This is a genomic window from Gaiella sp., from assembly GCF_035710885.1.
GTDB lineage: Bacteria > Actinomycetota > Thermoleophilia > Gaiellales > Gaiellaceae > Gaiella.
This window is the reverse complement of the sequence record NZ_DASTCS010000031.1, coordinates 1-57,671: the sequence shown is the minus strand read 5'-3', so window position 1 is coordinate 57,671 and position 57,671 is coordinate 1. Positions and strand designations below refer to the sequence as shown.

General features: G+C 71.6%; 51 protein-coding genes, 1 tRNA gene and 1 riboswitch (1 of these 53 running past the window's edge). Of the genes, 40 read left to right on the top strand and 12 right to left on the bottom strand.

The window, feature by feature from the left end; genetic code table 11:
• From VFO26_RS06560 to VFO26_RS06520, 9 genes are all read left to right on the top strand, one after another.
• On the top strand, window positions 1-1,845 hold the 3' portion of the coding sequence (locus tag VFO26_RS06560; RefSeq protein ID WP_325114118.1) for a S8 family serine peptidase. Its footprint begins 690 nt before the window's first position; 1,845 of the gene's 2,535 nt are visible here — the last part of the coding sequence; the start codon falls outside the window, past its left edge; the stop codon is at window positions 1,843-1,845.
• A gap of 67 nt (window positions 1,846-1,912) precedes the next feature.
• On the top strand, window positions 1,913-3,184 hold the full coding sequence (locus VFO26_RS06555) for a Glu/Leu/Phe/Val dehydrogenase (protein ID WP_325114117.1): 1,272 nt from the start codon (window positions 1,913-1,915) through the stop codon (window positions 3,182-3,184).
• Window positions 3,185-3,201: 17 nt separating this feature from the next.
• A complete protein-coding gene (locus VFO26_RS06550) occupies window positions 3,202-3,426 on the top strand; it encodes a glutaredoxin family protein (protein WP_325114116.1) in 225 nt (74 codons plus the stop codon).
• Between the two features lie 75 nt (window positions 3,427-3,501).
• On the top strand, window positions 3,502-4,122 hold the full coding sequence (locus VFO26_RS06545) for a redox-sensing transcriptional repressor Rex (RefSeq protein WP_325114115.1): 621 nt from the start codon (window positions 3,502-3,504) through the stop codon (window positions 4,120-4,122).
• A 641-nt stretch (window positions 4,123-4,763) separates the two neighbouring features.
• On the top strand, window positions 4,764-7,688 hold the full coding sequence (locus tag VFO26_RS06540; protein ID WP_325114114.1) for a hypothetical protein: 2,925 nt from the start codon (window positions 4,764-4,766) through the stop codon (window positions 7,686-7,688).
• A gap of 83 nt (window positions 7,689-7,771) precedes the next feature.
• A complete protein-coding gene (locus tag VFO26_RS06535; RefSeq protein WP_325114112.1) occupies window positions 7,772-9,205 on the top strand; it encodes a hypothetical protein in 1,434 nt (477 codons plus the stop codon).
• A 559-nt stretch (window positions 9,206-9,764) separates the two neighbouring features.
• Window positions 9,765-10,925 (top strand): carboxylate-amine ligase, encoded by a 1,161-nt coding sequence (locus VFO26_RS06530; RefSeq protein ID WP_325114111.1) that lies wholly within the window; start codon window positions 9,765-9,767, stop codon window positions 10,923-10,925.
• Between the two features lie 117 nt (window positions 10,926-11,042).
• On the top strand, window positions 11,043-13,103 hold the full coding sequence (locus VFO26_RS06525; protein WP_325114110.1) for a sodium-translocating pyrophosphatase: 2,061 nt from the start codon (window positions 11,043-11,045) through the stop codon (window positions 13,101-13,103).
• 365 nt (window positions 13,104-13,468) lie between these two features.
• On the top strand, window positions 13,469-16,384 hold the full coding sequence (locus tag VFO26_RS06520; protein WP_325114109.1) for a M4 family metallopeptidase: 2,916 nt from the start codon (window positions 13,469-13,471) through the stop codon (window positions 16,382-16,384).
• A gap of 56 nt (window positions 16,385-16,440) precedes the next feature.
• Here the strand turns inward: VFO26_RS06520 and VFO26_RS06515 are convergent, their stop codons facing one another.
• Complete coding sequence (locus VFO26_RS06515) at window positions 16,441-17,007, bottom strand: hypothetical protein (protein ID WP_325114107.1); 567 nt, start codon at window positions 17,005-17,007, stop codon at window positions 16,441-16,443.
• A 65-nt stretch (window positions 17,008-17,072) separates the two neighbouring features.
• Between VFO26_RS06515 and VFO26_RS06510 the strand changes: the two genes are divergently transcribed.
• The 7 genes from VFO26_RS06510 to VFO26_RS06480 all read left to right on the top strand — a co-directional run bounded on the left by VFO26_RS06510 (window position 17,073) and on the right by VFO26_RS06480 (window position 23,993).
• On the top strand, window positions 17,073-18,974 hold the full coding sequence (locus VFO26_RS06510; protein WP_325114106.1) for a universal stress protein: 1,902 nt from the start codon (window positions 17,073-17,075) through the stop codon (window positions 18,972-18,974).
• Window positions 18,971-19,156, top strand: a complete 186-nt coding sequence (locus VFO26_RS06505; protein ID WP_325114105.1) for a hypothetical protein — start codon at window positions 18,971-18,973, stop codon at window positions 19,154-19,156. The genes VFO26_RS06510 and VFO26_RS06505 overlap by 4 nt, the downstream gene beginning before the upstream one ends.
• Window positions 19,156-21,054 carry a universal stress protein gene (locus VFO26_RS06500; RefSeq protein WP_325114104.1) on the top strand — a complete coding sequence of 633 codons (1,899 nt, stop codon included), beginning with the start codon at window positions 19,156-19,158 and terminating at the stop codon, window positions 21,052-21,054. The genes VFO26_RS06505 and VFO26_RS06500 overlap by 1 nt, the downstream gene beginning before the upstream one ends.
• Complete coding sequence (locus VFO26_RS06495; protein WP_325114103.1) at window positions 21,051-21,476, top strand: NAD-binding protein; 426 nt, start codon at window positions 21,051-21,053, stop codon at window positions 21,474-21,476. The genes VFO26_RS06500 and VFO26_RS06495 overlap by 4 nt, the downstream gene beginning before the upstream one ends.
• Window positions 21,476-22,135 (top strand): potassium channel family protein, encoded by a 660-nt coding sequence (locus VFO26_RS06490; RefSeq protein ID WP_325114102.1) that lies wholly within the window; start codon window positions 21,476-21,478, stop codon window positions 22,133-22,135. The genes VFO26_RS06495 and VFO26_RS06490 overlap by 1 nt, the downstream gene beginning before the upstream one ends.
• Before the next feature lie 63 nt (window positions 22,136-22,198).
• Entirely contained in the window at window positions 22,199-23,371 is a 1,173-nt protein-coding gene (locus VFO26_RS06485) for a cation:proton antiporter (RefSeq protein WP_325114101.1), read from the top strand.
• Window positions 23,372-23,474: 103 nt separating this feature from the next.
• Entirely contained in the window at window positions 23,475-23,993 is a 519-nt protein-coding gene (locus VFO26_RS06480) for a cation:proton antiporter regulatory subunit (RefSeq protein ID WP_325114100.1), read from the top strand.
• A 29-nt stretch (window positions 23,994-24,022) separates the two neighbouring features.
• Here the strand turns inward: VFO26_RS06480 and VFO26_RS06475 are convergent, their stop codons facing one another.
• Window positions 24,023-25,558, bottom strand: a complete 1,536-nt coding sequence (locus VFO26_RS06475; RefSeq protein ID WP_325114099.1) for a TrkH family potassium uptake protein — start codon at window positions 25,556-25,558, stop codon at window positions 24,023-24,025.
• Complete coding sequence (trkA, locus tag VFO26_RS06470; RefSeq protein ID WP_325114098.1) at window positions 25,555-26,880, bottom strand: Trk system potassium transporter TrkA; 1,326 nt, start codon at window positions 26,878-26,880, stop codon at window positions 25,555-25,557. The genes VFO26_RS06475 and trkA overlap by 4 nt, the downstream gene beginning before the upstream one ends.
• Window positions 26,881-26,948: 68 nt before the next feature.
• On the opposite strand from trkA, the gene VFO26_RS06465 reads away from it, so the two are divergent.
• Window positions 26,949-28,022 (top strand): PQQ-dependent sugar dehydrogenase, encoded by a 1,074-nt coding sequence (locus tag VFO26_RS06465; protein WP_325114097.1) that lies wholly within the window; start codon window positions 26,949-26,951, stop codon window positions 28,020-28,022.
• Between the two features lie 125 nt (window positions 28,023-28,147).
• Here the strand turns inward: VFO26_RS06465 and VFO26_RS06460 are convergent, their stop codons facing one another.
• From VFO26_RS06460 to VFO26_RS06450, 3 genes are all read right to left on the bottom strand, one after another.
• Window positions 28,148-28,363: a hypothetical protein gene (locus VFO26_RS06460; protein WP_325114096.1), complete on the bottom strand. Its 216-nt coding sequence runs from the start codon at window positions 28,361-28,363 to the stop codon at window positions 28,148-28,150.
• Between the two features lie 10 nt (window positions 28,364-28,373).
• Window positions 28,374-28,862 carry a hypothetical protein gene (locus VFO26_RS06455; RefSeq protein WP_325114095.1) on the bottom strand — a complete coding sequence of 163 codons (489 nt, stop codon included), beginning with the start codon at window positions 28,860-28,862 and terminating at the stop codon, window positions 28,374-28,376.
• On the bottom strand, window positions 28,826-29,200 hold the full coding sequence (locus VFO26_RS06450; protein ID WP_325114094.1) for a VanZ family protein: 375 nt from the start codon (window positions 29,198-29,200) through the stop codon (window positions 28,826-28,828). Before VFO26_RS06450 ends, VFO26_RS06455 begins: the two co-directional genes overlap by 37 nt.
• A riboswitch (cobalamin riboswitch) is annotated at window positions 29,195-29,386 on the top strand. Its footprint overlaps the gene before it by 6 nt.
• A gap of 37 nt (window positions 29,387-29,423) precedes the next feature.
• Between VFO26_RS06450 and VFO26_RS06445 the strand changes: the two genes are divergently transcribed.
• The 7 genes from VFO26_RS06445 to VFO26_RS06415 all read left to right on the top strand — a co-directional run bounded on the left by VFO26_RS06445 (window position 29,424) and on the right by VFO26_RS06415 (window position 35,303).
• Complete coding sequence (locus tag VFO26_RS06445) at window positions 29,424-30,338, top strand: ABC transporter substrate-binding protein (RefSeq protein WP_325114093.1); 915 nt, start codon at window positions 29,424-29,426, stop codon at window positions 30,336-30,338.
• A 120-nt stretch (window positions 30,339-30,458) separates the two neighbouring features.
• Window positions 30,459-31,424 (top strand): FecCD family ABC transporter permease, encoded by a 966-nt coding sequence (locus VFO26_RS06440; RefSeq protein WP_414653059.1) that lies wholly within the window; start codon window positions 30,459-30,461, stop codon window positions 31,422-31,424.
• Complete coding sequence (locus tag VFO26_RS06435) at window positions 31,421-32,197, top strand: ABC transporter ATP-binding protein (protein WP_325114091.1); 777 nt, start codon at window positions 31,421-31,423, stop codon at window positions 32,195-32,197. The genes VFO26_RS06440 and VFO26_RS06435 overlap by 4 nt, the downstream gene beginning before the upstream one ends.
• A 73-nt stretch (window positions 32,198-32,270) precedes the next feature.
• Window positions 32,271-32,882 carry a bifunctional adenosylcobinamide kinase/adenosylcobinamide-phosphate guanylyltransferase gene (locus VFO26_RS06430; protein ID WP_325114090.1) on the top strand — a complete coding sequence of 204 codons (612 nt, stop codon included), beginning with the start codon at window positions 32,271-32,273 and terminating at the stop codon, window positions 32,880-32,882.
• Window positions 32,879-33,943, top strand: coding sequence for a nicotinate-nucleotide--dimethylbenzimidazole phosphoribosyltransferase (gene cobT, locus VFO26_RS06425; protein WP_325114089.1), 1,065 nt, complete (start codon window positions 32,879-32,881; stop codon window positions 33,941-33,943). Before VFO26_RS06430 ends, cobT begins: the two co-directional genes overlap by 4 nt.
• Window positions 33,940-34,689: an adenosylcobinamide-GDP ribazoletransferase gene (gene cobS / locus VFO26_RS06420; RefSeq protein ID WP_325114088.1), complete on the top strand. Its 750-nt coding sequence runs from the start codon at window positions 33,940-33,942 to the stop codon at window positions 34,687-34,689. Before cobT ends, cobS begins: the two co-directional genes overlap by 4 nt.
• Window positions 34,689-35,303 carry a histidine phosphatase family protein gene (locus VFO26_RS06415; RefSeq protein WP_325114087.1) on the top strand — a complete coding sequence of 205 codons (615 nt, stop codon included), beginning with the start codon at window positions 34,689-34,691 and terminating at the stop codon, window positions 35,301-35,303. The genes cobS and VFO26_RS06415 overlap by 1 nt, the downstream gene beginning before the upstream one ends.
• Before the next feature lie 38 nt (window positions 35,304-35,341).
• On the opposite strand, the gene VFO26_RS06410 is transcribed toward VFO26_RS06415, so the two are convergent.
• On the bottom strand, window positions 35,342-36,244 hold the full coding sequence (locus VFO26_RS06410; protein WP_325114086.1) for a GNAT family N-acetyltransferase: 903 nt from the start codon (window positions 36,242-36,244) through the stop codon (window positions 35,342-35,344).
• Between the two features lie 54 nt (window positions 36,245-36,298).
• Between VFO26_RS06410 and VFO26_RS06405 the strand changes: the two genes are divergently transcribed.
• The 15 genes from VFO26_RS06405 (at window position 36,299) to VFO26_RS06335 (ending at window position 53,502) form a co-directional block, all read left to right on the top strand.
• Window positions 36,299-36,613 carry a helix-turn-helix transcriptional regulator gene (locus tag VFO26_RS06405; protein ID WP_325114085.1) on the top strand — a complete coding sequence of 105 codons (315 nt, stop codon included), beginning with the start codon at window positions 36,299-36,301 and terminating at the stop codon, window positions 36,611-36,613.
• Between the two features lie 131 nt (window positions 36,614-36,744).
• Complete coding sequence (locus tag VFO26_RS06400; RefSeq protein ID WP_325114084.1) at window positions 36,745-38,523, top strand: thiamine pyrophosphate-binding protein; 1,779 nt, start codon at window positions 36,745-36,747, stop codon at window positions 38,521-38,523.
• Complete coding sequence (locus VFO26_RS06395) at window positions 38,520-39,596, top strand: ATP-binding protein (protein ID WP_325114083.1); 1,077 nt, start codon at window positions 38,520-38,522, stop codon at window positions 39,594-39,596. The genes VFO26_RS06400 and VFO26_RS06395 overlap by 4 nt, the downstream gene beginning before the upstream one ends.
• A 53-nt stretch (window positions 39,597-39,649) precedes the next feature.
• Window positions 39,650-40,456, top strand: coding sequence for a VWA domain-containing protein (locus VFO26_RS06390; protein ID WP_325114082.1), 807 nt, complete (start codon window positions 39,650-39,652; stop codon window positions 40,454-40,456).
• Window positions 40,457-40,465: 9 nt separating this feature from the next.
• Window positions 40,466-41,092, top strand: a complete 627-nt coding sequence (locus tag VFO26_RS06385) for a hypothetical protein (RefSeq protein ID WP_325114081.1) — start codon at window positions 40,466-40,468, stop codon at window positions 41,090-41,092.
• Window positions 41,093-41,193: 101 nt separating this feature from the next.
• Window positions 41,194-43,350: an ATP-dependent helicase gene (locus tag VFO26_RS06380; protein WP_325114080.1), complete on the top strand. Its 2,157-nt coding sequence runs from the start codon at window positions 41,194-41,196 to the stop codon at window positions 43,348-43,350.
• A 29-nt stretch (window positions 43,351-43,379) separates the two neighbouring features.
• Window positions 43,380-44,600 carry a GNAT family N-acetyltransferase gene (locus VFO26_RS06375; protein ID WP_325114079.1) on the top strand — a complete coding sequence of 407 codons (1,221 nt, stop codon included), beginning with the start codon at window positions 43,380-43,382 and terminating at the stop codon, window positions 44,598-44,600.
• Window positions 44,601-44,633: 33 nt separating this feature from the next.
• A complete protein-coding gene (locus VFO26_RS06370) occupies window positions 44,634-45,806 on the top strand; it encodes an acetyl-CoA C-acyltransferase (RefSeq protein ID WP_325114078.1) in 1,173 nt (390 codons plus the stop codon).
• Between the two features lie 118 nt (window positions 45,807-45,924).
• Complete coding sequence (locus VFO26_RS06365; RefSeq protein WP_325114077.1) at window positions 45,925-47,601, top strand: hypothetical protein; 1,677 nt, start codon at window positions 45,925-45,927, stop codon at window positions 47,599-47,601.
• On the top strand, window positions 47,598-49,202 hold the full coding sequence (locus VFO26_RS06360; protein WP_325114076.1) for a GTPase: 1,605 nt from the start codon (window positions 47,598-47,600) through the stop codon (window positions 49,200-49,202). The genes VFO26_RS06365 and VFO26_RS06360 overlap by 4 nt, the downstream gene beginning before the upstream one ends.
• 51 nt (window positions 49,203-49,253) lie before the next feature.
• Entirely contained in the window at window positions 49,254-51,272 is a 2,019-nt protein-coding gene (locus tag VFO26_RS06355) for a TPM domain-containing protein (protein WP_325114075.1), read from the top strand.
• A 94-nt stretch (window positions 51,273-51,366) separates the two neighbouring features.
• Window positions 51,367-52,116 carry a PspA/IM30 family protein gene (locus VFO26_RS06350; protein ID WP_325114074.1) on the top strand — a complete coding sequence of 250 codons (750 nt, stop codon included), beginning with the start codon at window positions 51,367-51,369 and terminating at the stop codon, window positions 52,114-52,116.
• A gap of 120 nt (window positions 52,117-52,236) precedes the next feature.
• Window positions 52,237-52,309 (top strand) — tRNA-Val (locus VFO26_RS06345).
• A gap of 111 nt (window positions 52,310-52,420) precedes the next feature.
• A complete protein-coding gene (locus VFO26_RS06340) occupies window positions 52,421-53,062 on the top strand; it encodes a class I SAM-dependent methyltransferase (protein WP_325114073.1) in 642 nt (213 codons plus the stop codon).
• Window positions 53,063-53,196: 134 nt separating this feature from the next.
• The gene (locus VFO26_RS06335; protein ID WP_325114072.1) at window positions 53,197-53,502 is read left to right on the top strand and encodes a hypothetical protein; all 306 of its coding nucleotides are present in this window, start codon (window positions 53,197-53,199) and stop codon (window positions 53,500-53,502) included.
• Between the two features lie 166 nt (window positions 53,503-53,668).
• Here VFO26_RS06335 and VFO26_RS06330 read toward each other — a convergent pair whose 3' ends face one another.
• The gene (locus tag VFO26_RS06330; RefSeq protein WP_325114071.1) at window positions 53,669-54,157 is read right to left on the bottom strand and encodes a CHRD domain-containing protein; all 489 of its coding nucleotides are present in this window, start codon (window positions 54,155-54,157) and stop codon (window positions 53,669-53,671) included.
• A 216-nt stretch (window positions 54,158-54,373) separates the two neighbouring features.
• On the opposite strand from VFO26_RS06330, the gene VFO26_RS06325 reads away from it, so the two are divergent.
• On the top strand, window positions 54,374-54,589 hold the full coding sequence (locus tag VFO26_RS06325) for a hypothetical protein (RefSeq protein ID WP_325114070.1): 216 nt from the start codon (window positions 54,374-54,376) through the stop codon (window positions 54,587-54,589).
• Window positions 54,590-54,854: 265 nt separating this feature from the next.
• Here VFO26_RS06325 and VFO26_RS06320 read toward each other — a convergent pair whose 3' ends face one another.
• From VFO26_RS06320 to VFO26_RS06305, 4 genes are all read right to left on the bottom strand, one after another.
• Window positions 54,855-55,532 carry an amino acid ABC transporter permease gene (locus VFO26_RS06320; protein ID WP_325114069.1) on the bottom strand — a complete coding sequence of 226 codons (678 nt, stop codon included), beginning with the start codon at window positions 55,530-55,532 and terminating at the stop codon, window positions 54,855-54,857.
• A complete protein-coding gene (locus VFO26_RS06315) occupies window positions 55,533-56,204 on the bottom strand; it encodes an amino acid ABC transporter permease (protein ID WP_325114068.1) in 672 nt (223 codons plus the stop codon). It abuts the gene before it with no gap.
• Between the two features lie 57 nt (window positions 56,205-56,261).
• A complete protein-coding gene (locus VFO26_RS06310; RefSeq protein ID WP_325114067.1) occupies window positions 56,262-57,182 on the bottom strand; it encodes a transporter substrate-binding domain-containing protein in 921 nt (306 codons plus the stop codon).
• A partial coding sequence (locus tag VFO26_RS06305) for an amino acid ABC transporter ATP-binding protein (RefSeq protein ID WP_325114066.1) occupies window positions 57,179-57,671 on the bottom strand: 493 nt, incomplete at its 5' end. The genes VFO26_RS06305 and VFO26_RS06310, both read right to left, overlap by 4 nt.

Below are 57,671 nucleotides of genomic sequence, written 5' to 3'. Positions count from 1 at the left end.
CTGGCCGGGCTGGTCGTCGGCATCCGTGGCCCGGCGGGCCTGCGTGGCGTCGCCCCGGGGGCCTCGCTCCTGCCGATCAGGGTCGCGGGGTGGCAGCCGTCGGCCGACGGCAGCGTGTCGACGTACGGACGCACCGACCAGGTGCTTGCGGGACTGGAGGCCGCCGTCGACCCCAACGACGACGGCGACGCGCATGACGCGGCCAGAATCGCCCTCGTCGGCGTCGTGGAGCCGTTCGCGTCGTTCCCCGACGGGCCGCTCGCCCGAGCGGGCCGTGGAGCGCTTGCCCTGGGGACCCTGGTCGTCGCTCCGGCCGGGAACGACGGGCCGGCGGGGCCCGGCTACGGAAGCGTCTCGGCGCCCGCCGGGACGTCGGGCGTGCTCGGCGTCGCCGCCTCCGATTCGCGTGGTCGGAGCCCGACCGTCCATATCCTGTTGCGGGCCGGGCTACGGGTGCTCGCCTCCGGCCAGACCGCGCTCGGCGGCGCGGTCGGCCCTGACGACCTCGTTGCCGCCCCGGTCGTCGCCCTCGCGCGTCGCCAGATCGTCGAGGTGACGGGTGGGAATGCTCTCGACCGCCTCTTCGACGGTCGGGGCTACAGCCGGGTGGCCGGCGCCGCGGTGCTGCTCCCGTCCGGCCCGACCACTCCCGAAGCGGTGCGCGAGCTCGCGGCGGCCGGGGCGCGCGCGGTGCTCGTGGACGGCCCCATTCCCGCGGGGTCGCTCGGCGTCGACGAGCCCGTCGAGGTGCCGATCGTCGGGGTCTCGGCGGCGGCGGCCTCGGAGGTGCGTTCCGCCCTGGTCGACGGCGTCCCCGTCGAGCTCGCCGTCGGAGCGGCAGCCTTCGGCGCCAATCCGGAGCTGGGGGCGGTCGCCTCGTTCTCGAGCACCGGCCTCGCTCTCGACGGGGGCCTGGGGAGCGAGGTCGCCGCACCCGGAGTCGGACTCGTCACGGCTGTCCCCGGCCGCAACGAGGGCGGTGCAGCCCGGTACGGAACGCTGAGCGGCTCGAGCGCCGCGGCCGCGGTCGTCGCCGGCTCGGCGGCGCTGCTCGCCGAGGCACGGCCGGATCTGGACGCCGCCGGGTTGCGGGGGGCGCTCGTCGCCACGGCGCGGCGCGGAGTCGGGGGAACGGATCCGGGCCTGATCGACGCCGCCGCGGCGTCGTCCGTCGAGCTGATCGCGGATCCGCCCGTCGCCGCGCTCGGCGCCCTGGTCGACGCGCGCCGCCAGACGACCGGGCGCGTCACGCTCCGCAATGTCTCCCGTCGGGTTCTCGTCGTCAACCTGCGGCCGGGGGCGCGGGCGGCGGGTGTCGCCGTTCGGACAAAGCCCTCCCGGGTCGTGCTCCGGCCGGGTGGGAAGCGGGACGTCGAGGTGTCGGTGACCGCGCGCGTGCGCCCGGCTGCGCCCGGAGCGCTCGAGGGAGCCCTGAGGGCGGTCGTCGGGCCCGGCACGAGGCTCCGCATCCCGTGGGCCGCCGCGGTGCCCGTGACCCGTCCGCCGGTAATCACTCGTCTCGTCCTCTCGAAGCGGAGGTTCGCTCCCAGCGATCGCACGCCCGCCGTGCTCAGGCTGGTCGCCGGCCGGGTCGACGGCTCGGCCGAGCGGCCGCAGCTCCTCCCGCTCGTGAGGCTCGAGATCGTGCTCTACCGGGGACAGCGCCGCCTCGGCACGCTCGTGCGCCTGCGGGACGTGCTGCCCGGGCGCTACGCACTCGGGATCACTGGCCGCGGTCCGCGGGGCGCGCGCCTCCGGCCCGGGGCGTACGAGCTCCGCGTGCTCGGCGTCCCGGTCGGCGGTGGAAGGGCGACCATGGTGAGGGTCCCGTTCCGCTTGACCTAGCGTTCGCGCGAGCTGCCGGTCGATCATCTAGAGTCCTGAAGGTCGTGCGAGGCGCGCGAATCAGCCGATGAGCGCCACCGAGGCGGCCACTCACCTACGCGAGAACCCGTTCTCCCTCGCACGCACCCAGCTGCAGCGTGTGGGAGAGACGTTCGGCGTCGACCCGAACCTGACCACGATCCTCGCGGACTGCAAGAAGACGGTCGAGGTGTCCGTGCCGGTCGCCATGGACGACGGCACCACGCGCGTCTTCGAGGGCTTCCGCGTCGTGCACAACGTCACGCGCGGGCCCGCCAAGGGCGGCATCCGCTACCACCCGGGCCTGACACGGGACGAGGTCAAGGCGCTCGCCATGTGGATGACCTGGAAGTGCGCGCTGATGGGGCTGCCCTTCGGCGGCGCCAAGGGCGGCGTCGTGTGCGACCCGAAGATCCTCTCGAGCGGCGAGCTGGAGCGCCTGACCCGGCGCTACACGACGGAGATCATCAACGAGATCGGGCCCGAGAAGGACATCCCGGCACCGGATGTCGGCACGGACAGCCAGGTGATGGCGTGGATCTTCGACACGTACTCCATGAACGTCGGCCACTCCGTGCTGGGCGTCGTCACCGGCAAGCCGCTCTCGATCGGAGGCTCCGTCGGCCGCGACGGCGCGACGGCCAGAGGCGTTCTCTACTGCATCCGCACCGCGCTCCAGAAGGAGGGTCGCCGTTTCCCGGACACGCGCGTCGTGATCCAGGGGTTCGGAAACGTCGGTCGCAATCTCGCGCGGCTCCTCTCCGAGGAAGGCGCGCGCGTGATTGCCCTCTCCGACACGAAGGGGGCGGTCGTCAACCAGTACGGCATCGACGTGCCCGCCGCGATCGCGCACAAGGCCGAGCACGCGGTGCTCGAAGGCCTTCCCGGCACGGAGGACGCGACGAACGACGACCTGATCGAGCTCGAGTGCGACGTTCTCGTTCCGGCGGCGCTGGAGCAGGTGATCCGTGTCGACAACGCCTCGCGCGTGCGCGCCCACATGATCTGCGAGGCCGCGAACGGGCCGACGACTCCGGCCGCCGACGAGATCCTCGAGGACCGGGGCATTCTCGTGCTTCCCGACGTGCTTGCCAACGCCGGCGGCGTCGTCGTGTCGTATTTCGAGTGGGTCCAGGGGCTCCAGGAGTACTTCTGGAAGGAGTACGAGGTGAACGCGAAGCTCAACGACATCGTCGTGCGCGCGTTCGAGGAGACCTGGTCGGCCCGCGAGCGCTTCGGAACGAGCATGCGGACGGCTGCCTACGGGCTCGCGGTGCAACGCGTCGCCGAGGCGACGACCACACGCGGGCTCTACCCGTAGTCGATCGACGCGATTTCGTGCCGCGGGTCGTCCTCTTCGTTGCTCAGGGCTGCCACCTTTGCGAAGCGGCGCTCGACGTCGTGGTCTCGGTCTGCGGCGACGCGCACGCGGTCGTGGATATCACGGGCGATACCGCGCTCGAAAAGCAGTATCGCGGGCGGATTCCCGTCGTCGAGGTCGATGGAATCGAGCGTTTCACGTATTTCGTGACGCCGGAGGCGCTGAGAGCGGCCATCGCGTAGAACGGTTCACGCGCCGCCCTCGAGCGGGTGCGGGCAGAATGTGCGCCGTTGTCACAAACCCCCCGGGAGGCGCAGGTGGCGGAACGCTTGACGGTCGGTGTCGCTGCGCGTCTGAGTCGGTACCTCCAGGTGCTGACGCAGGCGCGGAAGATGGGTAAGGACCGGATCTCCTCTCAGGAGATCGCCGAGTACACGAACATCAACGCGACACAGATCCGCCGCGACCTGTCCGGGTTCGGGAAGTTCGGCAAGCGCGGGGTGGGGTACTCCGTCGACTCCCTGCTCTCCGAGATCCGGAAGATCCTCCGCACGCAGGGCCAGCACAACATCGCTCTCGTCGGCGCGGGCAGGCTGGGCGCTGCGATCGCATCCTCGCCGATCTTCGCCGAGCACGGCATCACGATCTCCGCCGTCTTCGACCGCGACCGGTCCAAGGTGGGCACGAACCTGGGCGGAGTCCCGGTGAGCGCTCTCGACGACCTCGACGAGATCGTGCGCGAGCGCAGCATCGTCGTCGGCGTCCTCGCCGTGCCGACCGAGTCGGCTCAGGACGCGGCCGATCGCCTCGTCGCGGCCGGCGTCAAGATCATCTTCAACTACACCCAGGCGTTGATCGACTCACCCCCCGACGTGCAGATCCATACGTCGAATCCCGCAGTCGAGCTCCTCTACGCCCTCTACTTCCATCTGACGTAGAGATCCACGCACGGGGCGCGCATTCGAGGCGCGTGGGCCTCGCGGGCTTTACCCATGCGGCAACGCGCCAGGATGACATCTCGAGGGGCCTGATTTACCGTCTCCATTTTCGTCGACGGCACCGTTGCCGCACCGAATGCCCGGGATCCTCGTTGCACAGCCGAAAGCGCTGGAAAACGCGGGAATGACATCTCGAAAAGCGCTCAAATCGGTGCGGAAGTCCCCCATTCGGGGGATGGAGAGCGTGCGCCGGTCGGCGTACAACGAAGTCCGGTTCCGGGGAGCTTTGCGGGGATCTTTGGGGGCCGAGGGAAGACGCGGCGAGGAGGGGGCTCCGCCGCACGGAGCAAAGGAGCCAATTGGGGGCATCGGCCTCTGCATGCCGTCGCAGGGGATGGATCCACGGCCTTGTCGGCCTGGTTGCCGTCCTCGTCGCACTCACCGCCGCCACGGGAGTCCGGGCCGACCCCGGCGTGGAGGCGCATGAAGCGACGCCCGCCGCCGGCACCCCGGCGAGTGGCGCGGGAGGCGGCGAGAGCGCCCCTGCCGCGGAGAACGCAGCGGGTGGGCCAGGAGGGAGCGAGAGCACGCCTGCGGCCGAGAACGCCGCAGGTGGCCCGGGTGGCAGCGAGAGCACGCCGGTGGCCGAGAACGCAGCGGGCGGAGCGAGCGAGAGCACGCCCGCGGCCCAGAACGCCGCCGGCGGGCCGGGAAACAGCGAGAACACGCCGGCGACCGAGCACGCCGCAGGTGGCCCGGGTGGCAGCGAGAGCACGCCCGCGGCCCAGAACGCAGCGGGCGGGCCGGGAAACAGCGACAGCACGCCCGCGGCCCAGAACGCCGCCGGCGGGCCGGGAAACAGCGAGAACACGCCCGCGGCGCAGAACGCGGCCGGCGGCCCCCATGCGGAGACCGACCAGGGAACCGGAGTGGGCCAGGCGGCCGATGCATCCGCGTCCGCCGCGCAGGAGCAGGTCGGCAACACACAGGTCACGGTGCGCGTCGACGAGCCGGGGGACGGGTCCCCGGTCGTCCAGCAGAACGAGGCCGACGCCGGAGCACAGGCATCCGCGTCGGCGACGGTCGACACGCCCTCGAGCGAGGTTCAGCAGCAGGCGAGCGCCGAAGCGGGCGCAGCGCAGGAGGACGTCTCGAACACGGCCGTGACCGTCAGGGTCGGGAGCCCCGGCTACGACGCCGGTGTGACCCAGACCAACGCGGCCTCGGGCACGGCGGATGCGGCGGTCGGAGGCGACAGCGGGAGCTCCGCCGTGGCGAGCGCCTCGCAGGAGGATGTGGGCAACACGGCCGTGTCCGTACGCGTCTTCTCGCCCGGGGACGACGGCCCCGTGACGCAGCTCAACGACGCTTCGGCCGTCGCCGACGCGGGCGGTTCCGGGGTCGGGGACGCAACCGCCGAGCAGGACGGCGTGCGCAACACCTCCGTCTCGATTCGAATCGAGAGCCCCGGCTCCGCGGCCGATGTCTCTCAACAGAGCCAGGCGAACGCCGACGGCAGCACCGCGGTCGCCGTGACCACCGACTCCGTCGACACCGTGCTCACCGTCACCGTCGCCGGCTCGGATCTCGAGCGGCCCGGGCCGGCGGGCCTCGTGATCTGGGAGTGGACGTGGACGTGGCAGGGCGACGAGGCGACCGGGCTCGACCTGACGGCGACCGCCGTGAGCTCCTGGGACTGGAGCTGGAACACGGGCGCCGGAGCCTCGAACGGGCGGGGCAACGTGACGTCGCGGGCCGCTCGCGCCGATGAGGCCGGCCGGGCCGGGACGTGGGAGTGGAGCTGGCAGTGGTCACGCGAGGGCGTGCAGGGCTGGTCGTGGCTCTGGAACTGGCAGGAGACGCTGTCGTGCAGCTCCTGCATCTGGATCTGGAACTGGAACTGGGCGTGGACGGGCCAGCCGCCCGTCGAGACAGGCACCGGAGGCCCCTCCGCAGATGTCATCTCCGATTCGGTGCCGCCCCCGGGGCAGCTGAACGCCGCACGCGCCACGGCAGAGGCTTCCGTGACGGCCGACGCGACGCAAATAGCGGCTCAGGAGGGCTCGGGGCCCGGCACGCAGTTCGTCGGACAGCTCATCGAGCTCGGGCAGCACGCGGAGGCACGCGCACACGCCCGCCAGGAAGATGTCATCTCGATGTTCTACGGTTCGGGCGCCCCCGGACAGTCGAATCGTGTCATCAGTGACGCGAGCGCTCTTCTCGACGCCTCCGTGCTGCAGGACGCCGAGCAGGTCCTCGTCGCACACGACCCCGCTGTGGCCGACCAGTGGATCGGACAGCAGGCGGAGGTCGGTCAGAGCGGCTCCGCGGACGCGATGACATCTCAGAAGCACGCGACGCTGACGGCGGCCGGTACGCTCGAGGCGTCCGGCAGAGCGACCACCGATATCCAATCGGATATCGCGCAGCGCGTATTCCAGGGCGGCCTGGTGGACGGCGGCGAGAACGAGCAGTGGGCCGGCCAGCTGGCGCTCGTCGAGCAGATCTCCGAGGCGACCTCAACGGTCGTGCAGACCGGAACGGCTCGCTCCCGCACCAAGGGCGGCACCGCCCGAGCGAGGGCCTCAGCGGACGACATCGCGCTCGTCGCGCAGGCCGCCGATCAGGCCGCGACGCGCGGCGCAGGCACGGGCTCGCAGCTCGTCGAGCAACTCGTCTTCGCCGCGCAGGAGGGGAGCGCGCAGGCGACCACGGCGCAGCAGGCAGGCGCGTCGGTGATCCCGATCGCGTCGAGCGAGGCCCAGGCCGTGAATCTCGCGGCCGTCACCCAGACGGCGTCCCAGGTCGCCGCCGGGACCACGGGCATCGACATCCAGCAGCTCGTGCAGCAAGCGATCGTCGTCCAGGCGGCGGCGGCCACGTCGGTCTCGAACGGCGGGATCGGTGGCACGGCGATGGTGGTCAACTGCGCGGTCACACAGCAGAGCGCCGGCCAGGCGATCGGCGCCGTGGCCGTGCGTGCCGGGGCGGCGGATCTGAGCGCCCTCTGTTTCCCGGCCACGCCGTCGCCGACGCCGTCCCCGATGTCGACGCCCGCCGAGGGGCTGCCTCCGACGGTCGCCGGGGGACCGCCCGTTGCCGCTGTGCCGGCGGGGACTGCCGTCCCGGCAGCCGTCGTGACGGACGAAGAGCCGACCATTTTCCGCGGCGGTCGCGGGGCGCTTCCCGTCGGGCCGCACGCCGCAACGCGCGGCGCGCCCGGCCGAGTCGCACCTTTCGATCGCCACGCGGCGCCACCCGCAGACGGGCGGCCCGCACCGAACAAGCTTTCGGCCCTGCACTCCATGCAAGCGCGCCTCGACACGCGCCCGGGGAGCAACGCAGGAGCCGAAGACGCCGGCACGGAGCCGCCGCTCCCGCCGGCGGGAGACCCGCCCACGTGGGTCTCTGCGCTCGCAGCTGCAGCGACGGGCGCGGGGCCGTCGGGGATCGCAGCGATCCTCCTCGCCTTCGCGCTCATGCCGCCGCTCATGCTGCGGACACGAGAAGGGTCGGCCGTCAGGCGGCCGATCGACGTTCTCGCACCGGTCGACGTCCCGGTCTGACCTCCTCGTCACGCCATGTGACCCGTTGGGCCCGGGCCCGCGGGCAAGTGTCAATTCGGCTGTGACGAAAGGAAGTGAGATACGTGTCACGCAGACTGATCGCACTCGGGGTAGTCGCGATCGGGCTCGTCGTTCCGTCGACCGCACTGGCCGACATCGGCGGGTTCAACAAGGACTCCCTGAAGGCGAACGTCCAGGCGTCGCTGCAGAACGCGACGGTCGTCCAGACCGGCGTCGCGACGTCCGGCCCTGCGACCGCCAACGGCGGCACCGCTACCGGCGGCGCCGGTACCGGCGGCGCCGGTGGGTACGTGAACACCGGCAACGACGGAACCTCCCAGAGCCAGAGCGCCTCGTCGAGCACCGGCGCGGCCACCTCCGGCGGGATCACGGGGGGCAACACCAGCTCCGTCGGCAACGACGGTGGCAACCTGTCGAACGAGAACTCGACCGAGGTCGACGTGGATGCGTCGAACGAGGCCGAGAGCGACGTCGATCAGGACGCCAACGGCGGCGACGCCGCGGCGATCAACGACAACGCTGACGACAACACGTCGGTCGGGGGCGACGCAGAGAACAACTGCGGCGTCAGGGCCGGCGGCTGCCAGTCCTCGGACGGCGGCGACAGCGGCCGTGGCGGCGACGCGGACACCGGTCGTGGTGGTGACGCCTCGTCCGACTCCGGCGACGGTGGCAACGGCGGCGCCGGTGGCGCCGGCGGGGCCGGCGGCGGAGCAACCTCCGGCTCGGCGACGAGCACGGCGGGCTCCGGTGCCTCGGGCTCCGGCGGCTCCGGCACCGGTGGCGACGGCGGCACCGCGTGCGTCACGTGCAACGGTGGCAACGGCACCGGCGGCAACGGGACCGGTGGAGCAGGTGGCGCAGGCGCGCCTGCCAGCTCTCCCGCGACCGGCGGCGCCGGGGCAGCTGGAGCGGCCGGCGGTGCGGGCGGCTCCACCGACTCGAGCAACTCGGGTGACGGTGGCGACCCCCGCGCACGCGGTGGCGACAGCGGCCGTGCAGGTGACGGTGGCGAGAACGACGTGATGCAGGACGCGACCGGCGGCGATGCCGGCGACATCACGGACACGACGACGCAGACGGCTTCGGCGTCGGCGGACGGTGGCAGCAACACGAACGGGAGCTTCACGGCTACCCAGAACGCCAACCCGACGACGACGACGACGTCGAACACGACCCAGAGCGGCTCCACCGGTCGCGGCGGTGACACGGTGGGCGCGTACAACGCAACCGGCGACGCGATCTCCGGTGGGAACGAGACCGCCGCGGTCGGCGGCGACGTGATCGCGAGCGAGACGGGCAACGGCAGCGCCGACGGTGGGAAAGGCACCGGCGGTGACGCGGATGCGAACGGCGGCTTCGCCAAGAGCGGCGATGCGCACGTCGTGAACATCGCGTCCGTCAAGCAGGAGTCCGATCAGGACATGAAGGTGTGGGACAACGACAAGTGGCTGTCCTTCACCATCGAGCTGAAGAAGAAGCGCCACAGCTGGTAGGCGCACGATGGAAAGGGATCGATCGCCCGCGATGACCACGACGCTCGAGACGCCCGGCACCAGGAGGTCGCCTGACGGCCTCGCCGGTGGCGGCTGCTCGTTCGCGTGGAAGTCGTGGGCGGTTGCCCCCTGTGGCGGGGAAGCCGCCGGTGTCTCCGAGCAGACGGCAGCGCCTTCCGAGCTCGTACCTCGTCCGCCCCGGGACGGACGCCTGGACGAGCCCCGGTCGGCGAGCCGGAGGAGACCGGCGGCGGCGCCCCCGTCGAGACGACGAGTCCGCTGCCCGCTCGGGTGCATCCGAGACGGGCAGGCGGGCGCGTCGGCCGATCGTCCGCGCCGGCGAGGGTGCCGCCGGGCCGAGAGGCCCAGGCGACGCCCCCGCCGGCGGTCGGCGGTCGGCACCCGGCCGGCCGGGCGTGCGGCCCCGGCCGGCCGGCACTCGGGACACGAGGCCCCGAACGGGCATGTGATTGCCGAGACCCAGGCTCCGGGTGCGACGTGGCACGGCGCATCGATCGCCCGCTATTGCGACTGAAGCGTCGTCTAGCCTTCCCGCTTCATGGCCGAGGCGAACAGCACGGCACCCTGGAACCGGCTCCTCGACGAGGCGCGCGAGCGCTTCGAGGCGGCCGAGGATTTCACCGTGTCGATCGAGGAGGAGTTCTCGCTCCTCGACCCCGAGACGCTCGACCTCGTCAATCGCTTCGAGGACGTGCAGGCCGCCGCGAAGGGGACCGCGCTCGAGCCGAATCTCGTCGGGGAGCTGATCGCCTCCGAGGTCGAGATCAAGGTCGGGAAGCAGGCGTCGTTCGCCGATGTCCCGGCCGCGATCGCGGACCGTAGGGCCGAGCTGGCGGCGCTCCTGGAGCGGCTCGGGCTCGCGTTCGGCGCGACGGGCACGCACCCGTGGGCGCACTGGCGGGACCAGCGCATCATCGACACGCCCCACTACCGCCGAAACGACGAGCTGCTCCAGTACGTCGTCTGGCGCAACAACACCTTCGGGATCCACACCCACGTTGCGATCCGGGGCGCAGACCGCGCGGTGCGCGTCACCTCGGCGCTCCGCAACTGGCTGCCGGAGCTCCTCGCCGTGTCCGCGAGCTCGCCGTTCCACGAAGGCGTCGACACGGGGCTCCACTCCGCCCGCACGCAGGTGTTCACGCGTGCCTTCCCGCGCTGCGGCGTGCCCGATCCCCTGCAGTCCTGGGACGAGCATGCGGAGTACGTGCGCTTCCTCTACGAGACCGGCTCGGTCGACGAGCACACCCAGCTGTGGTGGAGCGTGCGCCCGCACCTCGCGTTCCCCACCGTCGAGATCCGGATCTGCGACGCGCAGCCCGACGTCGGTGAGGCGCAGTCCCTCGCGGCGCTGATGGTCTCGCTCACCGCACGGTGTGCCCGGGCACTCGACGAGGGAGAGGCCCTGCCCGTGCAGCCGCCCCGCCTGATCGAGGAGAACATGTGGCGGGCGATCCGCTACGGGCTGTCGGGCGACCTCCTCGATCTCGAGCGCGGGGACGTGCTGCCGGCGCGCGCGCGGATCGAGCGGTTGATCGAGTGGGTGCTCCCGGTCGCGGACGAGATCGGCGCGACACCCTGGCTCCGGCTCCCCGAGCAGAATGCCGCGGAGCGGCAGATCGCGCGGCGCGCCGAGGGAGCGAGCCTCGAGGAGATCTACGCCGAGCAGGTCCGCACGACGGTTCCGGCGCCCGGCTGATCCCACGGTCTGGTCGCCCTGCGCCGATGCCCGCGCAGGACACCGGCTTGTGCTGCATAATCCCCCGCGCTGACGCCGGTTTGGGCGTCACTTTGTGCGCCTTGACTCGGAGGATGGATGGACTTCTTCGTTGACCACGCCGTGCTGTTCGCGCTCGTCTGTGCGGGCGTCGCGATCGCCTACGGCCTGTACCTGACCTGGTGGCTGCTGAAGCAGCCCGCCGGCAATGCGCGGATGCAGGAGATCTCCCGCGCCGTCCAGGAGGGCGCTGCGGCGTACCTCAACAAGCAGTACACGACGATCGCGATGGTCGCTGTGGTGCCGTTCCTCGCGATCGGCTTCTACAACGAGCTCGGCTGGGGCACCGCGATCGGCTTCCTGATCGGCGCGGTGCTCTCCGCCGCCGCCGGCTTCATCGGGATGAACGTCGCGGTGCGCTCGAATGTCCGCACCGCGGAGGCGGCGCGGGAGGGGATCGGGCCTGCGTTCCGGATCGCGTTCCGCGCCGGGTCCGTGACGGGCCTGCTCGTGGTCGGCCTCGGCCTGCTCGGCGTCGCCGGCTACTACGGGATCCTGACCGAGGTGTTCGACAACTCGCCCGAGTCGGCCGTCGACGACCTGATCGGGCTCGCGTTCGGCGGCTCGCTGATCTCGGTCTTCGCACGGCTCGGCGGCGGCATCTTCACGAAGGCCGCGGACGTGGGGGCGGACCTGGTCGGCAAGATCGAGGCCGGGATCCCCGAGGACGACCCGCGCAACCCGGCGGTGATCGCGGACAACGTGGGCGACAACGTGGGCGACTGCGCCGGGATGGCGGCCGACCTGTTCGAGACCTACGCGGTGACGGCCGTCGCCGTGATGCTCCTCGGCACGCACTTCCCGTCCGGAGAGCTGTGGCTCTACCCGCTCGCGCTCGGCGGCATCTCGATCCTCGCCTCCGTGATCGGCACGTTCTTCGCCTGGGTCGGGCGCGGTGAGAACGCGATCATCAACGCGCTGTACAAGAGCGTCCTGATCGCGACGGTGCTGTCGGCGATCGGCTTCATCCCGGTCACCCTGGCCTTCGACGACGACCGGTTCTCCTTCTGGCAGCTCTACGTCCCGGCCCTGATCGGGCTCGCGGTCACCTTCCTGCTCGTCGCGATCACGGAGTACTACACGGGCTCCCGATGGCATCCGGTCAAGAAGATCGCGGAGGCCTCGAAGACCGGGCACGCGACGAACATCATCGCGGGCCTCGCGTACGGGATGCAGGCGACCGCGCTGCCGGTGCTCGTGATCGCCGGCGGCATCGTCGGCTCGTACTACGCGGTCGGCCTGGGCGACGGGGATCCGCACATCTACGGGATCGGCGTCGCCGTGATGGCACAGCTCTCGATGACCGGCCTGATCGTGGCGCTCGACGCGTACGGCCCCGTCACCGACAACGCGGGCGGGATCGCCGAGATGGCGGACATGCCCGAGTCGGTGCGCGGCGTGACCGACCCGCTCGACGCGGTCGGCAACACGACGAAGGCCGTCACGAAGGGGTACGCAATCGGCTCGGCCGGCCTCGCCGCCCTGATCCTGTTCGACGAGTACGTCCGTGGGCTGGTCGACGAGGGCCTGAACGTCACGTTCGACCTGGCCGACCCGTGGGTCATCGCCGGGCTGTTCGTCGGCGGGATGATGCCGTTCCTCTTCGCCTCGCTGGCGATGACGGCCGTCGGCCGCGTCGGCGGAGAGGTCGTGGAGGAGGTCCGCCGCCAGTTCCGCGAGGACCCGGGCATCATGGAGGGCACGTCGAGGCCCGACTACGCGACGTCGATCTCGATCGTCACGGGCTCGGCGATCAGGAGCATGCTCGTGCCCGCGCTGATCCCGGTGGTGATCCCGATCGTCGTCGGGATCATCAAGCCCGAGATGCTGGGCGGGCTCCTGATCGGGACGATCGTCACCGGTCTCTTCCTCGCGATCTCGATGACCTCGGGTGGCGGCGCCTGGGACAACGCGAAGAAGCTGATCGAGGACGGCGCGTTCGGCGGCAAGGGCTCCGAGGCGCATGCCGCGGGTGTCACCGGCGACACGGTCGGCGACCCGTACAAGGACACGGCCGGGCCGGCGATCAACCCGATGATCAAGATCGCGAACATCGTCGCGATCCTGATCATCCCGATCATCGCCTCGATCCACGGCTAACAAGGTGGGGGAACCCATGGTTCCCCCACCGACCCCCTCCTTTCTGCGTGGTGCACGGAGAGCCGCTGCTGGCCTCCCGGTCGGCAGAGCCGGCCTCCGGCCGCGGGAGGGAGGCGCACCGGCCTACCGGTGAAGCGCTGAGGCGGTGGTCCGTAGGGTCTGCAAACCCGACCGAGAGCGAATGGCAATTCCCTTGCCTTTTCGGGGCGTAGGTCGTAGCATCCTGCGCCGCCGGCCTGCGGCACCGGCTTCGACGGTGACCGCGACAAGGAGGCCGGATTCAGGAGACGCGACGATGGACGCCCGAAGACCGTGCGCGCAGAGCTCGCCGGCGCGCGCGACCCATCCGAGAAGGGGAGAGACTGATGAAGCGATCCATGCGCGTGACCTGGTCCGCGGCGTTCGCCGTGGCCCTGGTCATGACGATCGGGCTCGGCAGCGCCTCGGGAGGCGCGACGGCAAAGGGCCCGAAGAACCTCGATCCCGCACTCCTGCAGAAGCTCAAGGACACCGCGCGCGGCTCGGTCACCGTGACCACGAAGCGCGGCACGAAGTTCGTCGGGTTCCTCCGCGGAGGACGAAACGGCGACCTGTACCCAAAGGGCACCGCCGCGTCGAAGCCGGCGAAGGCTCGCGAGTTCGTGCGTGAGTTCGGCCCGTTGCTCGGCGCCAGCGGAGCCGACTCCGACCTCGTCCAGACGGCCTCGGCCACGGACGCGCTCGGCGCCACGCACGTCACGTACGAGCAGAGACACAACGGCCTGCCCGTGTTCGGCGGGACGGTCAAGGCGCACCTCGACGCGAACGGAAACCTGACCTCCGTGAACGGCACGGTCATCCCGGACATCGAGGTCGACACGACGCCGAGGCTCAGCGCTTCCGCCGCGGCCGCACGTGCGATCGAGGCGGTCGCCTCCGACCCGCCGCAGGATGCGACGGGCATCGCCGCGCCCGTGTCGGTCGTCTCGTTGCGCGCCGCGTCCAACCAGCTCGAGATCTACCGGACCGGGCTGACGCGTGGAGCCGACGGCTCCAACCAGCTCGTCTACGTGGTCGACGTGACCAACGGCTCCGACATCCGCGAGCTCGTCTTCGTCAACGCCCACGTCGGCAAGCTCGTCAACCGCTACTCCCTCGTCCACGACGCGCTGTTCCGAAGGCTGTTCGAGCGGAACACAGGAACCCAGGTGTGGCAGGAGGGAGACCCCTTCCCGGGAGCCCTCAACGTCGACCAGCAGAACATCGTCAACTTCTCTGGCGACGCGTACCGCTTCTTCTTCAACACCTGGGGCCGTGACTCGTACGACGGGGCCGGCGCGGAGATGCGGAGCGTCAACAACGACCCGACGATCGCGTGCCCGAACGCGAACTGGAACGGTCTCACGACGAACTACTGCAACGGCGTCACCTCCGACGACGTCGTCGCCCACGAGTGGGGCCACGCGTACACGCAGTTCACCCATGACCTCATCTACCAGTGGCAGCCCGGGGCCCTGAACGAGTCGTACTCGGACATCTGGGGCGAGGTCATCGACAGCCTGAACGGCGTCGGGACGGACAGCCCCGCAGGGGCTCGCTCGGTCGGTGCGTGCAGCACGCATGCAACCCCGGTCCCGGTACTGATCATCAACAGCCCCGAGGAGCGCCAGTGCGCCGCGGGCGGCGCCGCGTTCGGCCCGCCCCTGACGTTCGCGGGCGTGACCGGCAACGTCGTGCTCGCGCTCGACGGCGTCGGTCCCGGGGACACCTCCACGACGAACGGGTGCACAGCCCTGACGAACGCGGCCGTGGTCGCCGGAAACATCGCGCTCGTCGACCGCGGTGTCTGCGGGTTTGCCGTGAAGGTCAAGAACGCCCAGGACGCCGGTGCGGTCGCGGTCGTGGTCGCGAACAACGCAGGCGTCGCGCCGTGCGCCATGGGCGGCGTCGATCCGACGATCACGATCCCGTCGCTCTGCATCTCGCTCCCGAACGGCAACATCATCAAGGGGTTCCTGACCGCGGGGCAGACGGTGAACGTGACGCTGCGCCTCGTGGCCGACCCGGCCGCCGGCGAGGACTCCTACCGCTGGCTCGTGGCAGAGGACTCGACGGCGTTCGGCGGGGCGATCCGCGACATGTGGACGCCGACCTGCCTCGGCGACCCGGGCAGGGTGACCGACGCCGAGTACCACTGCGACACCTCCGACGCAGGCGGCGTGCACTCGAACTCGGGCGTCCCGAACCACGGGTTTGCGCTGCTTGTCGACGGAGGCACGTACAACGGCCGGACGATCACGGCGCTCGGCATCGTGAAGGCCGCGCACTTGTACTGGCGGGCTCAGACCGTCTACCAGGTGCCGACCACGGACTTCGCGGACCACGCCGACGCGCTCGAGCAGTCCTGCCAGGATCTGATCGGGCAGTCGTTGCTCGGGCTGTCGACCTCCGGCCCCGCGGCGCCGTCCGGCCAGACGATCTCCGCGGCAGACTGCGTCGAGGTCGCGGACATGATCGCTGCCGTCGCTTTCCGCGAGGATCCCACGGAGAAGTGCAACTTCACGCCGTTGCTCGATCCCAACACGCCTCCGGTGTGCGCGGGTACGAAGAACCCGCCCACTTTCTTCAAGGAGGACTTCGACCAGGGGCTTCGTGGCTGGACCCTCACGAACGAGGGGCGGTTCGCGGGCTGGCCGGGCACGAACTGGGTGGCGGACTCGTCGCTCCCCGGCGGCCGGGCGGGGACTGCTGCGTTCGCAGAGGACCTCGACGGCCAGTGCACGAGCGGAGCCGGCGACGTCTCCGGCGTGATGCGGCTCGAGAGCCCCTCGATCAAGCTCCCGAGCGGTGCCGTGCACAGCTACCGGATCGGATTCACGCACTACGTCGCGTCGGAGCTCGGCTTCGACGGCGGGAACGTCAAGGTCTCGGTCAACGGCGGCGCCTACGCCGTCGTCCCGAGCACGGCGTTCTTCTTCAACACCTACAACGCGACCCTCGTGACCGCCGCGGGCGGGAACACGAACCCGCTCGCAGGGCAGCCGGCGTTCACCGGCACCGACGGCGGGCAGGTGACCGGGTCGTGGGGCCAGTCGTTCGTCGACCTGTCCCTCCTGGGCGTCAAGCCCGGTGACACCATCCGCCTGCGCTTCGACTTCGGCATGGACGGCTGCACCGGCATCGACGGCTGGTACGTCGACGACGTGACGGTCAGCGCGTGCAATGCGGGGAAGGAGGCGAGCGCAGCCGCGCGGTCGTCGAGCGTGGTGCTGTCCCGCGAAAAGCGGGGCGGAGCCGCGTAGGCCCGCCCGCAACGGGACGAGGCGAGGGGCGCCGGCGCGACGCCGGCGCCCTCCGCCTACTCGAGCGGCGCCCCTCCGCCGCCGAGAGTGTAGGTCCGAGGCCCGGCGATCGTCTGCACGACGACCGCGGCGAGCCCGACCCCGGGAGCGAAGACCAGCCGCTCGACCCCGGCGTCGGCGACAGGCTTGCGGCTACGTAGAGCGAGCGCGACGCAGCCCCGGACGGGGTGGTCGCGGGCGCCGGCGCAGACGGCCGAGCGGGACGCGACCGTCACCTCGACGGCGCGCCAGAGCGGCGCCTCGGGGAGGTCGACCTGATACCGGGTGCCCGTGCGGGCGCCGAGGCGGAGGAACGGGGCCCAGCGCTTGCCGCGTCCATCCCACGCCTGGACGTCGAGGCCGTGCGCGCGCACGCGCACCTGGGCGAGACCCGGGAACCCGCGCAGCACGTACGCCTGGCCCGAGCGGGTGGCCTTCACGACCATCACGGCACCGCGCTGGTCGGTGAGCGTCCACGTGACGCCGTCCCCGAGGGGGAACAGCGGTGGCGGGGCGGCGACGGCCGCGGCACACCAGCAAGCGACCGACGCGACCGCCGCCGTGACGACGGCTGAACGTCTCATGCCGGGAGTGTCCCATCGAATCGTGAGCGATCTGTGCGGACTGGCCACACCTCTAGACTCCGCGCGTGCCCGGTGGCCGACGGCGGCGCGAGGTGCAGATGGAGCGTGTGCTGGGGACGCCCGCGCTCTTCGCCACCGCCTACGGCAACGTCGGCTCGTCGATCTACTACGCGCTCGGCCTCACGGCGGTCTTCGCCCTGGGGCTGACGCCGCTCGTCTTCGTCCTCGCCGGGATCGTGTTCGCCGCCACGGCCGCGACCTACGCGGAAGGGACCGTGCGCTTCCCGGAGGCGGGCGGTTCGTCGAGCTTCGCCCGGCACGGCTTCAACGAGCTCGTCAGCTTCGGCGCCGCATGGTCGCAGATGCTCGTCTACGTCGTCACGATCGCGACGTCGGCGTTCTTCGTCCCGCACTACCTCTCGATCTTCTGGGAGCCGCTGAAGTCCAACCCGTGGGACATCGTCGGCGGGGCGATCGTGATCGCCCTGCTCGTCGCGCTCAACGTCGTCGGCGTGACCGAGGCGGCGAGGCTCTCCGTCGGCCTGGCGGTGGTCGACTTCGCGACGCAGGTGCTGCTCGTCCTGCTCGGGTTCGCGCTCGTGTTCAGCCCGGAGGTGCTGACCGACAACGTCCACTGGGGCACTGCGCCGACGTGGGGAGACCTGGCGATCGCGATCCCGGTCGCGATGCTCGCGTACACGGGCGTGGAGACCGTCTCGAACCTCGCCGAGGAGGCGCGCGAGCCCCAGGAGAGCGTCCCGAACGCGTACAGGCTGGTTGCGCTCGCGGTCTTCGCGATCTACTTCACGCTGCCGCTGATCGCGCTCTCGGCGCTGCCCGTCGAGGAGATCGACGGGGAGCTGACGACGCTGCTCGCCCTCCCGCCCGAGCAGGGAGGCTACGCGAACGACCCGATTCTCGGAGTCGTCGAGAACATCGGCCTCGAAGGGCTCCTGCTCGACGCCGCGGAGATCTACGTCGGCGTGCTCGCCGCCACGATCCTCTTCATCGCGACGAACGCCGGGATCATCGGCGCCTCCCGCATCACGTACGCGATGTCCACCTATCGGCAGATGCCCGAGGTCTTCCGGCGCCTCCATCCGCAGTTCAAGACGCCGTACCTCGCGCTCGTCCTGTTCGCCGGTGTCGCGCCGATCGCGATCCTGCTCCCCGGTGACGTCCAGTTCGTGGGAACGCTCTACGCGCTCGGCGCGACGCTGTCCTTCACGGTCGCGCACGCGTCGCTGGTGCGCCTCCGGACGAAGCCGGACCCGGCAGTCGCCTACCGCGCGCGGCCGAACCTCACGCTGAGCGGGATCGACTGGCCGCTGTTCGCCGTCCTGGGCGGGCTTGCGACGGGGGCCTCGTTCGTCGTGATCGTGGTGCAGAACCCCCTCACGCGATGGGTCGGGCTCGGCTGGATCGTCGCCGGGCTGGCGGGGTACGCGATCTACCGGCGCCGTTGGGTGCACGCCCCGCTGACGGAGACCGTGAAGGCGCCGCCTGCCTTCGGCGCGGCGCTCGCGCTCGAGTACCGGCGCATCCTCGTCCCGGTCGTGCCCGGGCGCCCATCCGACGACGCTCTCGACCTGGCGTGCCGGCTGGCGGCAGAGCGGGGCGCCCGTGTGGTCGCGTTGACCGTGATCGAGGTCCCGCTCGAGCTTCCCCTGGAGGCGGAGCTGGCCGACGAGGAGCGCCAGGCGCACGAGGAGCTCGACGAAGCCGTCGCGATCGGCGACACCTACGGCGTGCGTGTCGTCGGACGGCTCGTACGCGGCCGGAGCGCGTCGGGGGAGATCGTGCGCGAGGCCGAGCGGCGCGGTACCGAGATCATCGTCCTCGGGTCGCCGCGCAAGGAGCTCACGAGCCGCCGCCGCGGCGTCTTCGGCTCGACGGTCGACCGTGTCATGCGGAACGCACCGTGTCGCGTGATGGTCACGGCGTCGGGGGAACGGAGCGCGGCATGAGCTGGTACAGCCGCGCGGTGTACGTCTTCGGCGCAGTCTTCATCCTGATCGGCATCGTCCTGCTGGTCCTCACCGCCTCGAGAGGGGGCGGGGTCGTCGGGCTGGTGCTGGGAGGCCTGTTCCTCGCGCTCGGCGTCGCGCGCATCCAGTTCGAGCGGGCCCGGCAACGGGGCGGCCGCTGATGGCCAGGAAGATCCGCGGCTTCGAGCGGGTGCTCGACGCACCGTCCCTCTTCGCGGTCGCGTACGGGGAGCTCGGCTCCTCGATCTACGTCGCCCTCGGCATCGTCGCCGCCTTCGCCCTGGGGCTGACGCCCGTCGTGCTCGCGCTCACGGGCGTCGTGTTCGCGCTCGTCGCGCTGTCCTACGCGGAGGGGACGGCTGCGATCCCGGAGACCGGCGGCGCCGAGACCTTCGCGCGGCGCGCGTTCAACGACCTCGTCGGGTTCGTCACCGGGTGGGCGTTGTTCCTGGACTACCTCATCGTGATCGCCCTCTCGGCGCTGTTCCTGCCGCACTACGTGGGGGCGGCCCTCGGCGCGGAGAGCCTCCGCGACTCGCCGTGGGACGTCGTGGTCGCCGTCGGGGCGATCGCGACGATCGGGGTGATCCGGCTGGTGAGACGGGCGCGCCTGCATCGGCCGGCGCTGGTCGTCGCGCTGCTCGACCTCCTCGTGCAGCTCCTGATCGTGATCCTCGGGCTCGCGCTCGTGTTCTCGCCGGGCACCCTCGTCGACGGGCTCGCGCTCGCCCCCGGGCAGGAGTGGCTGGACGACCTCCTGTTCGCGATCCCGCTCGGCTTCCTCGCCTACACCGGGCTCGAGACGGTTGCCAACCTCGCGGAGGAGGCGCGCGAGCCTGGGCGCACGCTGCCGCGCTCGCTCTTCACGGCGATCGGCCTCGTCGTCGTCCTCACGGTGCTGATCGCCGTGGTCGGGGTGAGCGCGTTCCCGGCCGAGGACGGGACCTCCGAGCTCGGCGGTCGGTGGCTGGAAGCGCCGCTGGTCGGGATCGTGACCGCGTTCGACGGGTCTCTGCCCTCGGGCCTGGTCGAGGTGCTGCGTGTGGCGGTCGGGCTCTCTTCGGGCCTCATCCTGCTGATGGCGATCACGACGTCGATCTCCGGGTGTGCGCGCCTGGCGCACTCGATGGGGAGACACGGGATGCTGCCGCGGGCGCTCGGGCGCCTCGAGCGCAGGACGCTCGTCTCCCGCCAGTCGATCGCGGCGATCACGCTCGTCTCGATCGCCTTCGTCCTGGCCGGCGCGGCCGTCCCCGACGAGGCGCAGTTCCTCGCGAGCACCTACTCCTTCGGCGTCCTGCTCGCCTTCACCCTGGCGCAGCTCGCGGTGATCGCCCTGCGACGGCGCGAGCCCGACCTGCAGCGTCCTTTCCGAGCGCGGCCCGACGTCCGTCTCGGAGGCGTGGACGTGCCCCTGGCGGCGCTCCTCGGGGCACCCCTCACGGCAGCCGTGTTCGTGCTCGCGATGGTCACGCACGAGGGCGCCCGCTACGCCGGCCCTGCCTGGCTCGCCCTCGGGCTCGTCGTCTTCGCGGGAACGCGTTGGCGCGAGCGCCGAGGGTTCCTCGAGGACGTCGGCCCGCGCGCCGTGCTGCCCGTGGGCACGGCGTTCCGACGGATCCTCGTCCCGATGAAGCTCGGCGACATCGGGGAGGAGATGGTCGCGACCGCGATCGCCCTCGCGAAGGAGAGCGGGGCGGAGGTGGACGCGATCACGGTCGTGCAGATACCAAGGGAGCGAGCGCTCGACGCAGCGCTTCCTCCCGTCGTCGCAGCGCGTGCCGAGGCCGCGGTCGCGGAGGCTCGGGCCCTCGGGGAGGACAACGACGTGGTGGTGCGAGCCGACGACGTGCGCGCACGCTCGATCGGGCACGCGATCGTGGAGGAGGCGACCCGGCGCGGCGCGGACCTGATCGTGCTCGGCTCCTCGCCGCGGTGGCGTCGGCAGTCCCGGTTCTTCTCTCCCACCGTCGACCACGTGCTCCGCCACGCACCGTGCGAGGTGCTCGTCGTCGCGTTCCCCGACGGTGTGCTCGAGGAGTACCCTCAATCGGCATGAGGGTCGTGATCGTGGGCTGCGGCCGCACCGGCTCGTCGGTCGCGATCGACCTCGCCGCCGACGGGTGGGACGTCACGTGCGTGGACGACGACGAGACGGCGCTCGCACGGCTCGGCGAGTGGCGCGGCGGGTTCGTGGTGGGGCACGCGATGGACCTCGAAGTGCTCGACCGCGCCGGAGTGGCGGGCGCCGACGCGGCGGTCGTCGCGACGGACGGCGACAACACGAACCTCGTGGTCGGCCAGGTCCTGCAGCGTCGCTACAGCGTCCCCTGCGTCGTGGTGCGCGTCCTCGACCCCCGTCGCGCGGAGTTCTACGCGGAGCGCGGCCTTCGCACCGTCTGCCCGACGAAGACTGCGATCGTGACCGTCACCGACGTCGTCCGCGCGTGCGACGCGGCTCCCGTGGGCAGCTCGAACTGATGTACGCCGTCGTCGCGGGGGGTGGCAAGGTCGGCGCGAACATCACGCGCTCACTCGTTCGCATGGGTCACGAGGTGACGCTCGTCGAGCAGCGCCGCGACCGGTTCGAGCTGCTCGAGGCGGAGCTCGGCCCGGTCGTACTCCTCGGGGACGCGACCGAGATCCACGTGCTCGAGCTCGCCGGGATCGCGCGACCGCCGCAGATCATCCTGGCCGTCACGGGAGACGACGAGGACAACATCGTCATCTCGCAGATCGCGAAGGAGCGCTACGGCGTCCCGAAGGCGATCGCCCGCGTCAACGATCCCCGCAACCAGCCCCATTTCGACATCCTCGGGATCACGCAGACCGTGTGCGCGACGTCCGGGCTCCTCGGCCTCGTCGAGCACGAGGTCCCCGAGCACGGGCTCGTCAAGCTGCTCGAGCTGCGCGGGGAGGGGCTCGAGCTCGTGGAGCTGCACGTCCACGCCGATGCGCCCGCTGCGGGCAAGCGCGTCGCGGGCATCGCGCTTCCGGACGGGGCCAAGCTCGTGTCGGTGATGCGCAACGGCGTGGGGGAGATCGTCAGGGACGAGACGGTGATCCGCCCCGGCGACCAGGTCGTCGCGATCCTCAAGCCGGGGCTCGAGGACCGCCTGCGCCGCGCCGTCGTCGGCTAGGAGCGGCGAAAACCCACCGGCGGCCGGCGCCTCGGAACGGCCGTTCGGGGAGAATGCCCGGCGATGACCCTCGCCGAGCTCGCCGTCACGATCGCGGTGCTGGGAGTCCTGGGTCTGGCGGCGAGCCGCTTCGGCCTGTCTGCGATTCCCGCGTACCTCTTCGCGGGGATTCTGCTCGGCCCCAACGAGCCGACGTTGATCAGCCTCGTGCAGCCGACGGAGGTGACGGCGTTCGTCGCCGAGATCGGCCTGATCTTCCTCCTGTTCTTCCTGGGCCTCGAGTTCAGCGTCGAGCGCCTCGTGCGCAGCGGGCGCCACGTCGGCCTGGGCGGGGCCGCCGACGTCGCGATCAACGCCGGCCTGGGGTTGCTCGTCGGGCTCGCCGCGTTCGGACCGAGCTTCGCGGCGCTCGTCGTGGCCGCGTGCGTCTACGTCTCGTCGAGCGCGATCGCCGTCAAGGCGCTGATCGACTTCCGGCGGCTGGCCGACGACGAGACGGATCTCGTGCTCGCGATCCTCCTGTTCGAGGACATCGCGATCGCCGCGGTGCTGGGTTTCGTCGCGACGGGCGGCGGCACCGTCGGGACGACGTCCTGGGTCGCCACCAAGGCGCTCCTCTTCGTCGCCGCATCGCTCGCCGCGTCGCGCTGGCTCGGTGGGCCGATCGGACGGCTCCTGGGACGGCTGGAACTCGAGTTCTTCCTGCTGGCCGTCTTCGGGTTCGTGATCGGCATGAGCGCGATCGCGAAGGAGCTCGAGATGTCCGAGGCGGTGGGCGCGCTGATGGCGGGCGTGATCCTCTCGGACAGCGGGGTCCGCAGCGAGATCGAGCAGCGCTTCTTCTCGGTGCGCGACGTCTTCGCCGCGCTGTTCTTCTTCACGTTCGCGCTGACGATCGACCTCGGCAGGATCCCGGACGTCGGCTGGATCGTGCTGCTCGCGCTGGTCGCGACGGTCGTCGGCAAGGTCGGCGTGGGCGTGATCGCCGGCCGGCTGGGCGGGTTCACGGCGCGACAGGGGATCAACGCGGGCGCGGCGCTGGTTGCGCACGGCGAGTTCACGATCATCCTCGCGCAACTCGCCGCCGGGAACGCCGCCCTGTCGCTGGCGCAACGCGACGAGATCGTCGCGTTCGCGGGGATCTACGTCCTCGCCAGCGCGACGATCGGGCTGCTCGTGATGAAGGAGTCGAAGCGCCTGGGCCGCATCCTGCGGCCGGCGAGCGTCCTGGAATGACGCCACTGATTGACCGCTGTCACTGCGCTGCCGCCCGGGGGCCGGACCCGGCACGACCGTCCGGCGGGGTGCTTCACTGTGTGAGAGGGTCCAAGGAGGATCGATGCCACTCGAGCTGAAAGAGACGCGCCTGCCTGGGGTCGGCGTGAAATGGACCATGACGCCCGCCTCCGGCAGCCGCGTCACCGTGATCCAGCACAACGACGGCGAACGTGAGGTGTACGTCCACAGGCGCGCCCGCGACGAGGAGCCGGCGGTCGTGCTCGAGCTCCACGACGACGAGGCCCGCCAGCTCGGCGCCCTGCTCGGCGGGGCCTACGAGCGCCCGAAGATCGTCGAGGAGCTCGAGATGGCCCTCGGGGAGTTCCAGATCGAGTGGATCAAGGTCCCGAACGGCAGCTGGGCGAACGGGCGGACGCTTGCCGAGCTCGCATTCCGGAAGCGAACGAGCGTCACGGTGATCGCGATCCTCCGCGAGTCCGAGTCGATCGCGGGCGCCCAGCCGGACGACGTGATCCTCGACGGTGACACGATCGTCGTGGTCGGCAAGGCGGGGCAGTTCGGGCAGGTACGAAGGCTGCTCACGAACGGACCCGACGACGAGGCAGAGCCCGAGGGGTAGGAGCAGGCGCCCTCCGGTCTGCTGCGCTCTCAGACCCTCCAGTAGCCGCGTGTGAGCAGCACCAGGACAGGCAGCACCTCGAGGCGGCCGATCCACATCAGGATCGCCATCACGATCTTCGAGAAGTCGCTGAACGGAGCGTAGCTCCCCATCGGGCCGGCGAACCCGAGGCCCGGCCCGACGTTGCCGAGTGTCCCGGCCGACGCGGCGATCGCCTCGGTGATTCCCAGCTCGACCTCCGAGAAGCGCGCGTCGATCGCGAGCAGGGCGGCGCCGACGATGAAGATCCCGATGTACATGACGACGAAGGCCAGGACCGCCCGTAGCGTCCGTTCGTCGACGGGCCTGCCGTTCAGCCGGATCGGCATCACGAGCTCCGGGTGGATCGTCTGCCGCAGCTCCCTTCGGAGCAGCCGCCCGACGAGCAGGTGCCGCACGATCTTGACGGAGCCGGTCGGCGAGCCCGCCGACGCGCCGACGAACATCAGGCCGATCATCGCCATCACGCTGAGCGTCGGCCAGTCGACGTAGTCGGTGATCGCGAACCCCGTGCCCGTCATCAGCGACGTCGTCTGGAAGACCGCCTGTCGAACCGCCTCCTCGCCGGCGAAGAGATCTGCGTGGACGAGCTCGACGAACACGAGGATGGAGCCGAGCAGCAGCGCCGTCGCGTAGAGACGCGCCTCCTCGTCGCGACCGAGCGCTGCAGGGTCGCGGCGGACGATCGCCCGGTAGAGGAGGGCGAAGTTCAGCCCCGCGAGCGCCATGAAGAGCGCGATCACCCACTGCGTGGCCGGGGCGAAGACCTCGAGGGAGCGGTTCTCGGTCGAGAACCCCCCCAGCGGCATCGTGGTGAGCGCGTGGGCGAGCGCCTCGAAGGCGCTCAGCTCGGCGTCGAGCCCGCTCCAGCCGATGACGAGGAGGATCCCGAGGAGCACCAGCGTGAGCCCGATGTAGAGCAGCCAGAGGCGACGCGCCGTGTCCCGGATCCGCTCGGCGAGCTGGTCGACCTCCGGCCCCGGGAGCTCCGACTCGAACATCTGGCGGCCGCCGATCCGAAGCCGCGGGAGCACCGCCAGCGCGAGCACGATGATCCCCATCCCCCCCAGCCACTGGCTCAGCTGTCGCCAGAGGAGGATGGACCGGTCGAGGGCCTCGACGTCGGCCACGACGCTTGCCCCCGTCGTCGTGAACCCGGACATGCCCTCGAAGAGCGCGTCCACGGGATGCGACAGCTGCGGCTCGTCGGAGAACAGGTACGGCAGCGACGCGTAGACCGCGGCGAGGAGCCACGTGAGCGAGACAACGAGGTAGCCCTCGCGGAACCCGATCGGCCCCGCGGTGCGGTGGCCGAGGCGCGCCAGACCGAGCCCGATCCCGCCGGTGATCCCGCCGGCGGCGAGGAAGGGCCACACCGGCTCGCCGTAGCCTACCGCCGCGGCCGCCGGCAGGACGGCGGAAAGGCTCAGGTAGGCGACCAGGGTCCCCGTCAGCCCGAGGGCCCCCGCCAGGTCGATCCCGAGCCTCGCGCGCGCTCCGATGCGGGCGGCGCGGTACGGGCTCAAAGCACCTTCTCGACGTCCGGCACCCGCGACCGCTCGGTGAACACGATCACCCGGTCACCGGCCTGGAGAACCTCGTCGCTGCGAGGGAACACCGCGTGGCCGTCGCGCACGATCGCGCCGATCAGCGCGCCCCGGATCGGCATCTCGCGGAACCGGAGCCCGACGTACTCGCTCGTCGGCTGGGTCGTGATGTCGAGCACCTCGTAGCGATCGCCCTCGAGCATGGCCACCTGCTGGGTCCTCGGGTCGTGCGCGAAGCGGACGATCTCCTCGGCCGTCACGCCGCGAGGGTTGATCGTGACGTCGACGCCGGAGAGCTCGTAGACCGGCGTCGAGATGGCGTCGTGGACGATGGCGATGGTGAAGCGGACGCCGTGGGCGCGGGCGAGCGTCGCCGCGTAGTGGTTCCTCGCGTCGTCCTTGATCGCGAACACCGCCGCCTGTGCGCTGCCGATCCGCTCGCGCGCGAGGAAGTCGGCGTCGATCCCGGTCGCGCTGTAGACGCGGCAGGCAGGCAGCTCCTCCGCGACCTCGCGCGCCCGGTCGCGGTCGGGCTCGATCAGCCGGACGCCGATGCCCTGCGTCGTCAGCATGCGGGCGATCGCGGCGCCCACCTGGCCGCCTCCGAAGACGACGACGTCCTCGACGACGCCTTCGCCGGGAGCCAGCAGCGCGCCCCACTCCCTGGCGGCCTGCGGCGAGCCGATCACGACGATCCGGTCGTCCTGCTGGATCACATCGCGGCCGCCCGGGAGGGTCATCGAGTCCCCGCGGATGATCGCGAGCACGCGCGAGTCGTGTGGGAGCTGCGCCTCGCGCAGCGGCACGCCCAAGACGGCGGGATCGGCGCCTTCGGGGATCTCGAACTCGACGATCTGCACCTGACCGTCGGCGAAGACGTCCGTCTGCCGCGCGGTCGGCATCCCGATCGAGCGCGAGACGGCATGCGCGGTCTCGAGCTCCGAGGAGACGGCGAAGTCGACATCGAGGCGCCCCTCCCGCCAGAGGTCGATGTACTCGACGTTCGACGTGCGGATCACGATCGTCGCCCGCGGCGCCTCGACGCGCGCGAACGAGCACGCGACGAGGTTCACCTCGTCCCGGGACGTGCAGGCGATGAAGAGGTCGGCCTCGCTCGTGCCGGCCTGCTGGATCGCGCGGCGGCTCGCCCCGTTCGCCTCGATCGTGCGCAGGTCGTAGCGGTAGGCGAGCGGCTCGAGCCGCTCCCGCACGGTGTCGATCACCGTCAGGTCGTGCTCGCCGTGGAGCGCCTCGACGATGGTCGATCCGACCTGCCCTGCACCGACGACGACGATCTTCACGCCGCGCGGGAGCCTACCCCTCCGCCGGCACGCGGCAAAAGCCCCCGCAATGGGTACCCTCGGTGCGGATGCGTCGGGTCGCGCTCGCCTTCGTGCTGCTGGTCGCCGCGACCTCGGTGGGCGCGGCGCTCGCCGGCGCCGCCGCGACGCCCCGGCTCGTCCCGCTGGTGCGCGGGTTCGACACACCGGTGTTCGTCACGCAGGCGCCCGGGCAGCCCGGCCGCTTCTACGTCGTCGAGCAGGGCGGCCTCATCCGGGTCGTCGAGCAGGGGAAGATCCGCCGCGCCCCGTTCCTGGACGTCCGCTCCCGGATCGTGTCGGGAGGGGAGCAGGGCCTCCTCGGGCTCGCCTTCCCCCCTGACTTCGCCCGCACCGGGCTCTTCTACGTCAACTACTCGGGTCGCCCCAACGGCGACACCGTGGTGGTGCGCTACCGGGCGCGCGCGGGCCGGGCCCTGGCCTCGAGCCGGCGCGTGATCCTCACGGTCGGCCAGCCGTACTCGAACCACAACGGCGGCCACCTGCTGTTCGGTCCCGACGGGAGGCTCTGGATCGGGCTCGGGGACGGAGGCGCGGGCGGAGACCCCGAGAACCGGGCGCAGAACATGGACACCTTCCTCGGGAAGATGCTGCGCCTGAACGTCAGGGTGGCCTCACCGACGCCCGAGATCGTGGCGCTCGGGCTCAGGAACCCCTGGCGGTACAGCTTCGACCGGCGCACGGGTGATCTCTGGATCGGCGACGTCGGGCAGAACCAGGTCGAGGAGATCGACCGGCTGCCCCGTGCAACCTCGGCCCGGCTCGTCAACTTCGGCTGGGACGTCTACGAGGGGAACGCGCGCTTCGAGGACAAGGCCCTCGGCCCGGGCACGCTGGTCCAGCCAGTCGCCCAGTACTCCCACGACCAGGGATGCTCCGTGACCGGAGGCTACGTCTACCGCGGCAAGGCGGTCCCACGGCTCGCCGGCCGGTACCTCTACGGCGACTACTGCAGCGGCCGGATCTGGAGCATGCCGGCGACCGGTGGGGCGCCCCGCCTCGAACCGGTGCGGGTCGAGGGGCTCAGCTCGTTCGGCGAGAGCCTCGCGGGCGAGCTCTACGTCGTCTCGCACGGAGGCACGATCTACCGCTTCGCGCGGTAGTTCGCTCGCCGAGCAGGATCGGCAGAGCCGAATCCGGCGGCTTGATCCACGCCTTCGGCGGGCCCGTCCCTGAAGGCGCCCACGATCGTGGTCGCGATGCATCGCGGCGTTTGGGGAGCGTTCTGTCAGCCCGCGCGGCGGCGGACGCGGGGTGACTGGCCGAGCGCGGCGTACGCGACCGCGTTCAAGGACTCGTTCAGGGCACGAAGCTCGCGACTCACCTGGAGCAGCCCTTCGTTCGCCTCGAGCCGCGCGTCGATCCGCTCCAGCTGCGCGGCGATCCGGTCGAGCCGCTCGAGCAGCGCGTCCAGCTGGCGGTCCGGGACGTCGTGCCGTTCCATGGGCGTCATTCTACGGAGCGAGCTCGAGCAGCCTGGCGCGCGTCTCGACGACCGTCGCGTCCGTTCCGAGGCGCTCGCGGAGCCGGTCGAGCGCCCCTGCCCCGGCCTCGATCACCTCGACCCGCCGCGCGGCGCCCAGCTGGGAGACGGCGATCACCGCGAGCTCCCGCGGCGCGTCGGTGAAGACGCCGAGCCGAACGCCGGCGCCCGCCAGGGCGCGGAGCGCGGCGCTCACCTCCGCCGCGGGTCGCAGGTAGATCGTGGCCCGGTCCGCCGCGTACCGCTCGAGGAGCGTGCGCCAGTTGCGTGCCGCGCTGCGATCGAGGGCGACGGCCGCGGCGACCCGGTCCTCGGGCAGCCGGCCGGGCTCGAGCTCCAGCACGCGGCCCGCATCCTCGAGCCAGTCACGCCAGAGTGGGCGGGTGTCGCCCAGGGCTCCGTCGAGGTCGAGCAGGAGCGCCGTCACCCCGTGTGCCTCCACGAGGACAGGCGCTGCCACGTGAGCAGGCCCGCGACGACGCCCGCGGTGTCGATGAGGACGTCGAGCGGGGCGCCGTGGCGTCCCTCGACGAACACCTGGTGCACCTCGTCCGACACCGCGTAGAGCACTCCCAGCGCGAGGGCGGCGCCGGGTCGGCGCACGGCACGTCCGAGGAGGGCGCCCAGGATCGCGTACTCGGCGACGTGGGCGAGCTTGCGGAGGATCGTGTCCCACGTGCCGAGGTCGGTGCCGAGGCTCGGCACGGAGGAGAACGCGAAGATGACCGCCGCCCACGCGACGACGGGAAGCCAGGTCGAGAGCGCGGAGCGGGTGGCGGTCGCGGCCGGAGAGGACACCGTGGGATGGTAGGCTCGGCGCCACAGACGGAGCGCGGTGAGGGAACCCGGTGCAAGTCCGGGACGGTCCCGCCGCTGTGAGGAGGAGACGCTCTCCCGCCACGACGCCACTGGCCCTCGGGGGCCGGGAAGGCGGCGGGGGAGGGAGCCCCGAGTCAGAAGACCTGCCGCTCTCCGCACATACCCGAGCCCCCTCGAGGACAGGGAGGAAGGAGATGGACAGGTGTCACCACGACTCGCGCTAGCGGTGGCGTCACTCGTGCTCGCGCTCGTGCCGGTGTCGGGCGCGGCAGCAGCCACGGGCACATCACAGGCAACCCCGTTCCCGGCCACGATCACGGCTGCCAACGGCAAGGTGACGGTCCCACGTCGACCGACGCGGATCGTGTCGCTCTCGCCGACGTCGACGGAGTCGCTCTTCGCGATCGGCGCAGGGCGACAGGTGATCGCGGTCGACGACCGGTCCGACTATCCGAAGACCGCGCCCAGGACCTCGCTGTCGGGGTTCACGCCCAACGTCGAGGCAATCGCGGCGTACAGGCCCGACCTCGTGGTCGTCGCGGACAACCCGAAGGATCTGGTCGCGGCGTTGACGAAGCTCGGGATCCCCGTGGTCTTCCACAAGCCGGCGGCGACGTTTCGCGGCGCCTACCAGCAGATCCGCCAGCTGGGCACGGCGACGGGCCACGGGCCGCGTGCCGCCGCGCTCGTCTCGAAGATGAGGACCCAGATCGCGCGCGTCGTGGCGAAGCGCAGGCCCGCAGCGGTCGGCGCGAGCGTCTACCACGAGCTCGACCCGAGCTTCTTCTCCGCAACCTCGAGCACCTTCGTCGGACGCGTCTACTCGCTCTTCGGGCTCGAGAACATCGCGGACGCCGCGCCCGGCGGATCCGAGTACCCACAGCTCTCCCCGGAGTACATCGTCTCGTCCAACCCCGATCTGGTCGCGCTCGCCGACTCCGTCTGCTGTGGCCAGAACGCGGACACGGTCGCCGCGCGGCCCGGTTGGTCGGGGATCAAGGCTGTCCGCAACCGGGCGATCCTTCGGATCGACGACTCGATCGCCTCCCGCTGGGGCCCGAGGCTCGTGAACTTCGTCCGTGCAGTGGGCACGGCACTGGGTCGGCTCGGGACATAGGCCGCGGGGCACGTGAGCGCGATCGAAGCGAAGCCGGCCGTCGCCCCGGTCGAGACGGTTCGGGCACGAGGCGTCTCGCCCGCGTGGGCGTTGGCGGCGACCGGCTTCCTCGTCGCGTCCATGATCGTCGGTGTCCTCGCGGGACCTCTCGACATCGGCGTCGGCGACGTCGTCCGCTCGGCCCTCGCGCGACTCGGGGTGGTCGGCTCGACCCCCCTCGATGCAACGGAGGAGTCGATTCTCTGGGACCTCCGCATCCCGCGGGTCGTGCTCGCCGCGCTCGTGGGCGGCATGCTCGCTCTCGCGGGCGCGACCTACCAGGGGGTGTTCCACAACCCGCTCGCCGATCCGTACCTCCTCGGCGTGGCGGCGGGCGCCGGTCTCGGCGCGACGCTTGCGATCTCGTATCTCCCTCGCGCACTCGCAGGACAGCAGCTCCTCCCGATCGCCGCGTTCCTGGGTGGGGCCGCCGCAGTCGTGGTCACATGGGCGATCGGTCGCTCGGCCGGTCGGGAGCGTGACGCCACGACCTTCGTGCTCGCCGGTGTGGTCGTGGCGAGCTTCTTCACCGCGCTCCAGACGTTCGTGCAGCAGCAGAACTCGGACACGCTCCAGGAGGTCTACTCGTGGATCCTCGGCGCGCTCCCGAGCTCGGGCTGGAGCGACGTCGCGGTGCTCGCCCCCTACGTGATCGTCGCGAGCGTCGTGATCCTCGTCTTCCGACGGGTGCTCGACGTGCTCAGCCTGGGCGACACGGAGGCTGCGAGCCTCGGCGTCGACGTCGCGCGGGTCAGGCTCCTGCTCGTCGCCGCTGCGACGATCGGCACGGCCGCGGCCGTCGCGGTCAGCGGCCTGATCGCGTTCGTCGGGATCATCGTCCCCCACACGATCCGCCTGCTCGCCGGTACGAGCTACCGGGGCCTCCTGCCGCTGTCGTTCGTCGTCGGAGCCGGCTTCCTCGTGCTCTGCGACGTCGTCGCACGGACGGTGCTGTCGCCCGCGGAGCTACCGATCGGCGTCGTCACGGCCTTCTTCGGCGCGCCGTTCTTCGCGATCGCGCTCCGCACGCTGCGAGGCCGGCCGTGACCGCGATCTCGGCCCACGGGATCACCGTCCGGCTCGGGGGGCGGGCCGTGGTACGCGAGGTCGACCTCGACGTCCCCGAGGGCCAGTGGGTGGGGTTGATCGGGCCGAACGGGGCGGGCAAGACAACGCTGCTCCGGGCGCTGGCTGGCCTCCTACCGCACGACGGGACGATCGCTCTGCACGATGTGCCGACGGCCGCCCTCGGTCGCCGCGACTGGGCCCGGGCCGTCGCGGTGGTGCCGCAGGAGCCGGTCACACCGCCGTGGATGACCGTGGCGGAGTACGTGCTGCTCGGCCGCACCCCGCACCTCGGTCAGCTCGCCCGCGAGTCGGCCGCCGACCGCGATGCCGCCGCGCGGACGCTCGCCCGTCTCGACCTCCTCGAGCACCGCGGTCGACCGCTCGGGACGTTGAGCGGAGGAGAGCGCCAACGCGTCGTCGTCGCACGTGCCCTGGCCCAGGAGGCGAGCATCGTCCTACTCGACGAGCCCACCGCCGCGCTCGACATCGGCCACCAACAGCAGGCGCTCGAGCTGCTCGACACGCTCCGATCCGAGTCCGGGCTCACGCTCGTCGCCGCGATGCACGACCTGACGCTCGCCGCGCAGTACGCCGACCGGATGGTACTGCTCGACAACGGGCAGGTCGCGGCCGACGGCCCACCGACAGAGGTCCTGACGCAGGAGTCGATCGCGCGTCACTACGACGCCCATATCCGCGTCGTCCTGATCGACGAGCGGCTCGCCGTGGTCCCCGCGCGACCTGGCTCATGAGCAACGCTCGCCTCCGGCTGGCGTTCGCGGGGGAAACCACGTTTCCCGCGCGAGCTTTCTTCCTCTGGAGAGCGTGGGGAACCTCCCGGTCCCCCGTGCCCCTCTCCGCTCGTGGGCCAACGGAGGCTGGCCCCTGAGCCTCGTCACCCTCCTCGGCGGCGCGCGCAGCGGCAAGTCCCGCCTTGCGCTCGAGCTGGCGTCCAGCGCCGGCGCGGAGGTTTCGTTCGTCGCGACCGCCGAGGCGCTGGACGAGGAGATGGCGGAGCGCATCGCAGCGCATCGCGCGGAGCGGCCGAGCGGATGGGTGACGGTCGAGGAGCCCTTCGACCTCGCCCGCGCGCTCGCGTCGGTCGAGGGGGGCGCGACCTGCGTCGTGGACTGCCTCTCGCTCTGGGTCTCGAACCTGATGCTCCGCGGCGACGGGGCCACGGTCGTCGAGGCCGCTGCGGCCGCGTGTGCCGACGCGGCTGCCGCGAGAGCCGGCCTCACGATCGCGGTCACGAACGAGGTGGGCCTCGGGATCGTGCCCGCGACACCGCTCGGCCGCGCGTACCGCGACCTCCTCGGGACGGTCAACAGGATCTGGGTCGAGGCGTCGGGGCGCGCCGTGCTGGTCGTGGCGGGCCGGCTGCTCCCGCTCGAGCCGTCGACGGTGCTCGTCCCGCCACGCGGTGAGGGAGCGTGAGCGTCGACGCGCCGCTCGACGGCCCCGTACGGGGCCTCGCGCCGCTCGACCCTGCAGTCGAACGCGATGCGCGCGCGGCGCTCGACGCGAAGACGAAGCCGCGTCGAAGCCTCGGCACGCTCGAGGACCTGGCGACCCGGATCGCGTCCGTGCGGGGCTCGACGCGGCCCGCGCCGCTCGACCCGGTGGTCGTGGTCGCCGCCGGCGATCACGGTGTCGCCCACGAGGACGTGAGCGCGTATCCGCAGGAAGTGACCGGCCAGATGCTCGCGAACTTCGCCGGCGGCGGCGCGGCGGTCGCCGTCCTCTGCCGGATCGCGGGGGCGCGCCTCGTGATCGTGGACGCGGGCGTGGTCTCGCCGCCCGTCGTGCCGGGGCTGCGCGACCTCGCGCTCGGCCGGGGCACCGCGAACGCCGCAGCGGGCCCGGCGATGGAGCGTCGCATCGCGGTCGACGGTGTGGCCCGGGGCGCAGCGCTCGGACGTGAGCTTGTCGACTCCGGCGCCGGGGTCGTCGCCCTGGGCGAGATGGGAATCGGCAACACGACGGTCGCGGCGGCGGTCACCTGCGCGCTGCTCGGCTGCGATCCGGCCGTGGCGTGCGGCCGAGGGACGGGCCTCGACCAGGCGGGCGTGGCACGCAAGGTGGAGGTCGTGGGCCGCATGCTCGCCGTCAACGCGCCACGCGCCGACGACCCGCTCGGGACCCTCGCTGCTGTCGGCGGGTTCGAGCTCGCGGTGCTCGCGGGCGTCGCGCTGGGTGCCGCCGGTGGGCGCGCGGTCGTCCTCGTAGACGGCTACATCTCGAGCGTCTCGGCGCTCGTCGCCGCGCGGCTCGCCCCCGCGCTCGAGGGCTACCTCGTTGCCTCGCACCGCTCGCCGGAGCCGGGTCACGCGCTCGTGCTCGAAGCACTTCGCCTCGACCCCCTGCTCGACCTCGGGCTGCGGCTGGGCGAGGGTAGTGGCGCGGCTCTGGCGCTACCCTTGCTCGCCGCGGCGCGCGCGATCCTCGTCGAGATGGCGACGTTCGCGGAGGCCGGTGTCAGCGATACGGGCCGATGACCGACTCGCTCCCGCTCAGAGCCGGACTCGCGGCGATCGCCTTCCTGACGCGGGTGCCGGTCGGCCGACTCGTGGCCCTCGACGCGGCGGATGTCGCGCGTGGCGCGGCGCTCTTTCCACTCGTCGGCGCGGCCGTGGGCGGCTCTGCCGGCCTGCTCGCCGACGCGCTCGCTCCCAGCCTCCCGGGGCTCGTCGCGGGTGCGCTCGCCGTCGGCCTGGCCGCGCTACTGACCGGGGCGATGCACCTGGATGCGCTGGCCGACACGGCGGACGCCCTCGGAGGCACGAGCCGGGAGCGGGCGCTCGAGATCATGCGTGACCACGCCGTCGGGGCGTTCGGGGCCGTGGCGGTCGTCGTCGTCTGCCTCGTGGACGCCTCGGCGATTGCGGCACTCGCCGTCGGCGACGATGCCCTGCTGGCCGGGGTGGTGGCCGGCGGCGCGGGTCGGGCGGCGATCCTGCCGCTCGCCCGCGCGCTCCCGTACGCCCGGGAGGGTGGCGGCCAGGGGCGCGTGCTGGAGGGGATCGGCTGGACGGGAGTCTTCGTCGGCCTCGGTCTGGCCTCCCTTCTCGCCGTTGCCGGCGGCCGGCCCGGCCTCGTTGCGCTCGCCGCGGCCGCCGTCACCGCGGCACTGCTGCTCGTTTTCTTCCGTGCCTGGCTTGGTGGGGTGACCGGCGACACGCTCGGTGCGACCGCGAAGCTCTGTGAGACGGCCGGCCTGGTGGCGTTCGTCGCGGCGCTCTGATGCTGCTCGTCCTCGTCCGTCACGCGGAGGCCGAGGAGTCCGCGCGCGGGCGGTGCTACGGGACGCTCGATGTCGGGCTCTCGGCGCACGGCCGCTCGCAGTGCGCCGCCCTCGCCCGCGCACTCGCCCCGGAGCAGGTCGTCGCGGTCGTCGCGAGCCCACGAGTGCGTGCCGTGGAGACCGCGGCCGCGATCGCCGAGCCTCACGGGCTCGATGTCCGGATCGAGCCAGACCTCCGCGAGCTCGACTTCGGTGACCTCGAAGGACGGACGTACGACGAGATCGCCGCGTCGCTCCCCGATCTGTACGCGGCGTGGATGACGACGCCCACGGCGGTTCGGTTCCCCGGCGGTGAGAGCTATGCCGATCTCCACGCACGGTCGGACGCCGCCGTCTCCGCGCTTCGCACCGCGCACGAGGGTGAGACGGTGGTCGCCGTCACGCACGGCGGCATCGTCCGTGCCGTCCTGCACAGCGTCCTCGGCTTGGCGCCGGAGCGGATCTTTCGCCTCGCCGTCGACCCTGCGTCGGTCACGGCTATCGCGTGGCTCGGAGGGGAGCCGATCGTGCGATGCGTCAATCGCGTGAGCGCGGGGGCACGGCTCACGGTGTGAGGGGCCGACGTCTGGGCCGGACTGCGCTGGGGCGCGCGTCAGCCGCCGAGTGCCCGCTCCCACGCCAGCCGGCGGGCGTAGGGCCGGTAGCCGAGCCTCGTGTTGACGGCGAGCATCGGCGCGTTCGTCTCGTCGTTGTCCGTCAGCGCGATCGTCGCGCCGAGCTCCGCCGCGCGGCGAAGGCTGTGTGACTTGATCACGGCGGCGAGCCCGCGGCCCCGGTAGGGCGCGCGGACGCCGGCGAGGTCGTTCTTCGCACGGCCGCTCGGGCGGTCGACCCGGATCATCGTGACCGCGGCGAGCCGGCCGTCCACGAAGGCCGCGAGGCTTGCGTCCTCGTCGACGAGCGGCGTCTTCCAGAACTCCGCGATCCACTGCTCGAGCTCCATCGCGTCGTATTCCTCGTTCGGGATGTCCTTCGAGACCTCGAGGTCGAGCTCGTACACCGGCACCGGGTCGTCGAGCTCTGCGAAGGGAACGAGCGCGACGTCCGACGGGACGGGGAGGGGCTCGACCGTTCGCGGGTCGACTGCGGAGACGGTGGACGCGCCCAGCTCGGCGAAGCCGCGGCGCCGAGCGAGCGCCCGCGCAGCCGGCTCGTCGAGCGACCCGGCTCGTGTCCTCCGGATCCCGAGGCGTGCCAGGTGGGCGTCGGCAGCCTCGGCGAGCGCCGAGCCGATGCGCTCCCCGCGACGGCTCGGCTCGACCGCGATGGTGAGGGTCCCCGCGTCGGGGGCCGCCACCCACCAGGGGCGGCCGGCAGTCGCCCAGCCCAGGATCTCGCTCCCTTCCTCGAAGGCGAACAGCGCCTGCTCGGCCGTCGCCGGGACCGCGCCGAGGCTGTGGCGCATGCCCTCCTCCGTGACGATCGACTCCGGCCACGCACGCTGGCGCATGGCCGCCGCGCGCGGGATGTCGTCGAAGGTGCCTTCTCTCAGCATCGCGACAGCGTATCCGTCTTGACGCCTAGTTTTGCTAGGTATAGCCTCGAAGGTATGCGAGCCGAGGTACTGAAGGGTCATGTCGACCTTCTGCTGCTCGCGGTCCTCGCAGACGAGCCCGCGCACGGCTACCGGATCGTCGAGCTCCTGCGGGAGCGCAGCAACGATGTGCTCGACCTCGCCGAGGGAACGGTCTACCCCGCGCTGTACAGGCTCGAGCGGCAGGGTGTCGTGACCAGCAGCTGGAGCACGGTCGAAGGGCGCCGCCGCCGCGTGTACCGGCTCACCCGTCGCGGGGTGAGGGAGCTCGCGGAGCGGCGTCGCGCCTGGGAGGACTTCACCGGGGCCGTGCGCGCCGTGCTGTCGTGACGCGGGCCGGTCTGAGGCTCTCGAAGCGTCCTGGCCGAGGCGGCGGCTGCGGGTTTCTGCGGTTGCCCCGCGAGCCTGACCACGGTAATGATCGATCGGTCATCGATTATCGAGCCTGAAGGGAGCGCAGCATGAGCGAGATGCGCGGCGCAGACCTGGTCGTCGAGTACCTGATCCGCGAGAAGGTGCCCTACCTGTTCGGCTACGCGGGGCACGGCGCCGTCGGTCTCCTGGACGGCGTCTTCGACCGACAGGACGAGATCAAGGTCGTCTTCCCCCGCATCGAGACGGGCGCCGCCTACATGGCCGACGCGTACTACCGCGTCAGCCACGAGGTGATCCCCGTGTACACCTCCACCGGCCCCGGGCCGATGCTGCTCACGGCCGCAGTTGCGAACGCGTTCTACGACTCGTCCGCCCTGATCGCGATCACCGGCCAGGTGGCGACGACCCAGTACGACTCCGGGGCGCTGCAGGAGGAGTACCGCTACTTCCAGTCCGACTACCCGAGCATCGCGAAGGTGATCACCAAGCGGAGCTTCCAGGCCCACTCCGTCGGCGATCTCGGCAAGTTCGTGCCGAAGGCGTTCAAGATCGCCCGTGAAGGGCGGCCCGGCCCTGTCCACATCGACGTCCCGTACGACCTCTGGGTGACGAAGGCCGAGGTCGAGGTTCCCGATCCCGCGGAGCACTCTCTGCAGCTCAACTGGCGCACCCCGGGCTCGCCCGAGGCAGTCGGGAAGGCCCTCGAGATGCTGCTCGGAGCCAAGCGGCCGCTGATCCTCGCGGGCGGCGGGATCGTCTGCTCCGAGGCGAGCGCCGAGCTCCAGGCGTTCGCGGAGCACGTGAACATCCCGGTCTACACGAGCTTCATGGGCAAGGGCGCCCTCTCGGCGCGTCACCCGCTGCATCTCGGGATCGCCGGCTGCTGGGGCGAGTACCCCGCGCAGGAGGCTGCCCGGAACGCGGACGTGATCCTCGCGCTGGGCTGTCGCTTCTCCGACATCCACAGCTCGTCGTGGCTGCCCGGCTACACGTACAACATCCCGCCCACGAAGCTGATCCACGTCGACATCGACCCGCAGGAGATCGGCCGGAACTACCCGACGGAGCTCGGGATCGTCGGAGACGTGCGCGAGGTCCTGAAGCAGCTCCTCTCGCTCGCCGAGCAGGGCCCGAAGCGCGACCGCTCGCCGTGGCACGACCAGGTCGAGGCCTACAAGGAGGAGTGGACGAACTTCATCGAGCAGGAGAAGGCGTCGAACGAGGTCCCGATCGACCCGCGACGCGTGGTCAAGGAGCTCCGGGCCGCAGCGCCGGACGACACGCTGATGATCACGGACACCGGGAACCACCAGACGTGGGTCGAGCAGTACTGGGACGTCTACGGCCCCCAGACCGTCTTCACGCCCGGCGGCTTCGCGGGGATGGGCTTCGGCACGTACGGGGTGCTCGGGCTGAAGCTGGCGCGACCGGACCAGCCCGCCGTGTGTGTCACCAGCGACGGCAGCTTCATGATGTTCCCCGGAGCCGTCGCGACCGCGACGGAGTACGGGATCCCCGCCGTCTGGGTGATCTTCAACAACTACACGATCGGGGTGATCCGCGACCTTCAGCGGTTCTACATGGACGGACGGGAGATCGGGACGAGCTTCGTCAAGCAGTCGACGGGGGAGTTCTGGAACCCGGACTTCGCCAAGATGGCGCAGGCGATGGGGGCGGGTGGGATCTCCGTCGAGCAGCCCGGCGACCTCGCGTCGGCCTTCGAGACGGCGCTCGCCGCCGGGACGCCGTACGTGATCGACGTCAAGGTCAACCGCGACACGGCGGTGCCCCTGATCGGGACCTGGCACTTCGCCCCGATCCCGCAGGCGGAGCCGACGTTCGGGAAGCCGCTCGTCCTGTCGTGAGCCTGTATCCGTTCACCGCCATCGTCGACCAGGAGCGCCTCGCGCAGGCGCTCCTGGTCAACGCCGTCAACCCGGCGGTGGGCGGGGTGCTCGTGGAGGGCCCGAGCGGCACGGGCAAGTCGACGGCGGTGCGCGGCCTCGCCGAGCTCCTGCCGGAGATCGAGGTCGTCGCCGACTGCCCGTTCTCGTGCGACCCGGCCGACCCCTGCGCCGCCTGCCGGGAGCGTGTAAGGAGGGGGGAGCGCCTCGGCTCCCACCGGCGGCGTGTGCGCGTCGTCGACCTCCCGCTGAACGCCACGGAGGATCGCGTCGCAGGCTCCGTGGACATCGCGAGGGCGCTGCGCGAGGGCGTGATGGCTCTCGAGCCGGGGCTCCTCGCGGAGGCCAACCGCGGAATCCTCTACGTCGACGAGATCAACCTGCTCGACGACCACATCTGCGACGTGCTGCTCGACGCCGCGGCGCTCGGCGTCAACGTGGTCGAGCGGGAGGGTGTCTCCGTCTCCCACCCGGCCCGCTTCCTGCTCGTCGGCACGATGAACCCGGACGAGGGTGACCTCCGCCCTCAGCTGGCCGACCGGATCGGGCTGCGGATCGTCGTCGAGGCGCTGGCGGATCCGGGCCGCAGGGCCGAGGTGATCCGCCGCCGTGAAGCGTTCACGGCCGACCCGGCCGGCTTCGCCGCCGGTTGGGGCGGCGCGCAGGCCGACCTCGCCGAGACGGTCCAGTCCGCCCGGGAGCGGGTGGCCACCGTGTCCGTCGCCCCGGGCCTCTACCGCGCCATCGCGCGGCTCGTCACCGGCTCGGGAGTCGCCAGCCACCGCGCGGATGTGACGATCCTGCAGTGCGCCAAGGGGCTGGCGGCGCTCGACGGGCGCATCGCCGTGGAGCCCGGCGACCTGCTCGACGCCGCCGGGCTCGCGCTCGGTCACCGCGTCGCCGTCGACCCGTTCGAGCCCGGACCCGGACTGGACGAACGGCTCCTCAGGCGCATCCTCGACGACGCCCTCGATGCGGAGACGACCGAAAAAAAAGCGGCGGTCCCGGTGAAGCCGGGACCGACACGGAGCTAGGAGAGCTCGACGGTCGTCCCGGTGTCGCCGAGCTCGAGGTCGACGCCGAGCGCGTGCTCGACCGCCCCGTGTCACCCGATCGGCTCGAGCGCGGAGCGATCGGTCGACGCGACCGGTCGCTCGTCGCCCTTCGCCGCGGGAAGTACTCGCGTTCTCGTCTCGCCGCGCGCAGGGACCGCGACGTCGCGTTCGACGCGACCGTCCGCGCGGCCGCCGCCCGGGCCGGCCGCCGTGCGCAGCCGTTCGTCGTCGCCGCCGAGGACGTGCGCCGGAAGGTGCGGGAGCATCGCGTCCCGCTGGAGGTGTGCTTCGTGGTCGACAACTCGTACTCCCTCCACGCCGACCGCCTCGTCGAGCACGTGAAGGGGCTCGTCTTCCGCCTGCTCGAGGATGCCGCGGCGCGCGGCGACCGGGTCTCCGTGGTCGCCTTCAAGAGCGGTGTCGCGGAGGCGACTCTGGCGCTGCGCCCGACCCGGAGCCTCGCGCTCGCAACCGACTGCCTGCAGCGGGTGCCGCTGAGCGGTCGCACACCGTTGGCCGGGGCACTCGAGCTCTCGCGGCGCGTGTTGCGCCAGGAGCTGCACAAGCGCCCGAACGCGCGGCCCCTCGTGGTGTGCGTCACCGACGGCCTTCCGAACGTCCCGCTGCGCCGCGGAGGCGACGCGCTCGGGGACGTTCTCGCCGAAGGGCGCCTGCTCCGCCGCGCGCGCGTCGGCTGCGTCGTCGTCGACGCCGTGCCGCCCGGTCGCGCCGACGAGAGCTGCGGGCCGGCGCTGGCGGAGGCTGCCGGAGGGATCCACCTGCCGATCTCGGAGGTCGCCCCCGAGGTCTTCCTCGCCGTCGTCGGGAGGGCCGCGTAGGTGCAGTCGATGTCGGACGAGCACGCCGAGGCCCTCGAGGCGCTGACCGACGAGCGGATCGGCGGGCTGCCCGCGGGCGCGGTGTCGGCCGCGCTCGTGGAGGAGCTCGAGGCGGACGGCCTGCTGGGCGCCGCCCGGCGCGAGGCCGTGCTCCGGGCGCTCGGGGAGCGCGCGGCCGGGCGGCCGATCGAGTGGGCCCCGCTGTCGACGACCCAGGGCGAGGTGCTCGCCGCGTTCACCACGCACTGCCGCCACGAGCTCGACGACGTCGTGGTCGTCGCGGCCGAGGCTGCTCGCCTGGTGGTGCGTTGGCGTCGGGAGGAGAGCCGCTTCGAGCTCCGGAACGGGTTCCTCGGCGTCGACCGGCTGACGAGCGCGACGCCGACGATGCTGCTCGGCGACACCGAGCGCGACCTCGACGGCCTCGTGACCGTCTTCCTCGACCGACCCGAGCTCCGCTCGAAGCTGGCCGTGTGCGACCTCGGCCGTCTGGAGCGGCTGGGCACCGTTCGCTCGAGCTCGTTCGTGTACTTCGAGTGGTTCCTCCGCGACGCCTACGGGGTCAAGCTGCTCCCGGTGCAGGCCTTCACGCAGGGGCTGATCGATCGCGGCGTGATCTCGCTCGGCATGGGGTGATACGCGCGCCGGAAAGGGACGTGTCCTGGTGCCAGGCACGAAGCCACGGCCGGAAGGGACACGTGGGGTTCGTCTCCGGAGGGCGCGGCTAGCATCGGCGCGTGACCGTCACCCCGCACGAGGAGCTCCTCGCCGGCCTCAATCCGGCGCAGCGCGAGGCCGTGCTCCACGTGGACGGCCCGCTCCTGGTCGTCGCCGGCGCGGGGTCCGGCAAGACCCGCGTCCTCACGCACCGGGTCGCGCACCTGATTCGTGCACACGGCGTGAAGCCGAACGAGATCCTCGCGATCACGTTCACGAACAAGGCCGCCACCGAGATGCGCGAGCGGCTCGAGCGCATCCTCGGCCGCACCGCCCGCGCGATCTGGATTCTCACGTTCCACGCTGCGTGCGGGCGCATGCTGCGCCGCGAGGCGGAGCGGCTCGGCTACCGCTCGTCGTTCACGATCTACGACCAGGCCGACCAGGTGCGCGTCGTCAAGGCGTGCCTGGAGGAGCTCGGCAAGGATCCGAAGCGCTTCACCCCACGGGGCATCCACGCCCAGATCTCGAACGCCAAGAACCAGCTCGTCTCGCCGGAGGAGTACATGTCCCGCGTCGCGTCGTTCTGGGATCAGACGGTTGCGGAGGTGTACGAGCTCTACCAGCGCAAGCTCTTCTCCTCCAACGCCGTCGACTTCGACGACATCCTGATGCTCACCGTCGACGTGCTCGAGCGCTTCCCGGAAGCCCTCGAGCGGTGGCAGTCGTCCTTCCGACACGTGCTCGTCGACGAGTACCAGGACACGAACCATGCTCAGTACCGTCTCCTGCAGCTGCTCGCGGCCAAGCACCGGAACGTGTTCGCCGTCGGTGACCCCGATCAGTCGATCTACGGCTTTCGCGGCGCGGACATCCGCAACATCCTCGATTTCGAGAAGGACTTCGGCGGCGCCGACACGATCGCGCTCGAGCAGAACTACCGCTCCACGAACGCGATCCTCGAGGCGGCGAACTCGGTGATCGACCGTAACCGCGACCGCAAGCCGAAGCGGCTGTGGTCGGAGCTCGGCACGGGTGACCCCGTCGAGGTCGTCGAGGTGGAGGACGAGCACGCCGAGGCGCGGTTCGTCGCCGCCGAGATCGCGCGGCTCGTGGAGTCCGGGTACTCCGCCTCCGAGATCGCGGTCTTCTACCGGACGAATGCCCAGTCGCGCGTCCTCGAGGACGTGCTCGTGCGCCAGCAGGTGCCCTACCAGGTGATCGGTGGCCCGCGCTTCTACGAGCGCGCAGAGATCAAGGACGCCGTCGCCTACCTCTCGCTCATCGACAACCCGGACGACGCGGTCGCGTTGATGCGGATCGCCAACCGCCCGCGGCGCGGCATCGGGAACACGACGATCCAACGCCTCGTGTCGCACGCGGAGGCCCTCGGGATCTCGCTCTGGGACGCGACCGCGGATCCCGAGGCGGCCGGGGTCGCGACGGCCGGCGTCCGCGCGATCCGCGGCTTCAGGACGGTCGTCGAGTCGCTCATGTCGGCTGCCCAGGAGCTGGAGATCGACGAGCTCGTCGAGGCGGTCCTGCAGAGGTCGGGAACGATCGAGGCCTACGAGGCGGAGCGGACGATCGAGGCGCGGGGCCGGATCGAGAACCTGTCGGAGCTGGTCGGCTCCGCCCAGGAATTCCGAGCGCGCGTCGACGACCCGACCCTCGCCGGCTTCCTCCAGGAGGTCCAGCTCCAGTCCGACCAGGACACGCTCGCGAGCGACACCGCCCAGGTGACTCTGATGACGATCCACAACGCCAAGGGGCTCGAGTACCGGGTCGTCTTCCTGATCGGGATGGAGGAGGGGATCTTCCCGCACTCCCGGTCGATCGAGGACAACGAGGTCGAGGAGGAGCGGAGGCTCGCCTACGTGGGCATGACGCGCGCGATGGAGCGGCTGACGATGACCCACGCCACCGCCCGCTCGCTGTACGGGCGGCGTGAGTACAACCTCGGTTCCCGCTTTCTCGACGAGCTTCCGCCGTCGGTCGTGCGCGAGCGGCTGCGGCCGGCCTCGTGGTCGGGCTACGCCCAGTCCGAGCGGCAGGTCACGCCGCGCGACGAGCGCACGCTACCCACGCTCTCGACAGGCGACTCCGTGCGTCACGGCTCGCTCGGCGAGGGGGTCGTCACACGGATCGAGCCGGACGGCGTCGTCACGGTGCGATTCGCCGCCGACGGCAGCGAGCGCCGGCTGATGATCGAGTACGCCCCGCTCGAGAAGCTCTAGCCGAGATCCACGGACGTAGGATCGGAGCCATGGCATTCCGGGTCCGCACGGTTCGCGACCACGACGAGCTCAGCACCGCCCTCTCCGCGATCGGGCACTACTTCGGCTGGTACCCGACCAAGGAGGACGCCGAGCGCTTCTCGCGGCTGCTTCCGCTCGAACGGATGCACGCCGTCCTCGACGACGGCCGCATCGTCGCGGGCGCCGGCGTCTTCCCGTTCCGGCTGACGGTCCCGGGTGGAGACATGGCGTGCGCGGGAGTGACCGTCGTCGGCGTGCTTCCCTCGCATCGGCGGCGCGGCCTGCTGCGCCGGATGATGGACGTGCAGCTCGCCGACGTGCGCGAGAGAGGTGAGCCGATAGCGGCGCTCTGGGCTTCCGAGGAGACGATCTACGGCCGCTTCGGCTACGGGCTGGCCTCGACGTCCTTCAACTTCGACGCCGAGCGGAGCTCCGTCGCGATCAGGAGCGATCTTCCACGTGACGCCTCGCTGCGGCTGGTGGCCCACGACGAGGCGCTGAAGGCGTTGCCCCGCGTGTACGACCGCGTGGCGAAGAGGACGCCGGGCATGATCGTCCGCTCCCGCGACTGGTGGGAGTCCCGACGCCTCGACGACAGGCCGGAGCAGCGGCGCGGAGCCGGGCCGCTGGTGCGCGCGCTCGCGGAGCGCGACGGACGGCCGGTGGGCTACGCGCTCTACCGCCTGGCACAGGACGGCTCGACTCCGGAGACGTGGACGAAGACGGTTCGCGTCAACGAGGCCTTCGGCGTCGACGACGGGGCGACGCGCGACGTGTGGCGGTTCCTGCTCGAGATCGACTGGGTCGACCGGATCTCGGGGAGCCACCTGCCGCTCGACCATCCGCTGCCGCTGCTCGTCGACCGCATCAACAAGCTGCGGCTCTCCGTCTGGGACGCTCTCTGGTTGCGGGTCGTGGACGTCCCCGCCGCTCTTGCGGGCCGGGCCTACGGGTCGCCGGGCCGCGCCACGATCGAGGTCGCGTCCGATCCCCACTTTCCCGAGAACGTTGGCTCGTGGACGATCGAGGACGGCCACGTGCGACCCGCCAGGCGCCGCCCCGACGTTCGCGTCGCCGTGTCGGGCCTCGGCTCGGCGTTCCTCGGTGGGCTGTCGTTCGCGCAGCTCGCACGGGCAGGGCTCGCGGAGGAAGTCGCCCGGGGCGGGATCGAGAGGGCGGACGAGCTGTTCCGCACGTCCGCTGCGCCATGGTGCCCCGAGATCTTCTGAGAGGGGGCACGCCGGGGCGGATAAGGTCACGCCATGCCGGACGCGGTGATCCTCTCGGCCGTGCGCACGCCGGTGGGTCGCTACGGCGGCGGCCTCGCGGGCGTCCGCCCGGACGACCTCGCCGCCCTCGCGGTGGCGGCGGCCGTCGAGCGGGCCGGGGCGCCGCCCCGGGAGATCGAGGACGTCTGGCTCGGCTGTGCGAACCAGGCGGGCGAGGACAACCGCAACGTCGCGCGCTTCGCCGCCCTGCTCGCGGGTCTGCCCGACACGGTCGGCGGGGTCACCGTCAACCGTCTCTGCGCGTCGGGGCTGGCGGCAGTGGTCGGCGCCTGCCATGCCGTGATCGCGGGGGACGGCGACCTTTTCGTGGCCGGCGGCGTCGAGTCGATGAGCCGGGCGCCGCTCGTCACAGCCAAGCCCGACGCTGCGTTCCCCAGGGGCGACCGGGTGATGCACGACACGACGCTCGGCTGGCGGTTCGTCAACCCGCGCTACGCGGAGCGCTTCTCCACGGCCACGATGGGGGAGACGGGTGAGAACGTCGCGGACCGCTGGCAGGTCTCGCGCGAGGAGCAGGACGCGTTCGCCCTCGAGTCGCAGCGCCGCTGGGCGGAGGCGGACGCGGACGGGCGGTTCGCCGACGAGCTCGTCGCGGCGGGGGAGCTCGAGCGCGACGAGCACCCGCGCCCGGAGACGACGGCCGAGAAGCTGGCGTCGCTCCGACCTGCCTTCGCCGCGGAGGGCACGGTGACGGCCGGCAATGCGAGCGGCATCAACGACGGCGCGGCGGCTCTCGTCGTGGCGAGCGCCGACCGGGCCCGGTCGCTGGGCGTCGAGCCGCTCGGCACGTTCCGCGGCTCGGCCGTGGCAGGAGTCGATCCCGCCGTGATGGGGATCGGCCCGGTGCCGGCGGTCCGCAAGCTGCTCGACCGAGCCGGCGTCGGCGTCGAGCAGCTCGACCTCGTCGAGCTCAACGAGGCGTTCGCCTCGCAGTCCGTCGCAGTGATCCGCGAGCTCGGCCTCGACCCACAGAGGGTCAACGTCAGCGGCGGTGCGATCGCGATCGGCCATCCGCTCGGGATGTCGGGCGCGAGGCTCGTGGTCACGCTCCTCCACGAGCTCGGGCGCCGCGGCGGGCGCTACGGCGTCGCGACGATGTGCGTCGGCGTTGGGCAGGGCCAGGCCGCTCTGTTCGAGCGTGCCTGACGCGACAGAGCGGCGGAAGGGCGGTCGGCCGGGTCTCGTCGATACGTGACGTGGAGCGGCGAAGCGCGACACGACCTGCTGTGATCCCCGTGCGCATGCCTGCAGGAGAACCCTGAGCGTGACCCCCGAGCTCCCCGGGGCGCTGCGTCGCCTGCGCGACGACCTAGCAGCGCTTCGCCTGGACCTCGAGCTCCCCGACGCGGCGCACGCCCGACGGGCGCGCGACGACCTCGTCGGCCAGACGGACGACTACCTCCTGCCGCGCCTGGAGCAGATGAAGGCGCCGGTCCTGATGGTCGTCGGCGGCTCGACCGGAGCCGGGAAGTCGACGATCGTGAACAGCCTGGTCGGCGCGGAGGTCAGCCCTGCCGGTGTCCTCCGCCCGACGACCCGCGGGCCGACGCTCGTCTGTCATCCGGACGACCTGCGCTGGTTCGACGACGATCGCATCCTGCCCCGGCTGCCGAGGGCGACCGGCGGCCCGCCTACGCCGGGGACGCTTCTCCTCGTGCCCGCTCCCGAGGTTCCCGCGGGCCTGGCGTTGCTGGATTCGCCCGACATCGACTCCGTGCTCTCGGAGAACCGCGCTCTTGCGACCCAACTTCTCGCGGCCGCAGACGCCTGGCTGTTCGTGACGACGGCCGCCCGCTACGCCGACGCCGTCCCGTGGGAGTTCCTCGCGACCGCGCGAGAGCGCGGGACGGCGCTGGCGATCGTGCTCAACCGCGTGCCCGGCGACGCCGAGCGGGAGGTGACTGCGCATCTCCAGGAGATGATGCGAGCGCAGCGCATCGACGCCGTGCTGCTCGTGGTCGGAGAGACGCACCTCGAGCAGGAGCGCCTCCGGGAGGTCGACCTCCGACCCGTACGCCGCTGGCTCGACGGGCTCGCCGCCGACGCGCAGGCGCGGGCGGAGCTGATCCGCAGGACGCTCACCGGGGCGCTGCGAAGCCTTCCCGGTCGCGCCGGCGCGGTCGAGCGAGCCGGTGCCGAGCAGCTCGCCGCTGCGGCGGATCTCCGCTCGGAGGCCGACCTGGCGTACGCGTCCGCGCGACAGGAGATCGAGGACGCGCTCCGCAGCGGCTCGCTGCTGCGCGGGGAGGTCGTCGCGCGGTGGCACGAGGTCGTCGGCACCGGCGAGCTGATGCGTGAGCTGCAGTCGCGCCTCGCGTCGCTCCGCGACCGGCTCGCGAGCGTCGTCACCGGCCGCGAGATGCCGTCCGACCAGCTCCGAGAGGCCGTCGAGCACCGGCTCGAGGCTGTCGTGCGAGCCGCGGCGGAGCGCGCCGCCGAGCGCGCAGCGCTCGCCTGGAGTGAACGGCCGGCCGGGCGAGCGCTCGTCGAGACGGCTCCCGGGCTCTCGCAGGCGTCCATGGAGCTCCGGTCCGAGACCCGCGAGCAGGTGCGGGCCTGGCAGGGGCACGTCATGGAGCTGGTGCGGAAGGAGGGGTCGTCGAAGCGCGCGACGGCCCGGCTCGCCTCGCTCGGCGTGAACGGCGCGGGCTTCACCGTGATGCTCGCCGTGTTCGCCTCCACCGGGGGGCTCACGGGCCTCGAGACAGTCGTGGCCGGCGGCACGTCGGCAGTGGGGCACAAGCTGCTCGAGGCGCTGCTCGGCGACCAGGCCGTCCGTGCGCTCGCGGCCCGCGCGCGCGACGACCTCGTGGATCGCGTCGACCGGATCCTGCGCAACGAAGCCGACCGCTTCGCGGGGCTGATCGAGGGGAGGGTCCCGGAGGCGGAGGCCGTCGCGCGGCTCCACACCGCGATCGACGGGGTCAGACGGGCGTCGTGAGCCTCGATCTCGACGCGCGCCTGGTCGCGCTCGACGAAGCCGTCCGGGTCGCGGACGGACGACTGGAGCCGGAGGAGGTCGGGGCCGGGCGGCGGGTGATCGAGAAGGCCGGCGCGCGGCTCGGGCTCGGGATCGAGTCGACCGTGGCCGCGCTCGCCGGCCCGACCGGGGCGGGGAAGTCGCTGCTCTTCAACGCTCTGAGCGGTGGCGATGCGGCGGCGGTCGGCCGTCGCCGTCCGACGACCTCGGAGGCGAGGGCGGCCGTCTGGGGCGACGGCGCGGATACCTTGCTCGACTGGCTGGACGTGAGGATGCGTCACCGGGTCGACGGCGACGGCCTTGAAGGTCTCGTCCTCCTCGACCTTCCCGACTTCGACTCGGTCGAGACCGCGCACCGGCTCGAGGTCGACCGGATCGTCGAGCTGGTCGATCTCCTGGTCTGGGTCGTGGAGCCGCAGAAGTACGCGGACGCGGCACTGCACGACCGGTATCTCCGGCCCCTGAGGAGACACGCGGACGGGATGGTCTTCCTCCTCAACCAGGCCGACCTCCTCTCGGCGAGCGAGGCAGGGGCGCTGCGGGATGACGCGACGCGCCTGCTCGGCGAGGACGGCCTGCGGGACACGCCGGTGCTCGTCATCTCGGCTCTCACGGGCCTGGGGCTCGAGGAGCTGCGCAGCCTCCTCGTCGAGCGCGTTGCGGCGCGTGACGCGGCCGTCGCGCGCCTCGCTGCGGACGTCGAGGCCGCGGCGGAGACGCTGCGGCGGTGGTGCGGTGACATGCAGCCGCCGGGCGTGCGGAAGGAGCAGCGGGAGCGCCTCGTCGCGGCCCTGTCGGAGGCGGCCGGCGTCCCGCGTGTCGTGGAGGCCGTCGGAGAGGCACACCGCCGCCGGGGCGCGCTTGCCACCGGGTGGCCCTTCGTGCGTTGGGTGCGCCGCCTGAAGCCCGACCCGCTCCGGCGGCTTCGCCTCGGAGAGGGCGGCGGAGACGGTGAGCGTTTCGGCAGGACCTCGATGCCCCCGGCGACGGACGTTCAGCGCGCCCAGGTCGCGACGGCCGTGCGCGCGCTCGCCGACGAGGCAGGAGCCGGTCTGCCTCCGCCCTGGCCCAGGCTCGTCAGGGCGTCGGCCGCGTCCGACGAGGCGAGGGTCCTCGACCGGCTCGATCACGCCGTCGGGACAGCCGACATCGAGCCGTCCGCGCCGCGATGGTGGTGGGTGGCGTCCATGCTCCAGCGCCTCGTCGCCGCCGTCTTCGGTGTCGGCGCCCTCTGGATCGCCCTCGCGGGTGTCGCCGGGCTCCTGCGAATCGAGGACGTCGTGCCGCTCCCCGAGCGCAACGGGGCGCCGATCGCAACGTGGCTCGTCGTCATCGGGCTCGCGGGCGGCCTCCTGCTCGCCTCACTCACACGGCTCGTCAACGCCGCCGGTGCGCGTCGGCGCCGGCGTTCTGCCGAGCGTGCGCTCCGCCCGGGGATCGAGGCCGTCGCCGACGAGCTCGTCGTCGGCCCCGTCGAGCGCGAGCTGGCCGCGCACGAGACGCTCCGCCGATCGCTCGCCGTGGCGACGGGCGACGAGGACCGCACCGCCCGCGCTCCCTGATCCCGCGAGCGGGCACGCGCGTGGGGTGCGGATTGCTAGGTTCAGCCCACGGTGAGCCGTTCCGCGCGTGTGGGAGCCCGCACGGTCGCAGTGCTCGTCGCGATCGCGGCGGTCGCAGTCGTTCTCGTGCAGCCCGCATGGCCCGTGGAGCCTTTCCGGCTCGGCGACCAGATCGAGGATCGGGTCGGCGCGCTCGAGGACCGCACGAACGAGGTGCAGGAGGCGCTCGACGACCTCCGAGGCTCGGACGGCATCCAGCTCTGGGTGGCCTACGTCGACTCCTTCTCCGGGGTCGGTGCGCAGGAATGGGCCGACAGGACCGCCGAGCTCAGCGACCTCGGGCTCTCGGACGTCCTCCTGGCGGTGGCGACCGAAGACCGGGCCTACGCATACTCGGTGGACGAGCAGTTCCCGCTCTCCGACGAGGAGCTCGCCCGAATCGCCAACGGCGAGATCGAGCCCGAGCTCTCGGACGGCGACTGGGCGGGAGCCGCCGTCGCGGCCGCCGACGCCCTCGCCGACGCGAGCGGCGACGGTGCGAGCGGAGACGACGACGGCCGAGGCTCGTCGTGGCTCTGGCCGCTGGTCGGCGCGGTCGTGCTGCTCGGCCTCGTCTGGGCGCTCGTCTCCTGGCTTCGCCGCGGACGGGGGACGCCGGCCGCCGCCACGGAGGGAGACGAGCTCTCGCGCCTCTCGCTCGACGAGCTCTCGAAGCGAGGCAGCGGCCTCCTCGTCGAGGTCGACGACGCGGTGAAGACCAGCGAGCAGGAGGTCGCATTCGCCGCCGCGCAGTTCGGCGACGAGACCGCCGCTCCGTTCGCGGCCGCCGTGGAGAGCGCCAGGGCCGACCTCGCAAGGGCGTTCCAGCTGCGACGCGCGCTCGACGACTCGACGCCCGAGGACGAGACGAGCCGGCGGGAGCTGCTGACCGAGATCATCTCCCTCACGCAAGGGGCGAGCGACCGGCTCGATGCGGAGGTGGATCGCTTCGACGAGCTGCGCGCGATGGAGCAGAACGCGCCCGAGCTTCTCGCCGGCCTCGCGACGCGCCTCTCGGCGCTCGAGGGTCGGCTGCCGGGTGCCGAGGCGACGCTGCGCGGACTGACTGCGACCTATGCGCCCGCAGCCGTCGCGAGCGTGCTCGACAACCCGCGGCAGGCGGGCGAGCGGCTCGCGTTCGCGCGGGGCGAGGTGACCGAGGGCAACGCGGAGGTCGCCGCGGGAAACCGCGGCAAGGCAGCGGTGGCGATTCGCGGGGCGGAGGAGGCGGCGGGGCAGGCCGGCCAGCTCGTCGACGCGATCGATCGGCTTGCGACAGACCTGGCCGACGCCGATGACAAGATTCGCGCCGCGATTCCCGGGGTCGTGGAGGACCTCACGGCCGCCCGTGCGCTCGCGGGCGAGCAATCGTCGCTCGCGGAGCACGTCGCGCGAGGCGAGCAGGCTCTTGCAGCCGCGGAGATCGCCGCCTCGGCGACGGACGGGCAGGATCCGCTGGGTGCGCTCCATCGCCTCGAGGAGGCGGGCAAGGCGCTCGACGCCGCGCTCGCCGACGCTCGCGAGGAGGAGGAGCAGGCGCGCCGCGCCCGGGCGACGCTCGAGCAGACCTTGTCGGGCGTGCGCGCGAAGATCGAGGCTGCGGAGGACTTCATCACGACCCGTCGCGGCGCCGTCGGCGCCTCGGCGCGTACCCGGCTCGCGGAGGCGAAGCGGCATTTCGAGCAGTCGCTCGCCGTCTCGGCCACGGACCCGCAGATCGGGCTGGAGCACGCGCGCACCGCGGACGGGCTCGCCGGTCAGGCTCTGCAGCTCGCTCAGCAGGACGTCTCGGGCTACGAGCAGGGACCGGGGATGGGCATCCCCGGTCTCCCCGGGGGCGGCGGCGGAGGTGGGACAATCGGTGACGTGATCATGGGCGGCATCCTCATCGACATCCTGCGGGGCGGCCGCGGCGGAGGCTCGGGCGGAGGGGGCGGCGGCGGTGGCCTTCCGTTCCCCGGTGGGTTCGGGCCCGGAAGCTTCGGCGGGATCGGCAGGCGCGGACGCAGGGGAGGGGGAGGACGATTCTGACCTCGACAGCCTGCGTCGGTGAAGGGCTCGATCCGGGACGTCGACAGGCGTCGCAGACCTCAGATGGCAGTCGTTGAGAGAGGGAGGTAGCGAGGTGGGACAGCAAACGATCTTTGGACGTATCGCGCAGCTGACGAAGGCGAACATCCACGCGATGCTCGATTCGGCCGAGGACCCGGAGAAGATGCTCGATCAGATGATCCGGGACTACAAGGACAACATCGCCGAGGCGGAGGAGGCCGTCGCGCAGACGATCGGGAATCTCCGCCTGATGGAGGAGGACGCGAAGGAGGCGTCCGAGGCGGCTGTCGAGTGGGGCTCCAAGGCGCAGGCTGCCGTGAGCAAGGCGAAGGAGCTCGGGAGCGCCGGCAACGCCGCCGAGGCGGCAACCTTCGAGAACCTCGCGCGCGTCGCTCTCAAGAAGCAGATCGACTACGAGGACGACGTGAAGACGCTCCAGCCGACCATCACACAACAGAACGACGTCGTGAGCCGGCTCAAGTCCGGGCTCGAGGGCATGCGGAGCAAGCTCGACGAGCTGGAGAGCAAGCGTGACGAGCTGATCGCGCGGGCCAAGATGGCCGAGGCGCAGGCCGGCGTGATGGACGCCGTCAAGGAGATCGACCTCACCGACCCGACGAGTGAGCTCTCGCGCTTCGAGGAGAAGATCCGCCGTGAGGAGGCGAAGGTCGCCGGCCGGGCAGAGCTGGCCGCGTCCCGTCTCGACGTGCAGTTCGAGGCGCTCGAGGACGAGGAGGAGAACGCCGAGGTCGAGGCACGGCTCGCGGAGCTGACGAGCGGCTCGAGGGCCGCCCTGCCGTCGGGCAGCTCCGGGACGAGCTAGCCGAGCCCGGGCGGGAGGCCGACTGCGCCTCCCGCCCTCGCCTCGTCCCCGCTCGGAGGGTCGGGTACACTGCCACCTCGCCACTCCGAAGCTCGGAGACGTGCTGGAGACGGCGCAATCGGGCGCTTAGCTCAGTTGGGAGAGCACCAGCTCGACAAGCTGGGGGTCACTGGTTCGAGCCCAGTAGCGCCCATCACGAAGCCCGCCGCGAATGGCGGGTTTCGCCTTGGGAGGCAGGCAACGCACACGGGTCGTGTCCGCAGGATGCCCGCACCTGAACGGCGCGAGCAGTGACCGTGGAGTCATGACGAGCAACGAGAGATTCGATCGGGCCTACTGGGAACGGCGCTGGACGCAGGTCGTGCGCGAGCATCGGGACGAGCTCGTGGGTCGCGGGGCGAGCGCGCACCTGCTGACCGAGACCGCCGATCTGGCCCCGGGGCGCGCCCTCGACGCCGGTTGTGGGCACGGGTCCGAGGCATTGTGGCTCGCGTCACGCGGGTGGCGGGTCACGGCGGTCGATTTCTCGGCGACCGCCCTGGACATCGCCCGGTCGCGAGCGAAGGCGATCGGCGCGGACGTCGCCGAGCGCATCGAGTGGACGGAGGGCGACCTCGCGACCTGGGCGCCGCCGCCGCGCTGCCACGACCTCGTGATCAGCCTGTACGTCCATGTGCAGGGATCCGTCGGCGAGATGGTCGGACGGCTCGGGGCCGGTGTCGCGCCCGGCGGGACGTTGCTCTTGGTTGGCCACCGCCCCATCGACCCCGCAACCGGTGCTCCAAGCCCGGCTGCCGGGCAGGTGCAGGTCTCGGTCGACGCCGCCGTGGACGCTCTCGATCCGCGCGAGTGGCGAATCGACGTCGCCGAGGAGCGGCTACGGGATGCGGCCGGTACGGGGGTCGACGCGGTGGTGCGCGCGGTGCTGTCCGCAACGCCCACCTGACGAAGCGTCTGCGAGAGGCAGAGGCGTCGCCGTCTCCCGAGGAACGCGGCGTGGCCTCCCCGGACTGCAGCGTTGACTACACGGCCTTCGGGGGCAAGAGTCGCAGAACACGCCCGCTCACACGGAGGTGCCCGGTGCCGGTTGCAATGCTGCTCGACACGCCCGAGGGGTCGCAGGACATGTACGAGGCTTTGACCACGAAGATCTTCGGCTCGCTGCAGCCCGACGTCCTGCCCGACGGGCTCATCGCCCACATCGCAGGCCCGCGCGACGAAGGCGGTTGGCGCGTCGTCGACATCTGGGAGTCCACCGACGCGTTCTGGCAGTTCTTCGACGCCAAGCTCCTGCCCGCTGCCCGGGAGCTCGGGCAGGATCCGACGGAGGCCCGACCGACGTTCTTCGCCGTCCACAACATGATCGGGCTCGGCATGCCGGCTTGACGCGTCGCCCATCGATCTCGCCGCCACGCCGTTACTTGTTGTTCTTCCAAAATGCTCTATTGCGCTGCGATTCGTGCCGTAGTACCAAACCGGGGGACGTCCTCGGGCCTTCGGGAGTGAGCGCGACGGGGGGCGGGGGCCGGTGCCCCCGGCCCCCCATCGCCGGTCAGATCCGGTGGAGCTGACCGCGAACTGCGCCCTGTGGGTCCTGCGTCGTGTGGTAGTTGACGTAGTGCCCGGCGGGATCGCCGCAGATGGCAGCGGCGGCGTCGGCTGTGATGCCGATGCGCGCGGCCTGGAAGAAGAGCTTCCGGTCGGACGACCCGGCAAACAGCGGGACGAGCACGCCCCCGATGACCCCGGCGGCACCGGGGTGGATGTGGCCGGCGACGAACGTCTCACCGGCCGGGTTGGCGATCGCGACGCTGAAGCTCAGCGTCGTCCCGTCGATGTGGAAGAGCGCGGCGCCGAGCGCTCTGGAGTCGACGACGGGGTCGGTCGAGCCTGCGTCTCGTACCTCGTTCCCGGGCGTCATCACCGCGTACGCGGTGCATTTGGTGGGCTCGTCACTCGCTCCCGCAGGCGCCGTGACGATCAACGCTGCGAGCCCTACGACGAGCGCCAGGACGACCGTGAGCCGCCGATTCACTGGCATCGGTTCCTCCTTGCGGTCGTGGCTGCGAAGCCGTGTCGTTCGGCTGTACGCGGCGCGCGCGGACTCGGTTTGCCCCACGAGTCTCGCCGGCAGAATCGGTGCGAGAGCCTTTCGCCGGCGCCCCCGTCCCGCCACTCGAGCGGCCAAATGGTTTATAGTTTGTAAAGACCGGCGCGCGGGTACTCCGCCGCAAGTCCCACGGCCGGAGGTGCCGCCATGCGTCAGCCAGTAACGCTCGAAGGGGTGCTCACCGGCCGGATACGCCCGCGCGGGCGGATGCTCTCGGTGTGCCCCGTGCCAGGGTGCACGACACTGACCATGGGCGGGACGTGTGTCGCGCACGACCCGCCGGTGACGATGACCTTCGTACGCGGCCGGCCGTTCGTGGCCGAGGTGCCCCAGAGCGCCCGGTCGATCTCGTTCCGTAGCTGACCCCCCCGCGCGCGGATCCCCCGGGTGAGGGATGCGGCCGGGCGGGCAGCTCCGAACGGTGAGGTCATGGGTGCCTCCTCCGGCTGGAACCTCGTGGCGCGTCGGCAGCCCCGCGTCCGCGCGGCGTCGAAGAAGCAGCCGGCGCGCCACCTGGTGAGCGTCCCCAGTGGGCCGCGCGCCGACACCGGACGGCGTCAGGGCGAACCGCGGCACCCGAGCCGGGCTCCGGGCGCCCCGCGCGACTCCGGCTGAGCCGCGCGCGCCCTCAGACGAGGCGCCGCTCGAGGTACGCGGCAAGCCGCGTGAGCGGGAACGAGATGAGGAAGAAGAGGACCATTACAAACCCGAGGATCTCGACTGCGTGGATCTCGCCGATCCCTGCGGGCGGGAAGACCGTCAGGCGTTCCGATTGCGACTTCGCTGCCTGGAGCAGCTCGATCCCGCCGATCACGGCCGCGAGCGTCGAGTTCTGGATGATGTTGACGAGTAGCCCGACGAGCGGCGGCAGGAGCCGGCGGTACGCCTGCGGCAGGATCACCGACCGCTGTCGCCCGATCCAGCCGAACCCGAGCGCCGCCGCGGCCTCGTGCTGCTCCCGGGGGATCGACCCGACCGCCCCGCGGGTCGCTTCGGCGACCTGTGCGCTGCCCCACAGGATGAGCGCGATCGACGTCGCCGTGAGCGGCCCGAACTCGAGCGTCGGGGCGATCGCGGGGAGGCCGAAGTAGACCATGAACACGGTGACCAGGATCGGCAGGCCGCGGAAGACCTCGATGTACCCCCGGATCACGACCCGCGACAACAGGAACTGGATGGTGAGGAGCGTTCCCAGCACCATGCCGATCAGCGAGGCCCCGACGACCGAGATCGCGGACACCTTGAGCGTCGCCGGCAGCCCGACCTCCAGGATGTAGCGGACGACCGGCTCTACCCAGTCCGGCATCTATCTCGACTCCGGGAGCGCCAGCCGGGCCTCCAGCAGCCGGATCGCCGCCGAGAGGCTCCAGACGAGAGTCAGATAGACGATGCCGAGGACGGTGAGCGCCTCCAGCGTCTCGAGCGTCAGGTTGGCGATGTTGATCGCCGTCGTCGTCAGCTCGGGATAGCCGATCACGTACATCAGCGAGGTGTTCTTGACGACGGAGATGTAGGTGTTGATCGACGAGGGGAGTGAGATCCGGCCGCCGATCGGGAGCGTGACGTTGAGGAACGTCGTGAACGGGCTGAAACCGAGGGCCAGGCCCGCTTCGCGGTACCGCTGCGGCACCGCCTCGAAGCCCGCTCGGAAGTTCTCGGTGTTGAAGGCCCCTCCCCAGATCGTCACCGCGACCCAAGCCGCCGTGAATGCGTCGAGGCGGATCCCGATCTGCGGGAGGGCGAAGTAGACCATGAAGATCTGGACGAGGATCGGGGTGTTCCGGATGACCTCGACGTAGACGGCGGCGAGCTGGCTGACGACCGGGATGCGGTGGGCGCGCGCGGCGCCGAGCACGAGGCCTACGAGGGACGCCCCGACGACCGCGATCGCCGAGACCTTGATGGTGTTCTCGAAGCCGTCGAGAAGCTCGCGCCAGTTCTCCGACACGAACGCTCCGAGGTCGTAGACGGCAAGCATGAGAAGGGATCACGGTGGCGGCCGCTTCACAGCGGCCGCCACCGTCGGCGTCTCAGCCTACGGGCACACCGTGTCGAGGCTGGGAAGGCTCGGCGACCGGTAGGTGAAGTCCTGGGTCGGCCGCAGGGTGTTCCTCAGGAACGCCGGCACGAAGCGCGGCGCGATGTAGCTTCGGATGATGGGCGCGAAGAGATCCTTCCTCTTCATCAGGTTGAGCCGCGCATCGACCCACCGCTTGAGCGCGGCGTTGCCCTGCTTGATGCCGATGCCGTACGGCTGCTCCAGGAACAGATCGTCGGTCATCTTCGAGGACCGATCTGTCGCTGCGATGAGCGCGAGCGATGTGTCGTCGAACATGACGGCGTCGGCTCGGCCCTGGTTGAAGGCGATCACGGCGTTCGTGACGCTGTCCAACACGATGACCTGCGTGTCGGTGAAGCACCGCTTCATCCAGCGGTCATAGATCGAGCCGCTCGTCGTCGCCACGCGCTTGCCACGGATGTCTGCGAGCCGCTGGATCGCCGAGTCGTTCTTGACGAGCAAGCGACCCGTCGAATTGAAGTACGCCCGCGAGAAGTCGATTCTCGTGTCGCGGTCGGCGGTGTACGTGAACGTCGAGATGACGAGATCGACGCGGTTCGTGGTCAGCAGAGGCTCGCGTGCCGCGGTGGGGGCGCACACGAATGTCAGGCGCTGCGCACGCCCGAACGCGTATCGGGCGAACTGCTTCGCGATATCGACGTCGACGCCCGCGTTCTTGCCTCGAACGTCGATGAACCCGAACGGCGGCGTGTCGCACTTGACGCCGACGATGAGGCGCTTGCGATCGGCGATCTCGGCGGGCAACTTCGGCAAGACCGGCGCCTTGGCCTCGGCTCCGGCTGCCCCGGTCGTGGCCAGGGGCTTCGCCGACCCGATCGTCGCCGCGACGAACGCGACGACGGCGACCCCTGCCGTGGCCAGGATGATTCTCCTCATTCCTCTTCTCCTTCTGCCTCGGTGATTGTCAGTTCGTCCAGCGACCCCGTGAGCTCGAGCGACCGCCGCAGGAACCGCCGCGTCCGCTCCTCCCGGGGGTTGTCGAGCACGTCTCGAGGACGTCCCTGCTCGACGATCTTGCCTCCGTCCATGAACACGACGCGGTCTCCGACGTCGCGGGCGAAGTGCATCTCGTGCGTGACGACGAGCATCGTCGTGCCGTGCCCGCGGGCAAGGTCGCGCATCACGACGAGCACCTCGCCGACGAGCTCCGGATCGAGCGCCGACGTGACCTCGTCGAAGAGCATGACCTTCGGCGACATCATCAGCGCCCGCGCGATCGCGACGCGCTGCTGCTGCCCGCCGGAGAGCTGGTGCGGATGCTGGCCGGCCTTCTCCGGCAGCCCGACGACGTCGAGGAGCTCGCGCGCCCGGTCCTCGGCCTCCGTGCGCGGAAGCTTGCGGATCCGGCGGGCGGCCAGCGTGAGG

Excerpts from the sequence above, each read along its gene's own strand:
- VFO26_RS06480 (WP_325114100.1), top strand. The coding sequence starts at position 23,475 with ATGCCACTCGAGCTGAAAGAGACGCGCCTGCCTGGGGTCGGCGTGAAA.
- VFO26_RS06310 (WP_325114067.1), bottom strand. The coding sequence starts at position 57,182 with ATGAGGAGAATCATCCTGGCCACGGCAGGGGTCGCCGTCGTCGCGTTC.
- VFO26_RS06515 (WP_325114107.1), bottom strand. The coding sequence starts at position 17,007 with ATGAGACGTTCAGCCGTCGTCACGGCGGCGGTCGCGTCGGTCGCTTGC.
- VFO26_RS06320 (WP_325114069.1), bottom strand. The coding sequence starts at position 55,532 with ATGCCGGACTGGGTAGAGCCGGTCGTCCGCTACATCCTGGAGGTCGGG.
- VFO26_RS06500 (WP_325114104.1), top strand. The coding sequence starts at position 19,156 with ATGGCCAGGAAGATCCGCGGCTTCGAGCGGGTGCTCGACGCACCGTCC.
- VFO26_RS06370 (WP_325114078.1), top strand. The coding sequence starts at position 44,634 with ATGCCGGACGCGGTGATCCTCTCGGCCGTGCGCACGCCGGTGGGTCGC.
- VFO26_RS06460 (WP_325114096.1), bottom strand. The coding sequence starts at position 28,363 with ATGGAACGGCACGACGTCCCGGACCGCCAGCTGGACGCGCTGCTCGAG.
- VFO26_RS06555 (WP_325114117.1), top strand. The coding sequence starts at position 1,913 with ATGAGCGCCACCGAGGCGGCCACTCACCTACGCGAGAACCCGTTCTCC.
- cobS (WP_325114088.1), top strand. The coding sequence starts at position 33,940 with ATGACCGACTCGCTCCCGCTCAGAGCCGGACTCGCGGCGATCGCCTTC.
- VFO26_RS06385 (WP_325114081.1), top strand. The coding sequence starts at position 40,466 with ATGTCGGACGAGCACGCCGAGGCCCTCGAGGCGCTGACCGACGAGCGG.
- VFO26_RS06520 (WP_325114109.1), top strand. The coding sequence starts at position 13,469 with ATGAAGCGATCCATGCGCGTGACCTGGTCCGCGGCGTTCGCCGTGGCC.
- VFO26_RS06495 (WP_325114103.1), top strand. The coding sequence starts at position 21,051 with ATGAGGGTCGTGATCGTGGGCTGCGGCCGCACCGGCTCGTCGGTCGCG.
- VFO26_RS06415 (WP_325114087.1), top strand. The coding sequence starts at position 34,689 with ATGCTGCTCGTCCTCGTCCGTCACGCGGAGGCCGAGGAGTCCGCGCGC.
- VFO26_RS06465 (WP_325114097.1), top strand. The coding sequence starts at position 26,949 with ATGCGTCGGGTCGCGCTCGCCTTCGTGCTGCTGGTCGCCGCGACCTCG.
- VFO26_RS06340 (WP_325114073.1), top strand. The coding sequence starts at position 52,421 with ATGACGAGCAACGAGAGATTCGATCGGGCCTACTGGGAACGGCGCTGG.
- VFO26_RS06505 (WP_325114105.1), top strand. The coding sequence starts at position 18,971 with ATGAGCTGGTACAGCCGCGCGGTGTACGTCTTCGGCGCAGTCTTCATC.
- VFO26_RS06440 (WP_414653059.1), top strand. The coding sequence starts at position 30,459 with ATGATCGTCGGTGTCCTCGCGGGACCTCTCGACATCGGCGTCGGCGAC.
- VFO26_RS06410 (WP_325114086.1), bottom strand. The coding sequence starts at position 36,244 with ATGCTGAGAGAAGGCACCTTCGACGACATCCCGCGCGCGGCGGCCATG.
- VFO26_RS06485 (WP_325114101.1), top strand. The coding sequence starts at position 22,199 with ATGACCCTCGCCGAGCTCGCCGTCACGATCGCGGTGCTGGGAGTCCTG.
- VFO26_RS06325 (WP_325114070.1), top strand. The coding sequence starts at position 54,374 with ATGCGTCAGCCAGTAACGCTCGAAGGGGTGCTCACCGGCCGGATACGC.
- VFO26_RS06490 (WP_325114102.1), top strand. The coding sequence starts at position 21,476 with ATGTACGCCGTCGTCGCGGGGGGTGGCAAGGTCGGCGCGAACATCACG.
- VFO26_RS06375 (WP_325114079.1), top strand. The coding sequence starts at position 43,380 with ATGGCATTCCGGGTCCGCACGGTTCGCGACCACGACGAGCTCAGCACC.
- VFO26_RS06400 (WP_325114084.1), top strand. The coding sequence starts at position 36,745 with ATGAGCGAGATGCGCGGCGCAGACCTGGTCGTCGAGTACCTGATCCGC.
- VFO26_RS06315 (WP_325114068.1), bottom strand. The coding sequence starts at position 56,204 with ATGCTTGCCGTCTACGACCTCGGAGCGTTCGTGTCGGAGAACTGGCGC.
- VFO26_RS06330 (WP_325114071.1), bottom strand. The coding sequence starts at position 54,157 with ATGCCAGTGAATCGGCGGCTCACGGTCGTCCTGGCGCTCGTCGTAGGG.
- VFO26_RS06405 (WP_325114085.1), top strand. The coding sequence starts at position 36,299 with ATGCGAGCCGAGGTACTGAAGGGTCATGTCGACCTTCTGCTGCTCGCG.
- VFO26_RS06530 (WP_325114111.1), top strand. The coding sequence starts at position 9,765 with ATGGCCGAGGCGAACAGCACGGCACCCTGGAACCGGCTCCTCGACGAG.
- VFO26_RS06525 (WP_325114110.1), top strand. The coding sequence starts at position 11,043 with ATGGACTTCTTCGTTGACCACGCCGTGCTGTTCGCGCTCGTCTGTGCG.